Below are 54,179 nucleotides of genomic sequence, written 5' to 3'. Positions count from 1 at the left end.
GGGTTGGGGCGGGGGCGCGGCATCGGCGGCATTTCTGCTGCGGCTTCCTGCGCGAATACGGGGGCGATCATTGGCGCTCCCGTTGGAACGGCAACTGCCAATGCGAGCAACAGAGAAAGTATCGTTCGCAACCGCATGTCGTTTCCTGGCCTCGCTCCACTGAATCGGCATTGCCCGATAACGGGTGAATGGGGAAAAGCTGTGTCACAGACATGGCAGGATGAAAACACCGCACGTGTCGCTCAGGTGATTTTTACCGCTCAAGTGGGATCGGCGCTGGCCGGGAGGGCGCTATCTCGCTAATGCTCAGCCACTGTTTTCTGGAGCCGTACCATGCCCGCCAATGCTGCCCTGCGCGATTATCTGCTCACCCGCCGTTCGGTCGGCATCGCATTTCTGCAGGAGCCGGGCCCGACGCCAGATGAGCTGACACAGATACTGACTATCGGCACGCGCGTGCCTGATCACGGCAAGATCGCGCCGTGGCGGCTGGTGCTGATTGAGGGCGATGATCGCGCAAAGGCGGGCGAAAAACTGGCGGAAATTGCTGCGCGCAAGACGCCGACTCTGGACGATGCGAGCCTTGAGATCGAGCGCAACCGCTTCCTGCCCGCGCCACTCACCATCGGCATCATTTCCTCGCCCAAGGCCCACCCAAAGGTGCCTGAGTTCGAGCAGCTGCTGTCTGCTGGCAACGTCGCCTTCAACATTATCCACGCGGCCTACGCACTGGGTTATGCTGCGTCGTGGATTACCCGCTGGTATGCGTTCGACGAGGAGGCGGCTACCATGCTCGGCGCGCGCGAGGGCGAGCGCTTTGTCGGTTTCGTCCATATCGGCACACCAACAGCGGTGATCGAGGATCGGCCACGCCCGGATCTGGCCGACATCGTCAGCAAATGGACACAAGCATAATCGTAGCCTGATTGGCGCGAATGGTTAACGCGGCGTTAGCAGTTATTAAGGTTATGCTAACGCGTGTGATTCTGCGGGACGGTGATGGGCGTACAGCCGATATCAGTGCCACAAAGCCTGGCTTATGTGCTGACGTCCGCGGGTGACCGGAACGGCGTTGATTTCGACTATCTGCTGCAAACTGCCATGCGCGAAAGCAGCCTCAACCCACAGGCAAAAGCCCAGACATCCTCGGCTGTCGGGCTTTTCCAGTTCCTCGAAGGCACCTGGCTTCAGGTGATGAAAGAGGAGGGACCGCGCCTCGGCTACGGCAAGATCGCCGATAGCATCGAGCGCTCCAGCGACGGCGGCTACACGGTCCGCGACCCCACGCAAAAAGCGCAGATCCTCAAGATGCGCGAAGATCCCCAGATCGCAGCCGATCTGGCGGCGGCATTCACCAAATCCAACGGTGATTATCTGCGCACGAAGTTTGGCCGGATGCCCAGCGCGGGCGAGCTTTACATCGCCCATTTCCTCGGGGCCCAGGGGGCCGAGCGCATGTTCACGGCGGGGTTGCAGAATCCCGATCAGATCGCGGCAAACCTCTTCCCCAAGCAGGCAGCCGCCAACCGCAATATTTTCTATTCCAATGGTACGCCGCGCACCATTCGCGAGGTCTATCGCTCGCTGGTCGCAAAGCACGAAATCGGCGCGCCCAATGCCGGATTTGCTGCCCAGCAGATGGCCAATGGTGCTCCGGCTGTTCCCGCGGCGCCACCGATCCCATCGCGGTTCTCGCCAGACAATATGTCGTTCACCGGCCTGTTCCGCACGGAGCCGGAGACACTTGCTACAGACGCAACCGATGCGGTCGATGGCAGCGCGTTCTTCACCCAGCTTTATGCGAAGTGAGTGGCCAACGCAGTCGCGCGCGAGTTTGAGCCAAATGCCGCGTCCCGCAATAGACGCCACATTAACCGGCAGCATCTGTAATCGAGCTATGCGGGAGCTTGATCTTCCGCGTTGGAGGGGCCGAAAATGCGAGAAAGAGCAATAAGACCTGCCCTGAGCGGGCTTCGCGCACTGCCGCGCGGCTGGGTCATTCTCGGCGCTGCGGTGGCGAGTTGGGCGCTTGTGATCGCAGTTGGTGCGGGCATCGCCCAGATGTATGCGGTCGTTGTGGCTGCCCTCTGATCACACATCATGCCGACCGTTCGGTATGGTGAACCGTTCCTTAAGCCTTGATCGCTAAATTTGTCTTCGCTGGTGGGCGGAGAGTGTCATGGTTGCGTATCAAGAGTTCGTTTCGTTGTCCCAGTCGCCCGATAGCGAAGAGCGCGGCAGCGCGGCACATCTCTCCGCTCTGGCCTATCTCAACCATGTTGGCCCCGCCGACGAACAGGCAGCGCTCTATGCGTCGCTGATCGGCTTTCTCGATGATCCGTCTGTCAAGGTGCGCGCGGCGCTGGCTTATGGCCTGCTGCATTCCAGCGAAGCACCACGCCCGATCATTCTTGCGCTGCTGCATGATAGCGCCGTCATTTCCCGCGCCGTGCTGCAGTACTCCCCAGTACTGATTGATGCCGACCTGATGGGCCTGATCAAGACCTTGGACCAGCCGATGCTGCTGGCCATTTGCCAGCGCACCACTGTCAGCGCGCGTCTTGCCGCAGCGATGATCGCCCGCAACGATTTCCAGATTACCCTGCGCCTGCTCAAGCGGACCGAGATTGCGCTCAGCGACACGCTGCTGCGCGATCTGGCGACCAATCTGGGCGAGCAGAGCGATGTTCGTGGTGCGCTGTTGGCGCGCAGTGATTTGCCGGCTGATGCTCGTTTGCTGTTGGTGCAGCGCGTCACTGAAGCGCTCAAGGGCGCTCGCATCGTCAAAGGCGCGCTGGCGCCGGAGCGGCTTGGCCGGGTGCTGCGCGATGGTGCCGATACAGCGCTTGCCGCCATTGGCGAGCGTGAGGCGGTCAAGGCGAGCGGCGCCTATGTGTCCTGCCTCGTGGTCTCCGATCGCATCAATACCCGCGTACTGCTGCATGCGGTGGTCACCGGCCACGTCATGTTCTTCGCTGATTGCCTTGCAGAGCTGGCCCAGGCGCCGCGCGCCAAGGTGTTTGCCTTGCTCGAAAGCGGTAGCCGTCCGTCGCTGAACGCGTTGCTGGCGCGGTGCGGTCTGAGGGAGGGCGTCCGCAATCTGCTCGCCCGTCTGGTGCTGTACGCACGCGCCAGCGATCTGGCCGACGATGCCGCTGCTCGCCACTATGTGGTGACGGCGCTCACCGAAGAGCTGATCGTCGAGCATGACGGCGTCATTCCGGATGAGCTCGAGGAGGCTTTCGCCTATCTCAGCGAGCAGAACATTGTGCTGGCGCGCAAGGCTGCGCGGGGTGTGATGTCGGCCTTTGCGAGCGATGCGACTTCGCCCATGGCGTTGCCCGATATGGACCCGCGCCTGGCTTTGCCGGCGGCCTGATCAGAACCGGAACTGTTCGCTCAAAACGCGTTCTTCCAGGCTCGTGCCGGGATCGAACAGCAGCGTCACGCCGCGCGAGCGATCTTCGCGCACGGTGACTTCAAGCACGTGCTGGAATTCGACATTGTCGGCCACGGCGCTGACGGGGCGCTTGTCTGCCTCGCGGGTGATGAACTTCACCACGGCTCGGTTGGAGAGGATTGCTCCGCGCCAACGGCGAGGCCGGAACGGCGAAATCGGCGTCAGCGCCAGCAACTGCGCCTCGATTGGCAGAATCGGCCCATGCGCCGACAGGTTGTAGGCGGTGGAGCCCGCCGGCGTTGACAGCAGCGCGCCATCGCAAATCAGCTCATCCAGCCGCGTCTCGCCGTCAACGATGATCTGGATCTTGGCGGCCTGATAGCTCGCGCGGAACAGAGATACTTCGTTCAGCGCCAGCGCCGTCTGGGTCTGTCCCGTGGTGTCGAGAACTTCCATGGACAGCGGGTAGATATGGGTCGGCTGTGCCGCGGCGAGGCGGCTTTCCAGATCATCTTCCGAGAACGTGTTCATCATGAAGCCGACCGAGCCGAAATTCATGCCATAGACCGGAATATCGCTGCTCATCACCCGATGCAGCGTCTGCAACATCAGCCCGTCCCCGCCCAAGGCAACGACGAAGTCAGCATCCTCTACAGCATTGTCGCCATAGCGCGCGCGCAGGCGCGACGCAGCAATATCGGCCTCGGCGGTCCCGTTGGTGACGAAGGCAACGCGATCAAAAGAGGGGCTGGCCAAAGTCTTCTCCGGTATGGGTTGAGCTTGCCTACCACGCGGGGCCATGCAGAGCCAGCAACGCTCATGGCTAAGTCGTCTTTGTACGGTCTTGCGGTAGCGATTCTGAATTCGACAAAAGACGGCCTTGCGTTTTGCCACGGGCCGGTTGTTGCCTTGGGTCGCCCACTTATCCCCGCCATTTGTCGCACTGCTAGTCTTGCCATCATCGAGATGGAGATGAGCCAATGAACGATATTTATGGAGACAGCGCGCAAAGTTTGCTGGCGCCTGCATCGGGCGCCTATACCGTCGTGCCCAGCGACACCGTTTCGCTGCCACAGGTGAGCCGGGCGATCTATGTGGGGGCGGCAGGCAATGTGACGCTCGAAATGCTGTGGGGCCCAACCGTCACCTTCAGCAATGTTGCAGCCGGAAGCATCCTGCCTGTGAGAGCGCGCAAGGTGCTCACCAGTTCCACGGCCTCGTTCATGGTTGGGCTCTATTGATGCTGGGCCTAGTACTAGGCCTGCACCGGCTTGCCGGGGGTGTCGCCCCGGCTTTGCCACTTCTGGATCTGAACTTCGCCGAGGGCAGGTTTTCTCACGCAGGGCGCAGCTTTGTGGCGCTAGAAGCGCTTGTGAGTGAGTTGGGTGGTGCACAGGTGGGGCAGAGCGTCGTGCTCGGCCCCTATGTGGCGCCGGGGGCGCCCGAGCTTGTCGTCAATGGCGGCTTTGACGCAGGGACCACAGGATGGACGGCCTACACCAATGGCGGTGCGGCTGCGAGCTTGATGGTGACTGCGGGCGAGCTGGTGGTCGACGGGCAAAACGGTCCGTCCAACGGGTTTTCGCAGGCTGTGACGCTTGGTCTGGGCAAAGCCTATCGCATTTCGGGCACGATGCGACGGGGCACGACCAGCACGTACGGCGTGGAACTGCGCATTGGCGCCGCCAACAGCGCGCTCAATAGTGCGGTGGCGGCGACGTCGGCCCATAGCTCAACCGTTCCCGCCACGCGCAGTGCCACTGGCGGGGCCGAAGCCGTTACCTCCTATATCGGCGGACGCCTCAACGGGTCGGGCAACGTGGGCACGTCGATCTTTGACAACATCTCCCTTAAGGAGGTCAGTCCGTTGCCGGGGTGGAGCAGTGATGGCTTTTCTGCACAGCTGACCGGGCGTACGCCTGCAACGGTGGGGGCGGGCGACAAAGTGCTGCTGCAGGCCGACCACGAGGACGGTGCCACAGCGGGCTCGGCGCGCAACCGCGTGCGCATCTATTGGGACAAGGACCGGCATCTGCAGGTTCTGGTCAATCAGGCCGGAGCCGTCGTGGCCCAGCTTGATCTGGGTGTGGTCGCCCTGGACACCGCATTTGATCTGCGCTTCTCAGTTTCGACCAATGCGTTTCGCGCTGTGCTGATCGGGCGGGGCGCTGTGCAAACCGATCTGTCCGGCATCATGCCGGGCGTGGCGGTGCTGAGAATTGGGAGAAGCATTGCGGGAGAAGTGTGGGATGGCACGATTGACCGCATTGCACTCAATCCGGCTCTTTCGGAAGCGGAGTTTTATGCGGCGCTACCGAACTCGCAGCTGATCGCCTTGTGGGGCGACAGTCTGGCTGGCGGCATCAACGCTTCGAGTGAGGCGTTCCGTACTGGGCCTGCCGCAGGGGCCTTGTTCAGCCCGGCGCGTGCGGTGGTCAGTCAGGGTATTGGCGGGCAAACCTCGACACAGATTGCTGCCCGCATGAATGCTCTGCCAATCGCTGTCAGTGTGAGCGCCAACCAGATCCCAGCGTCCGGCTCCGTGGCCGTCACCGCGAAATCGATCAACATCTTGGTGAACTCTGGTGTGTTCTCAGGCAGCCAGACCGGCAGGCTCGCAGGCGTACCCGGGACGGTTAGCACTGATAGCTCGGGTAACTGGACCTTTACGCGTCTACGGGCTGGGGCGCCGGTGGCATGCCCGCCGGGAACGGCCTTTGTCTGCGATCTGGGTCTGGCGTTGCGCCCGTATCCGGCCTGGCTTTGGCTGGGGCGGAATGGCGCGCAAGCGGGCAACAGTGTGGAAGGCGATATTGCGGCCGCCGTCGTCAGTCTTGGTCACGACCGTTATCTGGTGGGGGCAATCCTCACCAGTGCCAGCGACACGTCTGGAGTCATTAGTGCCATTGTCGCCCGCAATGGCGCTTTGGCCGCCGCCTATGGCACGCGCTTCGTTGACCTCATGGGCGCTCTGCAAGCCGCTTCCGACGGATCAGCGGGCGACATTGCCGATATCGCAGCTGGATATGTGCCGCGTTCAAAGCGGTCCGACGTGCTGCATCTCAACGATGCTGGTTACGCCATCGTCGCTGCGGCGTTCAAAGCGCGGCACGTGGCGATGGGGTGGTGAAGTTGGCCCTGTGGCGAATAAACCGAGCCGGATTGCCCACATAGACTGAACGCGCAGGCAGGTCCTTGAATGTGACGGCGCAGGCTCCCAGCACTGCGCCGTCGCCGACCGTCACGCCGGGGCCAACAAAGGCCTTTGCAGCGATCCAGGCATCGGCGCCGATGGTGATAGGCCGGGCGATCAACCTGAAACCCGGCTGGTCGATGTCATGCGTCCCAGTCACCAGTTGGGCAAACTGCGAGATGATCGCATTCTCGCCAATATGGATCGGGGCCATGCAGTAGCATTGGGCATGCCGACCCAAGACGGCGTTTCTGTCCATGCGGAGGTTTTTCGGGCTCCATATGCGCGCGCTGCCATAGACGCGACAGTCCAGCGCAATCTCGGCGCCAAAGGCCTTCAAGAGCAGGCACCGCCAGCGGTGGAATGGCGGTGGTGTCCATGCGGCGAGAAGTAGCCAGACCAGTGACCATGTCGAACGATAGAGTCGGTCCGAAAACGGGAAGCTGGTTCGCGCGAGACCACGATGGGTGAGGGCGGGATCGGTCATCTTGCTGCCTCCGCGGCCCATTCCAACACGCGCAGCAGATCGCGCGCCGCCTCATCGAGACTGAACTGCTTCTCGTAACAGGCGCGGGCTAGCCGTCCAATTGATGCCTGCTCCTGTGGTTGCAGTGCCATAAAGCGCGTGAGTAGGGCGCGGGTCCCCTCAAGTGTGTCGGGCTCGACGAGTCCTGCGCCGGACGCCGCGACTTCCCGCCAGATGTTGATCTTGTCGGAGATGAGCACCGGCGTACCGCTCGCCAAAGCTTCCGCAACCGCCATGCCGAAGTTTTCCTGATGCGACGGCAACACGAACGCTGTGGCGTCCCGATAGGCACCCCATTTCGCTGAGCCTTGCAGCAGGCCCGGCCAGTGGAGGCGATCCGCGATACCGTTTTCTGCGGCAAGGACTTGCAGGTGGGCCTGCGTTCCCCCTTCGTCGGGTCCCGCCATCACGAGATCGAGGTGTGGGTGCTGCGCTGCGATCTCCGAGAAGGCGCGAATGAGCAGGTCGCAGCCCTTCTTGGGGTGGAGGCGTCCTAGATAAAGTAGATAGGGGCGGGCGTTGAGCTGTGGAGCTTTGCCCGCAAAGGCCGCGCGCTGCTCATCGGCTTGATCGGGGATATCGGCAGCGCCATAAGCCACAACACGCCCCGCGTATGAGTGGCCAATGAAAGCGGTGCGGGCGCGCAAGCCTTCCTCTTCGGAAGTGAACAGCACTGTCTTGGCGTCATGCAAAACCCGGCCCTGCGCGAGCAGCCACAGCGCTTGTTTGGCCCAGCGTTTGATGGGCTGGACGGTGTTGAACCATGGATCCAGCATGCCGTGGGTAAACTGCACATAGGGCAGGTCGCCCCCCGCGAGCCCCCGCCATGCCCCAAGCGGCGCGTAGTTCCACAGGCCATGCAGCACCGCCACATCGAAGCGATGGGCGTTGCGCCGTATCCATGGCGTCAAGCGGCCATTGAAGCCGAATTTTCCGATGTTGGGTCCCGTCGCGTGCACCTTGTGCCCCACCGCCGCCAGATAGGGCGCCGACGGCGGATCCAAGGTCAGGATTTCCGTGTGATGGCCCCACTGCGCCATTAAAGCAGTGGTATTCAGCAAGCCCTCAACAGGCCCGCCTTGCCGAGGATCAAGGGAGGCAATGACACGGAGGATGTTCATAGTCGGTCACCTGCCGGCTCAGGCAAAGGCTGTCTCCATTCGGTGCGTGACAATATGATGAGGATCACGATCTGGCAGGCGGCGAGTGGCAGCACTGCACCGACTGGGCCGCGCAGCATGATCGGCAGCGAGGCGATGATGACGGCGTGCAGGAGCGATACGCCATAGAAACTGCCCAGACGGCTGGCGCTCGCTTGGGCGGTGAACAGGGCCAAAAGCAGGCCGCCCATCACCACGCCCACGAAGCCGAAATCCATATAGGCATCGGCGCCGATGAAGAAGGACAGGTTGTCCGTTCCCGCCATGCCGCCGTTCAACAGATCGCCGCCGATATCGAGCCCGCCGACAATAGGCTTGTTCGGCCAGAGCGCGCGGGGCACGAAGAATAGACCGACTGCCAGCAGTTTCTCGCCCAGCATCCAGTCATGCGTGCTCATGAAGCGCACGGCATGGACAGTGGTGTCGAAGATATCGACGAAGGGCGTGCTCAACAGGTTATCAGCGAAATCTATGTCTTCGACCTGTCCCAATCCGACCAGACCAAGGCGCGTAGTAATGCTGAGGATCGGGAACAGCACTAGGAGCGCGAAGAGCGCCACAGCATAAAACCATGCCGCTTGCAGCCGCCCCCTGAGCATGGCGAGGCCAACGGGCACCCATGCAGCGAGCAGGCTGAAGCGAGACGCGTTGAACGGATTGCGAGTGATCGCCAATAGCCCAATGGCGACGGCGACCAACGTGACTAAGGACCAGGTTCGGCCAGCTGCCCTCGCATTGGCCACAAGGACAGCTGTGGTAACGGTTTGGAGGGCAAGAAATGCCTCGCTCAGCGCGCTTGCCTCGGACCATGTCTTGTCGAGGCGAGGCAGCAGAACCTGTTGCCAGCCGCCTTGCAGCACAACAAAAAGGGAGAAGGCAAGGATGTTGAGGGCGAGCATCCATTCTGCGGGTGGAGTGGCCGTGGTGGTATCCGGATCCTTGGCTTCCATAGAGATGAAGCCGAAGGGCAACAGGAAGACCACGACGATTGCCATGGCCGTGATGTATTCGGCGGCATCATAGGCGTGTCGCGTGACCGTCCAGTCACCTCCAATGGTCCCATCGCCCATGCGCTGGAGTGGAGAAATGGCGAAAAAGATGAAGACGCAGAACCAGAACATGTCGCCGATCTGAAGATTGGGCGAACGGATTTTTCCCAGTCCGACAAGAACGAGGATGAGTACAGGCAGCGTCAGGGCAATCGACGCCTGGTTCGGAGCGTAGATCGCGTTGAAGCTGTAAAGGGCGAGAACGATGGCCAACCGCATCAGGATGCCCCTCCGCCCGCAACTCTTGCCCCCCGGACGCCTGCCCCCAAACATCGAAAGAGATAGGCGCCGCCGACCAGATGCGCGGCAACCTCGCCAACGGCAAAGCCTGCGAGACCGATCATCGGCGACACCGCCACGCTCACAGCGAGGCCCGCGAGCAACCCAAGATTGGCCGCCACCGCTGCGTGGTGTGGTCGCCCAAGCGCAAAGGCGCCTTGCGACATCGCCATGTAGACCGCACCGGTCAGAACGCCAGCCGAAAACAGGGCGAGGACATGTCCGGCATCCGTGATGATTGGTTGGAAGAACGTCCCAACGAGCATCCCGGCAATCAGCAGGAAAACGCTGGTGCACAGAGCAACAGACGTTCCCCGTTTCTGCAGCTTGAACAGGGTTGGCAATGAGGCGTCGGCATCCTCAAGGTGCTGCACCAGTGAAGGAAATTCCGCTCGCCGCAGAAAATGCAGAATCTGGGAGAAGGCTGCCGTTATCTGTCGGGCATAGAGAAAGAGGGCTGTTGCGGTCGTGCCCAATAGCAGGTTGCAGAGCAGGATTTGCAGTCGGAACAGCGCTTGGCCGGGTAGGGCCGCGAGCAGCATTGCCGCGCTATCTCGAGCAGTCCTGAGGACGTCTTCCCGCCCTGGCCGGACCCAGTGCGGCCTGTATCCGAGCCATACCAGAATGGCGAACTGGCAGGCGAGCGCGATCGCATAGCCGAGGCTGGTCGCGAGGCCGAGCGCGATGCCTGCTTCTGCGCCCACAGTGAGCGTCGCGACCAGTAGGGCGAGGGCGGGCATTAAAAAGACTGGGATATTGGCCAGACCGGCGAGCCCGCTGCGCTGGAGGCCGTCCAGCATTCCCGAGGGAGTGAAACTGCAGATCAGTAACAGCGGCAGTGCGGCAAAAATGTAGTGCCGTGAGAACTCATCCGGTGCTGTTAGCGCGTAACAAAATCCGAGAGTGCCGAGCAGCGCCGCGAGTATCAGACGGGTGACGCAGATCGCCCAATAAGGTCGCCAGAAGCCGTCGCGCTCCCCTGCATCGGCGAGCGCGATAGCACGGGCCAGCAGGGTTTGCGCGCCGGCATCGACGATCATCGCGGCGAGGATGACAAAGGTGAAATGGAGCCCGAAGCCGGCGAGCAGGCCGAACTGGCCAGTGGCGACAAGCCGTGTCTGTGCAAGAAAGAGCGCGCCCTGGCCGACAGCAAAGCTTCCAATCAGCAGTGCGGTATTGTGGGGGCTGCTCAGGCCGAACAGGCTCTTTGTGCTCAGGGCGCACCTTTGAGATGGCGGATGGGAGCACCGTGAGGCGAGGGCGCAGCAAGGGCTTCAAGTCGTTTGGCGAACCCGTCCAGAATAGTTTCGCCATTCCATCGCAGTTCGGCGCGAGATCGTGCGGCTTCACCAAGTCGGGCCCGCAGTGGCGTGTCGTCGAGCAGGGTCTCAACGGCTGCTGCGAGGGCGATATCATCTCCCGGCGGCACCAGAAGGCCGCATCCGTGCACTTCCTCGGCGAGCCCCGTACCCGGATGGGCTGTCGCGACTATCGGGCGACCGGATGCCAGCATATTGCTGAGCTTGCTAGGCAGCATCAGATCGGCCGCACTCGCGCGCTGTGGTAGCAGGTGGACCCTCGCGAGACCCAGAACGTCGTTGAGGCGCTCATGTGGCTGCAGGGGCCTAAACTGTACGTTGCCAAGTCCCGCGGCCTGCCGCCGAAGGGCCGGGAGCGTTGGGCCATCACCGCAGACGACAAACGTGAGGTCTATCCGGTTCTGCAGACGCCGGGCGGCTTGAATGATGGCCTCAATGCCCTGCTTGTGGCCGATGCTGCCGGAATAGAGTGCGACGTGCCGCGTGGAGATGCCCCATTCTGCCCTGAGGGGTGAAGGGGCCTTCATTGGAGTGATCGCCCCTAGGTCGGCCCAGTTACGGAATTTGACGATGCGCCTGTGTGGAACTCCGAGACTGCGCAGTCTGCCGCTCATCTGGGGGGAGATCGTGCTGACGCGATCAAACGCTGCCACGAGACGCCGCTCGAGTGTCTTGGCCAACCGGTTCGCCCACGTGCCGTCCTTTAGGAGGCCGGTAGCAACGGCGGCCTCGACCTCGAAGTCCTGGACGTGAAGCCAGGTTTTAGCGCCGCACAGTTTTGCTGCGAAAAGGGCGAGCGGGGCCGAGGACAGTGACGGCGCGATGGTCAGTATGACATCGGGCTTTTCGCTCAAAGCCATCGCGAACGTCGGCACTATTGCCCCAACGGCAAAGCTCAGATGGTGGAGAACGCGACGAATACCTGTCGGCTTCTGCGGCACGTAATGCGGCACTCGTATCACCGCAACGCCGCTGCGAAGCTCACGGCCAAACCAGACGCGAGAGTGGCCGTCGAACACGCGCCAGGCCGGGAAGTAGGGCTGCCCGGCAATGACCCGTACCTGATGCCCTCGCGCTGCCAACGCTTCAGCCATGCCGGTTGTATAAATGCCGGTGCCAACCTGTTCAGGCGCATAGTTGAGGCCGACGATGAGGATTTTCATGCCGCCACCGCCTCGTTCTGATGTTCGAGGAACCACGCATATGTCGCCGCCAAGCCATCGCGCAGCTTGAGTTTTGGCGCCCACCCGGTAGCGCGCAGTCTGCTGGAATCCAGCAGTTTGCGCGGTGTCCCATCGGGCTTGCTCAGGTCGTGGACGATCCGGCCTTCAAAACCGACGATGCCGCAAATCAGTTCGGTTAGGGCGAGGATGCTGATGTCCTGGCCAAAGCCCACATTGATGTGGCTTTCCCCCGCATAAGTCTTGAGCAGAAAGACCAAGGCGTCGGCGCAGTCGTCGACATGCAGGAATTCGCGGCGCGGCGTACCGGTGCCCCAGATCTTGATCTGACGCGCACCTGCCAGCCTTGCCTCATGTGCCTTGCGCATCAGCGCCGGGACGACATGGCTGGTGGATAGGTCGAAATTGTCTCCGGGGCCATAAAGGTTGGTGGGCATAGCCGCGATGTAATTGCGGCCATACTGCTTGCGACATGCCGACGCCAGTTTCAGCCCGGCGATTTTGGCCAGCGCGTACCATTCGTTCGTCGGCTCCAGAGGCCCGGTCAGCAGTGCGTCTTCACGAATGGGTTGGTCGGCCAGCTTCGGGTAGATGCAGGAGGAGCCGAGGAACAGCAGCCGGTCGACGCCCGACCGGTGGGCTGCGGCGATGACATTGGTCTCGATTGCAAGGTTTTCGGCCAGGAAATCGGCGGGGTAAGCGTCATTGACGTGGATGCCGCCCACCCTGGCGGCGGCGAGCACTATGGCGTCGGGCTTTGCCTCCGCCAGAAAATCTTCAACCTGCCCCTGACGGGTTAGGTCGAGAACGCTGCGCTCTGCCGTGAGAATAGTGCAGCCTTCGCCAGCCAGCCGGCGCACCAATGCGCTGCCCACCATGCCGCGATGCCCGGCGATCCAGATGGATCTACCCCGGAGGTCAAACATTTTCGCCTCCTAACCGTGCGGCTTTCACGTCTGCCTCGACCATTTCGCGCACGATGTCGCGCACTGAGGTGTGATGCGCCCAGCCCAGCTTCTTCCTTGCCTTTGTTGCGTCCCCCAATAGGTGATCGACCTCCGCTGGGCGGAAGTAGCGCGGGTCTACCTCGATCAGGCATTGACCAGTAACTGCGTCGTATCCCTTTTCAGCTGCACCGCTGCCGCGCCACTCGATGGCAGTGCCAACTTCATCAAAGGCCCATTCGACAAAGGTACGGACGGTGGTGGACGTGCCGGTGGCCAGCACATAGTCGTCGCCTGTCTCCTGCTGCGTCATCAGCCACATGCCCAGCACATATTCCCGCGCATGGCCCCAATCGCGCCGGGCGTCGAGATTGCCGAGATAGAGTCTTTGCTGGCGCCCAAGGTGGATGGCTGCCACGGCCCGGGTGATCTTGCGGGTGACGAAGGTTTCGCCGCGCAAGGGGCTTTCGTGGTTGAACAGGATGCCGTTGGACGCGTGGATGCCATAGGCGCGCCGATAGGTCGCGGCCATCCAGAAGGCATAGAGTTTTGCTGCGGCATAGGGCGAGCGTGGCTGGAACGGGGTGTTCTCGTTTTGCGGCGCATTGCCTGCGCCTCCATAGAGTTCCGATGTCGACGCCTGATAGAAGCGGGTCTTGCCACTCAGACCTAAAATACGGATCGCCTCCAGTAGTCTCACCGTGCCCATGCCATCGGCGTTTCCGGTGTATTCGGGCGTTTCGAACGACACCTGAACATGGCTTTGCGCCGCCAGATTGTAGATTTCATCGGGCTGCGTCTCGTGGACAATTCGGATCAGATTGCTGGAGTCCGTCATGTCGCCATAGTGCAGGGTAAGGGCGGAATTGGAGAGATGCGGGTCCTCGTACAGGTCGTCGATGCGGCCGGTGTTGAGCGATGAGGATCGGCGCTTGAGCCCATGCACCACATAGCCCTTTTCCAGCAGTAGCCGCGCCAGATAGGCGCCGTCCTGTCCCGTTATCCCTGTGATCAGGGCGACCTTGCCAATACTCATGCGTCCCTCGTCGTCGTTGCGTATTGTTCGCGATTTGGCGGCCGGGCGGTGACGTGTCGGACGCGCTGTCTGCCTTTGTTTGAGTGATTGAGCGCTGCGGCAAAGACCGTGGTTGGCGGTGCTGCATGGCGCAGGCTGGAAACTGTGCCCGCCGCATCCGCTTGTGCTACCTGATCGAACCGGGTCACGAACGCGATGGCGTCGGCATGGCGGGCCAGCAAGACAGCGGCGATGTCAGTATTGACAGGTGGAGTGTCGATAATCACCGCGTCAAAGGCCCCGCGCGCGGCATTCAGCAGGCCCGCGAATGCAGGGCCGGACAGCAGGTGTTCGGTGGAACCCAAGGCGGCGCGTGAGCTGGTGATGACCAGTGCGGTGGAGGCAGGGTCCCCGATGACGAACGGGGCCTTGTGCTCAACGCTATCCTCCGTGAGGAAGTCCAGCAGGCCATATTGCAGGTCAAGCCCGAGCCGACGGTGCAATGTTGGTGCGCGGAGATCGGCGTCAATGAGTAGCGCTCTATGCCCTGTTTCCGCGTAGGAGCGGGCCATTGCCAGGGCAACGGTGGTCCTGCCTTCCCCCTCCTTAGTGGAGCAAACCAGCACGACGCGGCCTTGGGGCTGGTTGGCGGTAGGGACGGTGGGGTCAAGCTCCGCGCGCAGTCGACGGATGGCAGTTACGAAAGCGGGGGAAGTAGTGCGGTCCCGGCCGCCTTTCCCTCTGTGACGTGGAATCGATACCGCTGTGCCCGTCTGCAATGCGCCCTGCAGCTGCGTCAGACTGGTGATACCACCGAAGGCATTCTCGTAGAGAAAAGCGGCGGCGATCCCGATACCCAGCGCCGCGAGCCCGGCGAGCACCATCGTGGTCGATTTGTTCGGGAAACTGGGCGTTGTCGGAACGAGTGCGGGGGAAACGATCCGGCTGTCGTCCACCTGCAGATTGGCCTGAGCCGTCAGCTCGTCCGACAAAGCCTGCAGCCGGGCGAACTTGTCGCGCGCTGCATCAAGGGTCAGTTGCGTTTTGATAGGGGCAGGGGCGTCTCGGCTGCCCGCGGATAGCTCTAATCCTGGCGCCTGGTCAAAAGGCTGCGGCGAGGTTCTGAGCATCAGATCGAGCTGCGAACGCTCGAGGCTGGCGTATCGGCTCTGGCTGGCATCGAGGGCGGTGCTTGCCTGTGAGAGCAGATCCGAAATCGCGACCTGCGTTGCCTGAATATCGGCGACCTTATTGGCATGTTGTTGGGAAATATAGGATTGCGCCAAGGTGTTGGCGAGGCGCGCCGCCTGATCCGGATCGGGGGAGCGCGCTCGGACGGCGATCACATAAGTCAGACCCCGCCGCTGGATCGTGTAGGCCGCGCGCAGATTGGACAGCGCGCGGCCTTCTAAGTCATGGGCGGTTGCAGGCGCCCCTTCCAGTCGGCTTTGCAGGTGCTCGACCAGGGACGACGGCCTCATGAAATATGCGTCGCTCGTCAGGTCCTCGGATGCGATCACGTTCAGCAATAGTGTGTCGGACTTGAGTATCTCCACCGCATTATCAATGCGGGCGCTATCACGCAGCGCGTTGTCGGTCTGTATACCAGACTCCAGCAAGTCATTGTCGCGGGCTTCCGCCAGAATGAGGGCGGTTGCTGAGTATAAGGGCGCGAGAGATAAGGTGATCGCTCCGACAATCAGAACGATACTCGACGCAGTGATCACGATTATGCGTATTCGACGCCACAGCACCATCACGATGCCGCGTACGCCGATAGCGTTCGCGTTCATACGTATAGAGCCCCCCAATGATTTATCTTAATCTTTAGGGATTAGCGGGCGCAACTGAGGGGGATAAATATATAGTCGAGGCGTGAGAAACGTTTAGTGATTCGCTTTGATTTGTGGCGATCGCTGTTTTGCGTCGATTTCCAAAATGTGAGTTTTTATTGTGCATCTGCTGGGGGCTGCGGAGCGCGCCTAATATTGGGTTCTAGGCGACCGTCGGTCGACTGATCAAGCGCCGATAGAGCGTGACTGTTTCTTCCTCATGCTCAACGCCAAGTTCTGAACGGAACCGTCGACTGCTCTCCTCGAAAAGCTGACGAACAAGTGAGAACTGGCCTTTAGACGCCGCGTCATACAGCAAAGCACGGTGGGCGCCCTCGTGGTAAGGGTCGACTTGGAGAAGGTGCGAGGCGCACAAGTGGCGATCATGGCTATTGAGGCCGCTATCGAGCAGCACCGCCTGCGACAGCGCGCCTATGAACTTGTAGCGCAGCGCTGACCGTTGATAGCCCAGCCACTCCTCGAAGCCTTCGCCTGCCGTCCGCACAGATTCCAGCAGATCACCGTTATAGATTTCGCACAGGCGGAGCCATGCTTTGGGGGAGGGGTTTTCGATGTGGTCGACAAATTCGGCCAGATCGAAATAGATGTTCTGGTCAAGATTGAGCCAGACCATGTTGGCGTCGGCGGAGAGGAGCTGGAAGTGATGATCTTCCTGAAAACGCCTGATCCGGGCCACAGCCTGGCGAATGTCGGCGCTCGCCTGTTCTGAGCCATAGTCCGACCATATCAGCCCGCCAACGCGGCGCCGCATTACCGGTTTACCATGCCCCTCAAGAAGCAGAAATGTCAGGATGCGCAGAAAGCTGAATGGGGGTGTGATTAAGCGACCCGAGGAAGATACGTGGCAATCTCCAAGGACCCGGATTGAAACCTGAGCTGTCCGTCCGTCGATCACGTACATGATGATCCGATATGGTTAACGCACGCGTTTGACCTCAGTCACCGCGCAATCCATTCAGACAATGAACCTTGCTGCAAAAAGTTGCGGGTGATGAAATATATATGTCGCTGAATTGATTGACAAATCACGTTTTCGCTCAAAAAAATCCATCGTGCGCGACGGATGAGCAGTAGTCGGTCAAAAGCTGCTTGTATGAATCTTTATCAGTCTCTGATTTATGAATTCACGTCGTATCGGTCCGGGGGTTTGCTAGCCCGAACCGATATTTGTTTCTTGATAGTCATTTACACAGCCCGTGCGACGACAGGGGCGGTGTTGAGTTGAGAGATCTCGTAGCCACTCCGACGATCCAATGACCGGAACACGGCTGCTGCCTGGGTGCGGTTGTGCACGTTAAGCTTGCGAATGATATTGTGGACGTGAACTTTCACTGTGTGTTCGGACAAGTCCATTTTGGCGGCTATGATTTTGTTCTGGAGGCCGTCGGACATGAGTTCGAGCACTTCGGCTTCCCGGCTTGAGAGGACGCCCGCCTGATGGCCGGGACCGTCGTCCGATCCGTTTGGCTGGTGGCGGCGGGTGAGAAAGCCCCGAGCGGCTGACCGTGGCGTCAGGATGCTGGGGAAGTATTCTCCGCCGTTCAGCAGTAGCCAGATAGTGGCCAGCCACACATTGATCTGCAGATTAAACGGCACCATTCCCTGAATTGCGCGTTCAGCGACAACGGCACGGAGGGCAGGGTCTTCGTTCCATCCGCTTTCCACCAGTAGAGCCAGTGGGGCGTGAGGATAGCGTTCCCGGCATTGCGAAATGACGCCGGGGATGTTGCGGAACGCGAAGGCGTCCAGAAGGATGAGGCGCGGCTCGAACTCTGCCTCGTCATCATCGGGCAACTGGTTTGCCAGCGTGACTCCAACGCGAGGGAAACACTCCTGGGCGGCGCGTAGCAGGCTTTGAAAGGTCACGCCTGTGTCGGCCAGAATGAGGATGCCATCGCGGCCTGCGGCGTCCTGTGACGGTGGTACATTCCAAACGGCGTAGATGCCGTGTTCTGCGACTGAGCTAATTGCTTCTGACATTTTCTCCCCGATCGATGTGTTATTAGTCATATTTAGTTCAACTGCCATGACTACTCACCACACCTCGCGTGACAGAGCCGTGACTCGTGAAAAATCACGAGGGCCGTCCAGACTGGTCTACCCCGCTACATCTGCCAGTGGTCGGTTACGTCAAACAGGCAGTCGGGGCCGACGGTATTTTGCGATAAATCTCCCTGACCGCCGATGTATGGCGGGTTTGGCGATGGGAGAGCGTCGTGGTGCCAGCATCTTCTATGTTGCATCGATTGCAGACCGCGCGTGACAAGTTTGGCTGGGGGCTGCGGGTTGTTGGGCCCGCTGCTTCGCTGGCCGGTCTGGGCCGCTTCTTCAGTATCCGGATGCGCCGCCCGGACCGGTCTGAAGTACATCTTCGGTCGGGGCCAGTCCTCGAATTCGACTATCCGCGTCAGTTTCCGCCGACACTAATGATATTCGGAGATTTTATTGATCCTGAGTTCGACTTCCTCAAGCGTGTCGCTCGGCCGGGGTGGCTGGTCGTGGACGTTGGTGCGGCCATTGGCCAGTTCACCGCCTTTACCGCGACATGCTTACCCGATGCCTTTGTGCACGCCTTCGAACCCAGCAGCGCCAACGTAGCGACGCTGCGACGCAACATCACACGTAATCGTGTTGAGGGTCGGGTTGCCATCCATCATGAAGCGCTCGCCGACCATGCTGGCACGGCGCAGTTTGAGACCACCTCCGATACCTGGAATAGTGGGCTGGTCCGTGACGAGGCAGAGCACGGTAACACCGAGATCGTCACCCTCAACACGCTCGATGCGCGGCTCGATGTGCTCGGGATCGCTCACCTTAATGTGCTGAAGGTCAATGTGGCTGGTTTCGAGCCTGCCGTGCTCGATGGTGCCATGCGCACGCTGTCGGAGGGCAGGGTGGATATTCTTATCCTGCTGCTGGGACTCGCGTCTTTGCCTTACTATGCGACCATCGCGGCCTTGGGCTATCGCTGCTTCTACTATCATCCGGGCGAGCAGAGCCTTTTCGAGGTGACTGAGTTCGATGAGGCCTCCGTTCTCAATCACCGCCCCTGGCCAGCGCGGCATCTCATCGTGATCCGGGCTGAGGCCTTGCCCGGCTTGCTGGCCGGGCTGGTCACAGTGCAGCCAGCCAAAGCCGGTCCATAAAATGAGCTAGCCCGCGAAAGTGCTTGGCCCGTCTGGCTGATTGTTGGTCTGGCGAGCCTTTGCGAAGGTGCCACAATGGTCCAGCCTTTGGGAAATTCCGTGAGCGACGACAAGATCGAGGCGACTAGGGCGGAATCCCGCTATGGGCAGATCCTGCGCTCTACGTCGCTGATCGGCGCATCACAGATCATCAACATCGCCATGTCGGTTGTGCGCCTCAAGGTACTGGCCGTGCTGCTTGGGCCTGCTGGGGTAGGGCTGTTCGGGCTCTACAATGTCATCACCGATCTCACGGTGAGCCTCGTTGGCTTCGGGGTGCAGTCGAGCGGCGTACGACAGGTGGCGGTGGCGGTCTCGACGGGTGACGTCGAAAAGATCGCCCGTATTGCCAAAGTGCTGCGCCTGACCTCCTTGATATTGGGATTGCTGGGCGCGGGGGTCTTGCTGGCTTTTGCCGCACCGATCTCGGCCCTGTCTTTTGGAACCGAGGCCAGGGCATCGGGCGTCATGCTGCTCGGAGCGGCTGTGCTGTTTCGCATTTTCGCCGGTGCCCCGACGGCGATCATTCAAGGCAATAGGCGCGTCGGCGATCTGGCGCGGATGACGGTGGTCGGCGCGGTGCTCAATACGGTCGTTGCCATTCCCCTGGTCTATTTTCTGGGCGAGGCGGGGGTGGTGCCGTCGCTGTTGGCCGTTGCGCTGACAAGCTGGTTGGCGGCGCAGTTCTACTGCCGAAAGATAGCGCTGCCTGCGGTGCGGCTCGATTTCAGCGCCTTCACCCATGAAACGAGGTTGCTGCTCAATCTGGGCTTCGCGTTCATGGCGAGCGCACTGCTGACCACTGGATCCGCCTTCGTCATCCGTATTCTGATCGTCCAACAGCTCGGCGTCGACGCGGCGGGCAATTATCAGGCGGCCTGGGCCTTGGGCGGCATTTACGTGGGGGTCATCCTTCAGGCGATGGGCACGGATTTCTATCCGCACCTGTCGGCTGTCTCCCATGACCATGCAGCGAGCAACCAGATGGTCAATGAACAGTCGCGCATCAGCATCCTCCTGGCTGGGCCGGGCTTGCTGGCGACGCTGGCGCTCTCTCCGTTGGTGATGACGGTGTTCTATTCGCACCAGTTTACTGAAGCCGTGCCTATCCTGCGGTGGTTTTGCCTTGGCATGCTATTGCGCGTTGTTGCTTGGCCCATGGGCTTCGTCATTGTCGCCAAGGGGCGCCAGCAGATGTTCTTTTGGACGGAGCTGGCCGCTGCTGTGGTGCAAGTCGGGCTGGCGTGGGCATTGTTGAGCTATGCGGGGCTGGCCGGCGCCGGCATTGCCTTTGTCGGGCTCTATGTCTGGCACGGTGGCGTGATCTACCTGCTGGTTCGGCGGCTGACGGGATTTCGCTTCTCGCGCGAGAACCTGGTGCTGATCGGCATGTATGTCGGGCTGACCTGCTTGGTGCTGCTTGCGGTCGAGTTGCTGCCAGTCTGGCCGGGCACTTTGGTAGCGCTAGTGGCAACTGCGCTGGCGAGCTGGTTCTCGCTGGGGCAGTTGGTGCGGCTGGTGCCGGTGCATTGGGTGCCGAGTGGGCTGCGGCCAGTGGTCTACTTCCTGTTGCGGCACCAGCCGCTGGCCGCCGATCCGCGCTAGGACGCGAGCTCGGGAACACGCGCTAACGCATGGCCCAACGCCTCCACGACGTATTGCACCTCATCGTCCCGCATCTGTACGAAGAGCGGGAGCATGATCGAGCGGTTCTGCGCCCGGGCGGAGCGGGCAAGAGACCCCGCGTTGCGATGCATATCCTGATTGCGATAAGCCGCCTCAAGATGAGAATTCATCACGCCGCGCCGGGTCGATACGCCATTGTCCAGCATCGACTGCATAACCTGGATCTGGTCGGCGTGGGTTGGCAGGGTGATGCAATAGCTCTGCCAATTGCTGCGAGCCCAGACAGGCTCTGAGGGCGGGACAACGCCGGCAATGTCACGCAACAGGCTCGTGTAGAGGGCGGCCAGCCGGCGGCGGGTCGCGATGATTTCGGGCAGCCGCTGGAGTTGAACGCGGCCAATGGCTGCCTGCAGATCGGTCATCCGGTAATTATAGCCGACCTCGTCATAGGTCTCGAAGATCACGCTTTGCGAGTTGTGCCGCACCGTGTCTGGCACAGTCATGCCGTGCTGGCGGAGCAGGCGGAAGGAGCGGTCATAGTCGGCGTTCTGTGTGGTCAGCATACCGCCGTCGCCCGTGGTGACCACCTTACGCGGGTGAAAGGAGAAACAGGCAATATCAGCGCGGGGGCGACCAATGCGCTCCCACTGCTCGTCCCAGAGGATTTCGCTGCCGGTCGCGCAGGCGGCATCCTCCACGACCTTGAGCCCATACTGGCGGGCGATTTCGACGATCCGACGCAGATCACAAGGCATGCCGAGCTGATGCACGCAGACAATGGCTCGGGTCCGCGGGCTGATAGCGGCCGCGATGCGGTCGGGGTCGATGTTGAAGCCGTCGGCCTCGATATCGACAAAGACCGGAGTGGCGCCGCAATAGCGGATGGCATTAGCGGTGGCGATGAACGAATGGCTGACGGTGATGACCTCGTCACCTGCTTTCACCCCAACGGCCATCAGGGCAAGATGTAACGCCGTGGTGCAGTTTGAAACCGCGCAGGCATAGGGCGCGCCGACATAGGCGGCGAACTCCTTTTCAAACTGGGCAACTTCGGGGCCTTGCGTGACCCATCCGGAAAGGATCACCCGCCGCGCAGCTTCTGCCTCGCGTTCATCCAGGATGGGTTTGGCGACGGGTATCTGGCGTCCGGCGGTGCTCATGCCACGTCGCTCCGTTCGATTTCGCGGCTGGCGCGCCACCATGCGACCAGATCGCGAAGTCCCGCTTCGAGGGTGATTTCGGCGCGGAAGCCGAGCTCGTCTGCCGCCTTCTCGGTCGATGCCAGGCGGCGGGCGACTGGGTTCACCTTGCGCGCGGGTTCGTGGATCGGCGTCAGGGATGATCCCATGACGTTGAGCAAAATGCGCGCCAGATCGCTGAGGCTCGTTTCGGTGCCGCTGGCGACGTTGTAGACCGCGTCCGAGGCATCCGATGTCGCCGCCAACATATTGGCGCGGGCGATATCGCGGACGTGAACGAAGTCCATGGTCTGGCTACCGTCACCCATGATGATGGGGGGCAGGCCGGCTGCGATGCGCTCCATCCAGCGGATCAGCACCTCGGTATAGGCGCCGTAGACATCCATGCGCGGGCCATAAACGTTGAAATAGCGCAGCGCGACATAGCGCAGGCCATACATCTCGTTGAAGCTGCGGAGCAGGGCCTCGTTATAGGTCTTGGCCGCGCCGTAAATGGTCCGGTTGTTGTAAGGGTGATGCAGTTCAGTCGTTGGGAACTGATCGGCAGCCCCGAGGACCGAAGCCGACGACGCCGCGACGACCTTTTCAACTTTCGCCGCAACTGCGGCTTCAAGCACGTTGAACGTGCCGGTCGCCAGCACATCGTGGGCAAGGCGCGGGTCTTCGGCGCATTGGGTGATGCGGATGGCCGCTTGATGGAAGACGATATCGACCCCCTCCATGCTGGCGGCGAGCTGGTCCACGTCGCGGATATCGCCCCGCACGAGTGTTATCGGGCCCGCGCGTTGCGCTTCGGCCAGGTTCTCCATGCGGCCGCGCACGAAGTTGTCGTAGATGATGATCTCGGCGGGCGATTGCCCCGCAACCAGATCGGCGATGTGCGAGCCGACCAGCCCGGCTCCGCCCGTTATGAGAACCCGCTTGCCGTTCATGTCGCTTCTCCTTGATCAGTCAATCTCTTTGCGCGCCCGCAACACGCGTGCCGGTACGCCGGCTGCGATGACGTAAGGCGGAATATCGGTTGTCACGACAGCGCCGGCGCCGATGATGGCGCCCTCGCCGATGGTTACGCCGGGCAGGATGGTCGCGTTGGTGCCGATATCGGCGCCTGCGCCAATGCGGACCGGCTTGATCTCAAGATCGGTCGAAATGATCGGCTCGCTGATCGGTGTGCCGGTATGCTCTGACCCCAGCACTTTTGCGCCGGGGCCCCAGCCAACGTGATCGCCAAGGATCACATCGCGGGCGTCGAAATAGGCGTGTGGGCCGATCCAGACGTGATTGCCGATGATGCAGGTGCCGTCAAAGCGCCCTTGCAGGTAGGCGCCGGTACCGATGAAGACATTGGCGCCGATCTCGAAGGTCTCGAGGTGCTTGAAGCCCGCCTGACTGCCGACCATAAGGCCGGGGCCACATTTGCGGGCTGCGGATTTCCAGATTGCCTTGCGCATGAGGGCGTCGAGTTTGCCGTCGCCGAACGAAAAGCGCGCATAGGCGTCATGCAATGCCACTGCGCCATAGTGGTCGCGAAACCACTCCGCCAGCCCATCCTCGAAGGGCGCGTCGGCCTCGATTTCGCGGCGGCCGTGCACCGAGGGAATGCTGCGACTGGCCTGGATGTTTTCAATCGACATAGGCATTTTGCCGAACCAGTTTTGAGACGATTTCGACCTCCTGAACGCTGAGTTCGGGATAGAGCGGCAGGGACAGCACCGTGTTGGCGGCAGCCTCGGCCAAAGGGAAATCGCCAGGTTCATAGCCAAGGTCGGCATAGGACGGCTGCAGGTGCACAGGCACCGGATAATGGAGGCCGGTCTCGACGCCTTCTTCGGCGAGAAACTTCTGCAACTGGTCCCGATCCGGCGTGCGCACGGCAAAAATGTGCCAGACATGGCGACGTCCAGCCGCCTCCACCGGCAGATCTACAGGGCCGCCTGCGAGCAGTTGCGTATAGGTGCGGGCGCGATAGCGCCGCGCGTCAGTCCAGGTGTCCAGCTCATGCAGCTTGACCCGCAGGATTGCGCCCTGAATGGCGTCCATCCGGTAATTGTAGCCTTCCAGAACATGGTGATAGCGGCGATCCTGGCCCCAGTCACGCAGCATGCGCATGAGGCGCGCCTGTTCGTCGTCACTGGTGACGATAATGCCGCCTTCGCCACAGGCGCCGAGGTTTTTGCCGGGATAGAAGCTGAAGCAACCCGACAGGCCCATGCTGCCAGCGCGCTGACCAAAATAGCTCGCGCCATGGGCCTGACAGGCATCTTCCACCACGATCAGCCCATGCCGCGAGGCAATCTCCAGGATGGGCGCCATGTCGGCCATCTGGCCATAGAGGTGAACCGGGACTATGGCCCGCGTGCGCGGGGTAATGGCGCGCTCGATCAGGTTGGGGTCGATGGTGAAGGTCTTCGGGTCGATATCGACAAAGACAGGCCGTGCACCAATGTAGCGGATAGCGGCGGCCGTCGCGACAAATGTGAACGGCGTGGTGATGACCTCGTCGCCCGCCTTGATCCCTGCGGCCAGTAGCGACAGGTGCAAGGCGCTGGTGCCGGTGTTGACCGCAATGGCGTGGCGCGCACCACAGGCGGCGGCAAATTCGGTTTCAAAGGCCGCCACTTCCTCGCCGAGCACATAGCGGCCCGAGCGGAGCACTCCCAGCGCTGCGGCCTCTATCTGTGGCTGCAGCGCCGCATATTGGGCCTTGAGATTGAGGAACGGGATCATGCGAATACCCGCTCCGGTGCAAGTTCAACCAGAGCGCCGCCTTTGGCCATGGACTGTGTGGCGGCCTCCAGAATGCGCACAACCCGAAGGCCCGCTTCGCCGTCAGCGATTGGCTTGGTGCCGTGCTGGACGCAGGCCACGAACTCGGCTAGTTCGGCGCCGAGCGCCTCGGTAACATCGAGCTGAGGCGCGAACATATCGCCCGCGCGGTACCCGATGCGCATTTGGTTCAGGCGCTCACCGGCCTTGGGCGACATTGGGTCGATGGTGACGCCGCGATCATAGACCTTGATCTTTTCGCTGGTCTCCAGGTCGTCATAGACGATCATCTTGTTGCTGCCGCCGACAAGTGTGCGGCGGACCTTGACCGGCGCCAGCCAGTTGACGTGGACATGCGCCATCAGCTTGCAGTCGAAGTGCAGGTTCAGATAGGCGATGTTTTCCGGGGATCCGGCAATGTGCGACATGCCGGTGGCCGACACGGCGCGGGGGTGGGCGTCGAGCACGTAATCCATGATCGAAAGATCATGCACGGCGAGGTCCCACATCACGCTGACGTCGCGCTGGAACATGCCCAGGTTCACCCGGACTGAGTCATAATAGTAGACTTCGCCGAGGTCCTTGCGGATCAACTCGCGCAGCTTTTTGACGGCGCCCGTGTGGATGAACGTGTGGTCGACCGCGATTGTCAGCCCGCGCTTGTCCGCCTCCTCGATCAGGCGTTCCGCCTGTTCGGAAGTGGAGGTGATGGGCTTTTCCACAAACACGCTCTTGCCGGCCTTGAGCGCCTGCATTGCGAGGGCGAAATGGCTGGAAACGGGGGTAGCAATCGCGACTGCATCGACCTTTGGGTCATTAAGCACCAGCTCGAATTCTTCGGTGATGTTCACCGCCGGGTATCGTTGCCGCAGCCGGCCAAGCCGCTCGGTTTGCAGATCACAGACCCAGCGCAGATCCACGCTGGGTATCTCCGCCAGATTGCGGACGAGGTTGGGTCCCCAATAGCCATAGCCGATCACGCCGAAGCCGATCATTGTTGCAGCCTTCCGTGTTGCTTGTTTTGTTCGTCGCGCATGGGTTTTGCGATTGGTCGGGCAGGGACACCTGCCACGACCGCGCCCGCGGGTACGTCGCGGGTGACGACTGCCCCAGCACCGACGAGGGCGCCTTCGCCTATGGTGAGGCCGGGCAGAATGGTCGCGTTGCTGCCGATCGAGGCATTGCGGCGCACGATCGTGGGCACCACCGTCCAGTCCTCGCTGCCCTGCACGTCGCCGTTGGCGGTGGTAGCGCGGGGATAGAGGTCGTTGGTGAACATCACGCCGTGGCCGATGAACACGCCATCCTCGATGGTCACCCCTTCACAGATGAAGCTGTGGCTGGAGATCTTGCAGTTCTGGCCGATGGTGGCGTTTTTCTGGATTTCGACAAAGGCGCCAATGCGGCTGCCTGCACCGATCGAGCAGCCATACAGGTTGACGAGGTCGAGTTGGTGAATGACCACTCCCTCTCCAAGGGAAACCTGTTTCAGCATCTGGATTGTCCCAAAAAAACGGCCAATGCGAGCGAGTTAGCGCTCCGCCCCATCATCTATGCGACGAAGTTATCAGGACGCCGGTCACCAGCAATTTCTCAATGGAGCTACAGATTTAGTTGGCGTATGGATGCCAGGGCTATAGTGGTTGCGACAAATTGGCTTGCGCAGACGGAATATAGACCGAACGATTTACTCGTTGTCGCTCAATGATTTTTTGAACGGGCGAAGAAGAGGTGACGTAATCGGCGTGACTGTGCATGGCTAACCTGCGCAGTCGTGTCCTCAATTGGAACATTTTTTGCCCCTTGATGGTCGAACGTCCCGAAGCAAAGGGGCAGAAGAACAGTCGAGGATGAGCTTTTGAAGCCAAATGAACACAAGATCGGACACAGACCGGTGGGCGACCTTATTGGGTTGGCGCGCGGTCAGATTGTTGTTCTCTTCGCCCTAAGCGTAACCTCTAACTTACTGATGCTGACCGGTTCGGTTTACATGCTTCAGGTCTATGACCGCGTGTTGCCTAGCCGCTCAATTGATACGCTTCTGGCGCTCACCGCGCTCGTGGTGGTGCTGTATGGCTTCTACGCCTTGATCGAATGGGTCCGGGCGCGGATGGCGATTCGTCTGGGCGGAATGATCCATGACAGGTTCGCCGCGCAGCTTTTTCCACTGACAGTTCGCCTTAAACTTTCCGGCGGCGATAATGGTCGCCCGAACCCAATGCACGATCTGGACATCGTCCGCCTCTTTGTGTCGGGGCCGGGCGCGATATCCCTGCTGGATATCCCGTGGGTGCCGATCTACGTGGCTCTGGCGTTCTTCCTGCACCCCCTGCTCGGCGCATTCACGCTCGCCGGCGGCGTGGTGATTGCAGGCTTGCTGGTGATCAATGAGCTTCATTCGCGCCGGCCAGGCCTGGAGACGACGGCCGCAACCGGCGAACGCGCCGCGCTGGCGCATGATGCAGAAAGCAATGCCGAGTCGATTGTAGCCATGGGTATGCTCCAGGCCGTCACCCAGCGCTGGGGACATGCGGCAGACAGGCTTGCCCATGCCCAGCAGCGCTCCTCCGATCGCACCGCGTTTTATAGCTCTCTTACCAAGGGCGTCCGCTATCTGCTCCAGTCGGCAGTGTTGGCAGTCGGCGCCTATCTCGTCATTCAGGGGCAGGCCACTGGCGGTTTGATGATCGCGGCATCCATCCTGACATCGCGCGCGCTGGCACCGATCGAGCAGGTGGTCGCGCACTGGCGCGGGTTCGTCAGTGCCCGGCAGGCGTCCTCGCGTCTGGCGCGTATGCTGGCGCTGAGTGTGCCGACCGAACGTGCCACCCAATTGCCCGTGCCAAACCAGGTGCTGGCGGTCGAAGGCATGTCGACGGGCGCCGATTTGCAGCGCCCTCCCGCCGTGGCCGAGGTCAATTTCAACCTTGCAGCGGGTGATGGGCTCGGGATTATCGGGCTATCGGGTTCGGGAAAGTCGTCTATCGCCCGTGCGCTGGTTGGCGTATGGCCAGTTTTGCGCGGCGCCGTGCGGTTGGATGGCTCGGAACTCGCCCATTTCGGGTCCTCTGTTCTGGGTGGCGCCGTTGGCTATCTGCCCCAGACCGTGGAGCTGCTTGACGGTACGATTGCAGAAAATATCGGACGGTTTGATCCCAGCCACAATACCGAGGCCATCATTGCGGCAGCCCGCGCTGCCCGGGTCCACGATTTTATCGTTACCTTGGACAATGGCTACGAAACCCGGATTGGCGCGCATGGTTCTGCGCTCTCGGCGGGGCAACGGCAGCGTATCGGCCTTGCGAGGGCGCTCTATGGCAATCCGTTCCTCATCGTGCTCGACGAGCCCAATTCCAATCTGGATATGGAAGGTGATCAGGCGCTGACCGAGGCGATTGCCGACGCACGCCAGCGGGGCTCGATCGTCGTCGTGGTTGCTCATCGTCCGAGCGCGATCGCAGCCATCAACAAACTGCTGTTCATGCGTGATGGCCGCCAGGTCGCGTTCGGCAACAAGGATGCGGTGCTGCACCAGATTTCGCAGCCGCAGGCTATCGTCAGGAAACAAAGTGCTTAAGGCCATGAACTCTAACAGTCCGCTCGCCTATCCCGTTCGGGCGGCTGATCACAATCAGAAAAGCCTGCGTCGCCACGCGCTACTAGGCGTGGGGATTATTGGCGCGCTGGTGTTCGGGCTTGGCGGCTGGTCTGCTGTGACGAGCGTCGAGGGCGCGGTGATCGCCAATGGCGTCATCGTGGCCGAAGGTGGGGCGCGCAAGGTGCAACACCCCGAAGGCGGGATCGTTCGGAAGATTCTGGTGCAGAACAATCAGCACGTGGAGGCCGGCGACTTGCTGCTGACGCTGGATGATGTTTCGGCGCGGGCTGAGCTTGAAGTGATCCTGGCGCAATTGCGCGAGGGGCTGGGCACTCAGGCCCGTTTAACGGCAGAGAGTACCGGCGCGGCCTCGCTGGTCATGCCGGCCGTCGCTGCGAACTGGCCATCCGATCCGACGCTTTCGGTGATTATGGGCGATCAGCAGGCCCTGCGGCAGCAGCGCAAACTCTCCCTGGAGAGCGCGGTCGCGCGGTTCAAGGAACTGATGGCCGAAAAGCGCTCCCTTATCGGCGGCTATGAGGCACAGCTGGCCGCCTATGAACAGCAGCAAGCAGTCGTGCGCGAGGAATTAGGCCAGCTGGAAACCCTCCATGGCAAGGAGCTGATTTCCAGCCAGCGCCTCAACGAAATGAAGCGCGGCGAAGCCGAGCTCGCGGGCCAGATCGCAACGGCAAAAGCCTCCATCTCGGCGACTGAAAGCTCGATCTCTGAGCTCGGGATGCAGGCAGATCAAGCGGTGAGCGACTTCCATTCCTCGGCGTTGACCGAACTCCAGACCGTGCAGCAGAAAGTTGCTGAGCTGATGCAGAAGATGATCGCGGCAGAGGCCCGTTTGGCGCGGCTCGAGATCCGTGCGCCGATCAGCGGCACAATCCACGATTCCGAAATCCGCACTGTGGGTGGGGTTATCGCTCCTGGCGAAACGCTGATGCAGGTCATTCCGCAGGAAGAGCATCTGGTTGTCGATATGCGGGTCAGCCCGATGCAGATCAACAATTTGCATGTGGGGCAGGTGGCCGAGGTTCGTCTGCTCAGCTTTGACACCAAGAAGACGTCGGACCTTGAAGGCAAGGTGGACACCATCTCGCCGGACCTGTTGCAGGACCCGACGACTGGAGCGCAGTACTTTTCGGTTCGTATCGATGTGCCAGATACCGAACTCTCCAAGCTGCCCGAAGGTGCTCAACTGGTGTCGGGCATGCCGGCAGAGAGCTTCTTCCAGACCGGGCCGCGCACGGTATGGTCTTATCTGATGGGCCCGATCGCAGAACGCTTCAGCCGGACTTTCCGCGAGAACTAGACCTGGAAGTTGGCGCTCTGCTCAGAGGTGTACTGGCATTTGTTCAGCACAACTCCGAGCAGCCGCGTCTGGGCCTGCAGCTCGCGTTCAGCGATATCGATGTCGCTGACGGTGCTGTATTCGGCCCCCACGGCCAGCAGCGATGTTTCCACCAGGGGCAACATGCCCAGGCAGTCATCGCCATCCAGCAGCGCGGGCAGGTTGAAGATCAGCATGTCGGCGTTCAGCTCATCGCGTAGCCGCGTCAGTGTTTGCGCTGCTTCCGGCCCATGCAGCAGCTCGGCAGGATGGCCGACTGCGTCTCGGCTGGCGCCGATGGCGAGATTGTCGCCAATGCGGACGAGGAAGTCCGAAGCGCGGCACTCACCCCGCAGATAGTCCTCGGTGCTGATCTGCCCGTTCTGCGCGAAAATACTGGCAATGCGCGGGCGTCGCAAATCGAGGTCGATGAGGCCGACACGCAGCTTTTCGTGCTTGGTGAGGCTGATCGCCAGGTTGGCTGCGACAGTTGCCTTGCCGCAACCGGCTGTCGGCGCAGTGACGCCAAGCGTTTTCCAGCCATGCTCGCGGGCATCCTTGAGCAGTTTGGTGCGCATGATGTCGAAGGCGAGGGCCGCCTTGTGGCGACGCTGGAACGAGACAATGCGCTGGCTCTCCAGCCAGCTCGGATCCACCGGTAAGGCAGGCAGGCGCGACCAGTTGATCCTGTTCTCGGCGACAACTGGAGGCGGGTTGCTGGAGCGGTCCATGACCGCGTTCTGCGGATCGAAGATCATGGCTGGTTCCTGAACAACGAGGATGGGAAGCCGCTGCGGGCGTGACTGACAAAGTCCTTGAGACCGGTGGTGTAGCCCCGCGTTGAGGTGCGTTGGGCTTTAGGTGCTTCACCCGTGCGCACTGCGGGCGCGCGGCTGGGTACCGGCTCCACAGGCTCGACATAGGGTATGGTGATGTAGGGCAGGATCTGCAGCCGCGAGACGAGTTCCTCCGGGCGGCGGATTTTGCGATTGATCAATTCGGGCAGGATGACCGCAACCAGGCCTGCCACGACGGCAAGGATGCCGGTTGCCGCTAGGAGCATCTTGAGCCCTAGCCCCTGGGCGGTGGTTGGCGGAATTGCACTCTCGATCAGCGACAGGCGTTCGCCCTTGAGCAGCAGCTCGATCTGCTGGCCAGTCGAGGCTTCGGCCAGCCGTGCCACAGCCGAGTCATACTGCGCCTGAATGTTCTGATGGTCCCGGTTCAGCGAATTCAGCACCGTTTCATTGCCGGGTGTCGCAGCGATCGAGGCCTCGAGGTCCACCAGCGTTTGTTCGATGCTCTTGCGCTCATCGGCGATGGCGGCCAGCCGGTCATTGATATCGGCGATCTGAAAATCCCGGGTATTGAGCGGTTTGTCCGCGCCGCCGGTCGTTCCCGTGATCTGTTCCTGGAGCGTTGCGATGCGGGCTCGCAGGGCTGTGATGGCAGGACTGTTTTCGGCAAACAGCCCTTGCTGCTGGGCCAGTGACTGGCGAAGGGATTGCAGGTTCTGTTCCTCGGGCGTCACCGGCACGGTTGCGCCAATGTCAAAGGGGCGGGTCTGCAAGTCGGTGAGTTGTTTACGCAGGGTTGCCTCTTCCTGCGCCAGCACGAGGAGCCGCGTTTGTTGCGTCGTCTGCAGGTTGCGGCGGAAGTCGATGCTGTCCGGCATGGAGTTGATGTGGTCGTTCTTGAAGGCGAGCAGCTTTCCATCGAGCTCGCGCAGCAGGCCATCAAGCCGCTGGGTTTCCTGATTGAAGAAGGTCATCGTGTCGGTCGCCCGCGCCGTGCGCAGCTGGACGTCCTTGTTCAGGATCATGGTGACGAGGTCATTGACCAGATTGGCCGCCACCTCCGGCTTGCTGGCGCGGAATGCAATGCGGATCACCGTCGCCGAGGAACCGCCGCCATTATCGACAGGCGCTGCTGCAATCGTGAGCCGCTTTTGCATGTCGTCGAAGATTTCCACCGGCGACATGTTTGGGCGGTCTGCATAGAGGCCGAACCGTGTTGCCAGTGACAGGACATTGTCCCGTGACAGCACGTCTTCCTGGATAATCTGGAATTGCTCGGCGGCGCCAGTTGGCACGGTGGACTTTGCTAGATCAGCCGGGATTTGCGCGGTTTCGACGAGAATCTTGGCGGCCGCCTCATAATTTGTAGGGCGCAGGAATGACGCGATCGCGCCGATCACCGCCACGGTCGCCGCGACCATGAGAAACTGTGGCAAACGCCGCAGGAAGAGCCAGAAGTAGAACTTGAAGTCGATAGCGCTCAATGCATTCACTTCGATCACCTGCATGGTCTGCCCGCTGCGGCGGTTGCACAGTCAAGGTATTGAGGTCGAACCATAATGCGCGCTTATCGCGGCTCACCATCGACAACACGGGTGAGGGTGGGGGCCTCCATAGGTACGTCGAGCTAAGCCGCACTAGTCGGTTATGGACGTGGCTGCCGCGCGCTAAGGTGTTGTCACCTTTCGCAATCCTCAGGGCGACACAGACAATGTTCAGCTTTCACAAACGTGCTTCGCGCCAAGCTGCGCTTTGCGGTGTCCTGCTGGCCTCCGTTTCTTTTGGCAGCGTTTTGGCGGCTCCCATGTCCTTGGCGCCGCTGACAAAGCTGCGGCTGACGGTGGTGCAGTTCCAGCCCGCAAGCGGCGACTACAAGCGCTGGGATGCCTTGGGCGGAGACTTTGCTGTGGCGCCCGATGGATCTTTGACCGTGCCCACTCTGGGCGCCATTGATGTCGCGGGGCTGAGCGCGGAGCAGCTGGGTACGCTGATTGCAGAACGCCTACAGGCGAAGCTCGGACTGCTTGATACGCCCGATGCCTCGGTTCAGGTGCTCGAATATCCGCCGGTCTATGTGGTCGGTAGCGTTTCAACCCCGGGTGAATATGCCTTTCGTCCCGGCATGACGGTGATGCAGGCGCTTGCCGTCGCTGGTGGTGAACAACGTCTGGATAGCGCTGGCGGATTGTCCGAGACGATCCGGCTGCAGGCCGACCTGACCGGCTTCGCCAGCGACATCCTGCGCACGACCGCCCGCCTGGCGCGGCTCAAGACCGAGTTTGATCGTGGCAGTGAAATTGCCTTTCCACCGACCCTCAATGCCAGTGATCCGGGGATTTCCGAGATCATGGAGCAGGAACGGCGCATCTTTGATGCCCATACCAACGAGCTTTCCCGGCAGCAAACTGGCCTCGATCAGCTGGGCGAGCTGTATAACGCCGAAATCGACGCCCTGAGCCAGAAATCCCAGGCTGTCGACGAGCAGATTGCCCGTGCGGAAAAGCAGGTGGAGTCCATTCAGGCGCTGGTGACCTCAGGTTCGGCGACGACCGCCCGACTGTCAGACGCCGAGCGGGTGCTGGCGGATCTGCGGTCTCAGCGGCTGGACAATGTTATTGCGACGATGACCGCGCGCGAGAACCTCAACCATTCCCAGCGCGACCTCGCCAAACTGCAAGACGAGCAGCAATCCGCGGCTGCGGCGCAGCTCCAGCAGGAGCAGGCCAATCTGGAAAAGCTCATGCTCAACCAGACCTCCACCATGCGCATGTTGCGTCAATCGACCGAAGCCGATGCAAACACCACTCTGGCCCGTACGGCTCAGATGGGTTTGACCTACACAATCATGCGCGACAAGGACGGCCAGTCGCTCTCTATAGATGCGACAGAGGCCACCCCATTGCTGCCGGGAGATCTGGTGAAGGTTAGCTTACAGATGCAGTTGCCGATGGGGCCCACCGGCGGGGTGGCCGCGGCCACCACAAGCAGTCAGCCTTGAGTTGCCCTCAGCAACCCGTTCCCCTCAAAACCACGCTGACCGTGCAGGCCAATATCCGCAGGTCAGTGGCGAGGGAAATCTCCTGCGCATAGAGATTGTCGTAGCTGGCGCGGTCGGCAAAAGAGCAGTCATTACGGGCACTGATTTGCCACAGGCCGGTCAGGCCGGGTCGAAAGTCGTAATACGCCGTGCCTGGGTAGAGGGTGCGCTGGCTCGGCATCATGGGCCGTGGTCCTACTAGGCTCATGTCGCCCATCAGGACGTTCCACAGCTGGGGCAGCTCATCCAGTGAATAGCGCCGCAGGGTGGCACCAATGCGGGTGAGGCGAGGGTCATGCCTGAGTTTTTGGGATCTGTCCCATTCGGCGCGAGCCGCCGCATCGCTTGCGAGATAGCGCTCGAGTGCCGCGTCTGCGTCAGGCACCATTGAGCGAAGCTTCCATAATAGGAAAATGCGGCCATTCTTGCCGATGCGGGGCTGACGGTAGATGGCCGAGCTCCCATCCAGACGTACCAGCGCAGCCAGGATAAGGATCAACGGCAGGAAGACGACGCCGCCGATCAGCACGAGTATCAGGTCCAGCATTCGCTTGCCGCCGTTCCCATAGATGCCCGCGCCGATTTTGCTCCTCCGCAAGGGCGCTAATGCGGCTGTCACTGCCGGCTGCTTCTCAGGAAGTGTTGGGAACATTTGGGGCCTCGAAGGTTGGCGCTGCCGTCAAATCGTATTGTGGTGACGGTCATCCTATCCGCGCCCGGACAGGCCAAAATCGGCTGAGGGATTTACCGCGACAGCCGGAGTCACGGTCGTGGAAGGGGCGCCTAGGCCTTCGTGCGGGAGAGGTAGATTTTTCGGATATGGAGAACACCGACGATAGGCTTAACGACCTATTAACTGTGCGCGGCGGTGCCCCGGAAACGCTCAAAAGGGCGGCCGTTCACCCAAGTATCTGGCCGTCTCACCCACAAGGGGTGTGCGGTGGTCAGACCATGTCAATATCTACCGATATCGAGTTATTCTGGTTGATCTGACCGGCCTTTAGCGTTTTCCCGAAGCCCATTCTGGGCGTGGAACAGGGATGACGATATGCGCAGGATAATGGTGGTTTATGGAACTCGGCCGGAGGCGATCAAGGTTGCTCCGCTGATTGCGGCCATGCGGGCCTCTAGCAATCTGGAGCCGATCGTGACCGTCACCGGCCAACACCGGCAGATGCTCGATCAGGTCAACGCGCTGTTCGGCATCGTGCCCAAGCATGATCTCAACATCATCATGGATCGCCAGACGCTGCCGGGGATCACCTCCCGCGCGCTGGAGGGTGTCTCGGGCGTGATTGAGCGTGAAAAGCCCGATGCGGTTCTGGTGCAAGGCGATACCACCACCTGCTTTGCCGCGGCGTTGGCCGCCTTCTATCAGAAAGTGCCGGTGATCCATCTTGAGGCGGGTCTTCGCACGGGGGACTCCTACAATCCGTTTCCCGAAGAGATGAACCGCGGCATGGTCTCCCGCATCGCTTCCCTGCATCTGGCCCCCACCGAAACCTCGTCACAAAACCTCATAGCTGAGGCCATTCAGCCCGATGCTATCGCAGTGACAGGAAACACGGTGATCGACGCACTGCTTGAAGTCGCCACACGCGTCACCCCACCAACCAATCGCGATCTGCTCCGGCTGGCGGGCCGGCGTACGGTCCTCATTACTGCACACCGCCGCGAGTCCTGGGGTGAACCCATGGCACGCGCAGCGCGGGCAATGGCGCGTCTGGCGCAGATGTTCCCAGAAACGGTGTTCCTGTTGCCGGCGCATCTCAATCCGGCTGTCCGAGAAGTCCTGCTGCCGGCCTTGCAGCATTTGGAGAATGTGTTGATCACCGAGCCGCTCGGCTATTGCGACTTCGTCACCGCGATGCGCGCGTCTGACCTGGTGCTCACCGATAGCGGTGGCGTGCAGGAAGAGGCGCCGAGCCTCGGCAAGCCGGTTTTGGTCATGCGGGAAACGACGGAGCGTCCAGAAGCGGTTGTCGCCGGGACGGTCAAACTGGTGGGGACGGATGAAGACCGGATCGTTGCAGAAGTTAGCAGTCTGCTAACCAATCGTGACGCTTACGACGCAATGGCCAAGGCCGTAAATCCTTACGGCGATGGCCATGCATCAGATCGTTGTGTGCAGTCTATCGAGCATTTCTTCGGCCATGCGACGAGGCCGGTGAACTTTGTCCCCGGCCTTATCCACGATCAGGCCCAGGCGCCGCGCGTGTCGTAAACGACCTTGCCGTTGTGCCGCGTATGGCGCAACGCCTTGAATGCATCGTGCTCCACCAGGAGCACGATAATATCGGCAGCGTCGACCGCTTCGCCCGCATTGACCAACCGCAAGTTCGCGTTGCTCTGCAATTCCTTGGGCAGCTCGGGCACATAGGGGTCGGCCACCATGATTTCGACCTCGGGCAGGGCGCCCGCAATCAATCCCACCACCTCGACTGCCGGGCTTTCCCGGATGTCATCGACATTGGCTTTGAAGGTCAGGCCGAGGCACGCGATCGCTGGTGAGCGGAAGCGGCGGGCCTTGTTGATCACCTGCTCGGCGACGTGGTGAGGCTTGTGATCGTTGACCTCTCGGGCCGTGCGGATGAGTTTGGCCAGGTCCGGTGCAGCCGCTACGATGAACCACGGATCGACGGGAATGCAGTGACCGCCGACGCCTGGACCGGGCGATAGCACATTTACCCGGGGGTGTTGGTTGGCCAGCTTTATGACTTCCCAGACATCGAGCCGCAGGGATTCCGTGATGAGCGACAGCTCATTGGCGAACGCGATATTGACGTCGCGATAGGCGTTCTCGACCAGCTTGGCCATCTCTGCGCTGGCGGCGTCCGTCAGCAGAATCTCGCCCTGTGAGAACACACGGTAGATGCTGGCGGCCTTGATGGCGCAGGCCGTCGTCAGCCCGCCGACCACGCGATTGTTGGTAATCATCTCGATCATGATGCGGCCCGGCAGCACCCGTTCCGGGCAATGCGCCACAAAGATATCCGCGTTGCTACCAACCACATGGGGCATTTTGAGATCCGGACGGACCGCGCCGATCCACTGGCTGACCTTCTCGGTGGTGCCCGGAGGGCTAGTGGATTCCAGCACCACGATGTTCCCCGGTTGCAATTTGGCCGCGACCTGCTCCGCAGCGGCCTGCACATAGGACAAGTCCGCGGTGTGGTCAGGATTAAAAGGTGTAGGAACTGCAATGATATAGGCGTCTGCCTCGGGCATTTCGCGCGACATCGACAGCCGCCCCATCGCCACGGCGCCGCTGACGGCCACCTGCAGATCGGGCTCGATAAACGGCGCTTCACCACGGGAGATGGCATCGACGATCCGTGGGTTCACGTCCACGCCGACCACCTGGATACCGCGCGTCGCCAGCACGGTCGCCGTGGGCAGGCCGATATAGCCCATACCAATTACCGCAAGCCTGCCGCCAAATACTTCATTGAGCATAGTCGTTTCCTGTCAACAGGTTAGAGTTCATGTTTGAGGGGATGAGATGTCCTGCGCGTAAGCCGGACTGGGGCGTACGGCCTCCCGGACCGTCAGGGCGATGAATACGCTATTGGTGGTGAGATACCGCTTCCACATGCGGCCCGGTTCCTGAAGCAGGCGGTACGCCCATTCCAAACCAAGCTTCTGCCAAGCGAGCGGGGCGCGCTTCGTGAGGCCCGCCATCACGTCAAATGAGCCTCCAACGCCGTGCATGACGGGCACGTTGAGCGATTTGTGGTAACGACGGAGGAAGATTTCTTTCTTGGGTGAGGCCATGCCGAGGAAGAGCATGTCAGCGCCGGAGGTGCGGATTTCCTGCGCAATGGCGTCCGCTTCCTGGTCGTTGAAGTAGCCATGATGGCTGCCAGATATCCGCATGCGGGGCCAACGCTTAGCGATGGTCAGTTGAAGTGCCGTGAGAACTTCAGGCTTGGCCCCTAAAAGATAGATGCTGTGTCCCCGGGCGTGAGCCAGGGAAAGGAGGTTTTCGAAAAGGTCGATGCCGGCGACGCGCTCCGGCAGAGGCTTGTGGAGCAGCTTGCTGGCCCAGACGATGGACTGGCCGTCCGCGAGCAGCATGTTGCAGTCGAGCAAAGCATCGCGCAGCGCTGGATCGTGTCGCATGTTGACGATCTTGGCGGCGTTGACGACCCCGATAAGCAGGGGCTGCCGCGTCTGGATGGCACTATCGCATCGACTGACGGCCTCACTCATGCAGAGGCCATCTAAATTGAGGCCAAACAGCAGCCGGCTCTGGGCGAGAGTGCTTCGGGGGGCGGCCTCATCATGCGTCTGGCCATCAACTGCGAATGCCATCTAAGCCTCCTGTGTTTGACCGGACACTAGGAGGAGGCTGTCCGAGCCAACAATCAGTCGGACAGGGGCTGAAGATGAATAGTAGGAGTGCGCCCAAGTCCCGGATTGTAGCCGTCGTGACTAGGGTGCGCTGAGCGCTAAGCAGATTGGCTCGAGCTTAGCCTAAAATCTCTAATTCACCCCAGTCGCTGCAGAAGGTTAGCTCGCCCCAAGACTTCAAGGAGGTTGGGGTGACCACTGCCAGCGTGATCGACTATTCCAGACACCAGAGGCCCGTGAAGCGCCCGTTGGCTGTTGTTATTGTCACCTATAACAGCGCCGACGCGTTGGGCGGTTTGCTCGATACGCTGGGACATGGGCTGAACGGGGTCCCGTTCGCGGAAGTGGTCGTGGCCGACAATGCATCCAGCGATGAATCCGTTTCGATTGCAGAGAGCCATTCAATCGGGGCGCGAGTGGTTCGAACCGGACGCAATGGCGGCTATGCGGCGGGTATCAACGCTGCTGTCGCAACTATTGATCCCAGCGCCGATCTGCTGATCCTCAACCCCGATATTCGCCTTGAGCCGGGGACCGCGGCGCTGCTCGCTGCGCCGTTGCAGCGTCGGGGGATTGGCATGGCCGTTCCTCGGATCCTGCACGAAGACGGCACTCTTTATCACTCCTTGCGGCGCGAACCATCTCTGGCAACCGCCTGGGCGGATGCGTTACTGGGCACCAAGTTGGGCAGCGGTCTCGACCGCGGCGAATGCATCTGTGACAGCAATGTCTACGATCACGCCAATATGGTCGATTGGGCGAGTGGGGCAGCGTTGGCTGTGTCCGCCGAGGCCCGCGCCAAGGTCGGAGACTGGGACGAGAGTTTCTTTCTCTATAGCGAGGAAGTTGATTATCAGCGGCGGGTTCGCGCGGCAGGCTTTCACATTGTCTATGTGCCGGAGGCCAGGCTGGTTCATATCGGCGGCGACTACCAACGCAACGCCCGATTGTATTCCATTCTCACCGCCAACCGGGTGCGCGACTATTCTCGTCATCACGGGGCCTTTTCGACCATGCTGTTTCGCTTCGCGGTGGTGACCGGTGAGCTATTGCGCAGCGTGGGGGGCTCTAAAGTGCATCGTGCGGGCGTCGAAGCGGCGCTAAAGTGGACCGGGGCGTCCGAGGCCGTTGCTATCCCAAAGGCCCGAAATGCTTGAGCAGTTGGCGGGCCGCCGCAGGCGTGGGACAGGTTTGATGTCGTCGATCCGTCAGCTCAATGCCTGGCGCCACTATCAGCAGATGGCGTGGATATTGCGCCATGAGGGGATATCCGGAGCGGCTGACCGCTTGCGCGAGAAAGCCGCAACTGCACTTGAGCCCAGCATGGCCCGCCGTATTGTGCGCGACGAGGACATTCTCAGGGCCGATCTGGAGAACCCGCCCCAGCATCTCTATGCGCAACCGAAGGGCGACGAGACAATCTGGTTAAACTGGCTGATGACAGCGCCCAATGCCGGTTCAGGTGGGCATACGACGATCTTCAGGATCATCCGGCATCTTGAGGAAAATGGCTATCGCAACCGCGTCTATTTTTATGATGCGCGCCTGACCAGCATCGATGGTTATGTGTCCGCGCTACGCAACTATTACGGTTTCCACGGACCAGTGGCCCGATTTTCCGGCGCAATGGAAGATGCTCACGGGGTCTTCGCGACCAGTTGGCCGACAGCTTACGCAGCCTATTCAAGCAACAATGCGGGCAAGCGCTTCTATTTCGTACAGGATTTCGAACCGGACTTTTATCCGGTGAGCGCGGATCGCATCCTTGCCGAGAACACCTACCATATGGGGTTTCATGCGATCACGGCCGGACGCTGGCTCAAACAGAAGTTGATGGACGAATATGCCATGGAGGCGGACGCCTTCGATTTCGGCTGTGACACCCAGCATTACTTCAATCGCAGTGGGCCCCGGAACGGCATCGCTTTCTATGCCCGACCGGGTACGGCGCGGCGGGGCTATGAGATTGGTATTCTTGCGCTGCAGCTGTTCGCAGCACGAAGACCCGATATCGAGATTCATCTTTATGGCGAGGTGGTGGATACTCTGCCGTTCCCCGTCGTGAACCACGGGCTTGCGACGCCGGCGACGCTGAATGATATCTACAACGCCTGTTATGCCGGTCTCAGCCTGTCTCTGACCAATGTGTCCCTGGTGCCGCTCGAAATGCTCGCGTCAGGCTGCATTCCTGTCCTGAACGACGCGCCACACAATCGCATGGTCATCGATAATCCGCATGTCCACTACGCACCCGCGACGCCGCAGGCCCTGTCGCGAAGTCTTGAGGCCATAGTCGGCATGTCGGATTTCCAGCCGTACTCGCGGGCGGCGGCCGAGAGCCAGCAAGGCGTGCGATGGGAAGGGGCTGGTGAGGCCGTGGATCAGGCGATCCGCCGCGCACTGAGTGGAGGGCAGGGGGTATGATCACTATCGACGTTGTTGTGCCCTGCTACAACTATGCGCGTTTTTTGCGCCAGGCTGTCGAAAGCGCGGTGTTTCAAGACGGCGTAGACGTGCGCGTTCTGGTTATCGATGATTGTTCCAGCGACCAGACGCCCCAGGTTGGCGCCGCCCTGGCCCATGAATATCCGATGGTGAAATTCACTCGGCACCTTTCCAACAAGGGGCATGTGGCAACGTTTAACGAGGGGATCGCGACACTGACAGCGGACTACTTCCTGCTGTTGTCTGCTGACGACTATCTGTTGCCCGGCGCGCTTCTGCGGGCTGCCCAGTTGATGGAGAGTCGGCCGGAGGTGGCTTTCGTTTTTGGCCGGGCTTTCCTCTTAGGCGACAATCATGCGCCTGCCGCCATGGTACCCCTGACGCGCGGCATCACGCCCGAGGGCGCCTGCGTGCTCCCAAGTCGACGCTTCATTGCCCTATCCAGTGCCAACAATATCGTGCCCACGCCGACGGCGGTGGTGCGCACGCGCGCTCAACTGGCAGCGGGCGGCTATCGATCTGATCTGCCACATACCGGCGACATGGAAATGTGGCTGCGGCTCGCGGCATATGGTGATGTTGGCTATGTCGACGCCGACCAAGCGGTTTACCGGTTGCACGGCACCAATATGTCGATTGCCTATGACGGCCTCGCCGACCTGGAGGCGCGTCGCATGGCGCTGGCGATTTTCATTGCCGATGGCGCTCAGCGTATCGATCCGACCGGGGCGCTGGAGCGGGAGTGTCTGCATCGCTTCTCGGGCGAGGCCTTCCGGATGGCGAGCATGGCGCTCAATCGGGGAGAGACAAAAGCTGCCGCGCGCTACCGTGACTATGGGCTGTCAATTTCGCCGACCGCCCGGTTTTCAACGCGCTGGCTGAAGCTTCTCGCCAAGCAGGTTCTCCACCATCAGATGCTCCCCGTCAGCCAGTGAGCACCGTGAGGTCCTCCCTGGCTAGAACGAGCTAGTCGCCTTACGTGGCGACAGTGGATGTCGGGCGCTAGCTCTATGGGCCTAAGCAACTCCGGCAATTGTCGCTATCGCAAATTCACGAGTACCGTCAGGCCTTAAGCGGCACCTGACCGCCCATTATGCGAAGGCAGCTGAGATGACAATTCTCGTGACGGGCGGCGCCGGATTCATTGGGTCAAATTTCATTCGCAACTGGATGGCGGAAACTGAAGAGCCCGTTGTTAATCTAGACAAGCTGACCTATGCGGGTAACCTCGACAACCTGCGGGCTGTGGAGCAGTCCTCCCATTACAAGTTTATCCATGGCGATATTGCTGACGCTATCCGTGTGCGGGCGCTTCTGGGGGATTTTGGCATTCGGGCCATTATCCATTTTGCCGCCGAGAGCCATGTCGATCGGTCCATTTCTGGGCCGATGGGTTTTGTGGATACCAATGTGGTGGGCACTGCGCATTTGCTGCAGGCGGCGTTGGAGCACTGGCAGCGGGGCAATCCGCTGACCTTTTTGCATGTATCAACCGACGAGGTTTTTGGCTCGCTGGAGCCAGATGATCCGCCGTTTATCGAGACTTCGCCTTACAGGCCAAACAGTCCGTATGCAGCCAGCAAGGCGGCCTCTGACCACTTGGTACGCGCCTATGGTGAGACCTATGGCCTGCCGGTGCTGATCTCGCATTGTTCCAACAATTACGGGCCCTATCACTTTCCGGAAAAGCTCATCCCGCTGCTGATCTACAACGCCACCAATGGCCGGGACTTGCCGCTTTATGGAGATGGCAAGCAGGTGCGAGACTGGCTCTATGTAGCCGACCACTGCCAGGCACTTCGCATGATTTTGCAGGGCGGTGTGCCCGGCGAGACCTACAATATCGGCGGCGGCGCAGAGCGGCAAAACATCGAGGTGGCGCGCAGCGTATGTGCCTTGCTTGACGACTATGTACCGCTGGTCGATGGCAGCTATAGCGACCAGATTGTGCTGGTCCGCGATCGTCCGGGTCATGACCGACGCTATGCGATCAGTAGCGCCAAGCTGCAATCTGACCTCGGCTGGTCGCCGACGCATAGCTTTGAGGCGGGGCTGGCCAAGACGGTTCAGTGGTATCTCGATCATCGCCATTGGACGGCCATGGTTACGGGCGGCAGTTATCGCGACTGGGTCGCCGAGCAATACACATGAGGATCCTGATTGTGGGTGGTTCGGGGCAGGTGGGCTGGGAGCTACAGCGCGCGCTGGCGCCCCTTGGCGAGATCGTCGTGGCGTCGCGCACGTCGTTGAATCTGCTTGACCCAATCAGCGTAGGGCACGTGTGGGACGACCATCGCCCGGACGTTTTGGTCAATGCAGCTGGCTATACCGCTGTCGATCGCGCTGAGGCTCAGCCGCAGGAGGCCGACGCGATCAATCATCGAGCGGTGGATATCCTCGCGCGCCTTGCCGCCCGGCATGGTGGCTGGCTTGTCCATTTCTCCAGCGACTATGTTTATGACGGGGAGGGGACGGCGCCTTTTGTCGAGACCGATACTCCGGCACCCCTGAACACTTACGGGCGCAGCAAGTTGGCGGGCGACGAGGCAATTCGAGCTTCCGGATGCCGCCACCTGATTTTTAGAACATCCTGGGTGCATGCAGCGCGGGGACAGAATTTCGTCCGAACCATCCTGCGTCTGGCGGCTGAGCGGACAACGTTGAACGTGGTGGACGACCAGGTCGGCGCGCCGACCAGCGCTGAACTGATTGCCGATATCACTGCGCATGCCCTGCGGCAGATGATCGATGGGGATGCGCCCGATGGCGTCTATCATCTGGCCGCGGCGGGAGCGGCGAGCTGGTATGATGTTGCCCTGCACATCATTGCGGAGGCGCGCAGGCTAGGTGCTTCGCTCGCGCTAGAGGCCGATTCCATCACGCCAATTCCCACGCGAGACTATCCCACTCCCGCCACACGGCCGCTGAATTCGCGGTTGGACATGCAAATGCTTCGCGAGACGTTCGGCATAACGGTGCCAGATTGGCAGCACGGAATCGCGCGCTCCGTTGCCGAATTGGTGGCAGCATGAACCGGTGTGGCATCATTCTGGCGGGGGGCAATGGCACACGGCTGCATCCCGCCACCTTCGCAATGTCCAAGCAGCTGCTGCCTGTCTATGACAAGCCGATGATCTACTACTCGATGACCACGCTGATGTTGGCGGGCATTCGGGATATGCTGGTTATCTCGACGCCAGAGGATCTGCCGCGTTTCCGTCGCCTGTTGGGCAGCGGAGAGCAGTGGGGTGTTTCGTTCGCCTATGCTGAGCAGGCGACCCCGGCCGGTCTGGCGCAAGCATTTTTGATTGGCGAGGACTTCATCGCCCAGCGCGCCAGTGCCCTCGTGCTGGGGGACAATCTGTTTTTCGGGCATGATTTCCCGGCGCTGCTCAACCGGGCCGATATGGGCAATCACGGGGCGACGGTGTTCGTCTATCACGTTGATGACGCCAGCCGGTATGGCGTGGCCGAGTTCGACAAGCACGGCGTTGTCATCGGCATCGAAGAAAAGCCCGCCGTTCCGAAATCGAACTACGCGGTAACAGGGCTGTACTTCTACGACCCTGATGTGGTCTCGCTCGCCAAAAGCCTGAAACCTTCGCATCGCAACGAGTTGGAGATTACCGATCTCAATCGGCTCTATCTCGATGGTGGCCGGTTGCATGTGCAGATCATGGGGCGTGGCTATGCCTGGCTGGATACCGGCACGCATGACTCACTGTTGGAGGCCGGGCAGTTCATCGCGACGGTCGAGCACCGGCAGGGGCAAAAGATCGCCTGCCCGGAGGAAATCGCCTGGCGACAGGGCTGGATTGATACCGCCGAATTGCTCGCTCTGGCCGCCCCACTCGAAAACAGCGGTTATGGGCGATACCTGCGCAACCTCGCGACAGAGGCGCTTTTGACGTGAACGCCATTGAGCTGGAACTCGAAGGGCTGGTTGTGCTGGAGCCGCGGGTACTTGCGGACGAGCGCGGCGCATTCTTTGAAAGCTACAACGATGCGCTCTTTACTGAGCTTACCGGCTATCGACGGCCGTTTGTTCAGGACAATCACTCAATATCGCATGCTGGCGTATTGCGCGGGCTGCACTATCAATTGGAGCCAGGCGCGCAGGGCAAACTGGTGCGGGTGCTACAGGGCTCGATCTTTGATGTGGCGGTGGATTTGCGGCCACAGTCCGACACCCTAGGGCAGTGGGCCGGGGTCACCCTGTCAGCAGAGAACCACAAGCAGCTCTGGATCCCGCCGGGATTTGCGCATGGGTTTTTGGCGCTGAGCGATTGCGAGGTGCTCTACAAGGCTGACGCCTACTATCAGCCTTCGCTGGAACGCTCGATCCGCTGGGATGATGCCGATATCGGGATTGCGTGGCCGCTGTTCGGCGACCCGCTTCTGTCGGGCAAGGATGCCGCTGCCTTGCCGCTGCGGGTTGCCTTGATCCCGGCAGATCCGAAACTGGTCGGCGAACTAGACCGGCAATAATCCTTCGATTGATTTCGGCACCCCGTCTCGCGTGCAAACCTCGTGCACGTAAGCTCATGGGGACTCGTATGAAAACGTACAGCACCGCCATCCGCAGCCAACCTGGTACCCAGTTCAGCACGGTCGCGAAGACCGCCGCCGCAACGAAGATGCACCGGCAGCGCCTGTCCCAACGGAGCAAGGCTGTTACCAATTATCGGAGCGAGGCTAAGTCTGTTTGGGACGCCGCGCCGCTTGCTTCGCCGCAGGACCATGGTGGGGCCGGAAACGTGTTCCGCCGCGCATTTTCTGCGCAGCCTTCGAGTACTGGTGGGCGGTTTTTTGCAACGGTACCGTCGTTCGTCGAGCCGTTCGTCGCCGGACCATCGAGCGCTTCTGCTGCCGCTCCGACGTCAGGTGCGCCGCAACCTGCACTGACGCCGCCCCCGGTTACCTCGGCTCCGCTGAATGTTCCGCCAAGTGCGACTTCGTCCGGAGCGTCGGTCCCAAACACCACGAGCCAACCCTCCACTCCAAACACGCCGCTGCCAGTTATGCCCGAGAGCGCGGAGGCCGTTGCGCCGCCAAGTGAAATCGCGCCTTCAACTGCTTTGGCGGATTGGCGCGGCAGTTGGGTTTCGGCTGCCGCGACGACGCCCTGTGGCTCTTGTACCGGTCGCGCTTGCACCATGTGTTCGATCCGCACTGGCGGGCCGACGGCATCCAATGGGCAACCGACGGGTTACGCGTCGCGGACGCTGATGTTCTTTGATTCATCGGAGGAGGCCGTGAGCGTCAAAGCGATCGCGCCATCCCTGACCGTGTCGAGCGCCGCGCCAGAAGCCAAGGGGCTAATGGCGCCTGCGGCTGCCGTGACGAACGCGATTGTGCTGGAAAACCAGAAGCAGGGCACGCCCGAAAGCGTCTGGATGATCGGCAAGGCGGACGCCACCATTGAAGGCTATGCCGCCCAGTTTACCCTGAACCATGGGCAGACCGTCGATTTCAAGATCAACACAGACTCCAAGAACTACCAGATCGATATCTATCGCCTTGGCTACTATGGCGGCATGGGCGCGCGGAAGGTCGACACGATCAATCGCACCCTCACGACGGCGCAAGCCCAGCCGCTGCCGCTGTTTGATCCCACAACCAAACTGGTTGATGCCGGGAACTGGTCTGTGTCCGCCTCATGGGCCGTGCCACAGGATGCGGTGTCTGGCGTCTATTTCGCCAAGTTGACGCGGTTGGATGGCTCGGGCGGGGCCAATATGATCCCGTTCATTGTGCGCGATGACGAGGCACCAAGCGATATAACCTTTCAGACCTCCGACACGACCTGGCAGGCCTACAACTGGTGGGGCGGCTACAACTTCTACGGGGGCATTGACGCCGGAGGACATGCGGGCCGGGCCAGCGCGGTCAGCTATAACCGGCCGATCATCACGCGAGATGGTGGCTTCTCAGCGGGACCGCAGGATTTCGTGTTCGGCGTCGAATACCCCGCCATCCGGTTTCTCGAGCAGAACGGCTATGACGTAAATTACATCTCGGGCATCGACACAGCCGCCAACGCGGCGCAGCTGTTGAACAGTAAGGTGTTCTTGTCAGTTGGCCATGACGAGTACTGGTCCGGCGAGCAGCGCGCCAATGTCGAGGCAGCACGTGATGCGGGCGTGAATCTGCAGTTCTGGAGTGGCAACGAAGTCTATTGGCAGACCCGCTGGGAAGCCAGTATCGACGGCTCGGGGACACCCTACAAGACTCTCGTTTCCTACAAGGAACGCTGGGACAACGCCAATTCGGATGTCGAGGGCACGACATCGACTTGGCGCGATCCCGTCTATGGATCGGGACAGCCAGAGAACAGCCTGACCGGCACGATCTTCACCGTCGACTCCTATCGGCTCGATGCGATCAATGTGCCTTATGACATGTCGCAGCTGCGCTTCTGGAGCAACACCGCGGTAGCTGGCCTTGCGCCCGGCGAGGTCTACACGCTCACCAAGAACCTCCTGGGCTACGAGTGGAACTCAGATCTCGACAATGGCTTCAGGCCAACAGGGCTTGTGCCCCTGTCATCGACTACGGTGGATGTGAACTCACTGTTGCTGGACTATGGCAACGCTGTGGGACCGGGTACGGCGTCGCACAGCCTGACCCTTTACCGCGCCCCGAGCGGCGCCTTGGTCTTCGGTGCGGGCACGGTCTACTGGTCGTGGGGGCTTGATAGCCACCACGACAACGAGCCGACGCCGACCGATCCCAATGTGCAGCAGGCGATGGTCAATCTGTTCGCTGATATGGGCGTTCAGCCGGCAACGCTGATGCAAAGCCTGGCGGTCGCGGCGCAAACAACCGATCACGCCGCTCCGACAACGACGATCACCTCACCAACCTCCGCTGGCGCTTTGACCGCGGCCCAGACGGTCACGATCACCGGTACGGCAACCGATACCGGTGGTGGCAAGGTGGCGGTGGTTGAGGTGTCGACCAATGGCGGCGTCTCCTGGCATCGCGCGTCCGGCGCTGCCACCTGGACCTATAGTTGGACCCCGATTGTGGGTGGGACCTACACCATTCTGTCGCGGGCCGTTGACGACAGCGTCAATCTTGAAACCCCCAGCGCGGGCATTACCGTAAACGTTGACCAAGGCGGATCGGGCAATCTGTTTGCCGCCAATGAGTTGCCGACCCGGCCATTTGTCAGCGACACGACGCCCGTCAATGTTGGCGTGACGTTCAGTGCTAGCCAGTCTGGCAGCATTGTCGGGTTGCGCTATTACAAGGGCGTGGGCAATACCGGCGAGCATGTAGGCTCGCTGTGGACCTCTACTGGGACATTGCTTGCAAAGGCGACTTTCAAAAACGAAACCCTGAGCGGATGGCAGACGGTCATCTTCGACACGCCGATTTCGATCCAGGCCGGCACCAGCTACGTCGCCAGTTACTTTGGATCGCTTGGTTACGCGGCTACCGCAGGTTACTTCGACAGTCCCGTCACGCGTGGCGCGCTGACGGCGACGGGTGGCAAGTATGTCTACGCCAACCAGAATGCGTTCCCGACGCTCAATAACACCGCGGGAACGAACTATTGGGTCGACGTGATCTATAGCGGCGTGGCTTTGCCCAACGATCCGCCGATAGCGAGGAACGATAACGGCTTTCTTGTCCAGCGCAACACGCCGATCACGTTCTCGGCCGCCACCTTGCTGGCCAATGACACCGATCCAAACAATGACCCGCTGACGATTATTGGCGCGGGCGCGGCTTCTGGCGGCACGGTGGTGTTTAACGCACAGAACCAGACGCTCACTTTTACGCCCAACGCCAATTTCACCGGCCAGGCGAGCTTTGGGTATTCGATTTCCGACGGTCGCGGTGGCACCGGCTCGGCCCTAGTCAACATGGAAGTGGTGGCTGCTGTCACCAACAGTTCGCTGTTCAACACCAACAACACGCCCACGAACCTGTCGAGCAACGACGCGGCTCAGGTCAATCTAGGCGTCAAGTTCGTCGCTTCAGCAGCCGGGACGATCACCGGTATCAAATACTACAAGAGCGCTACCGACCTCGGGACACATACGGGCTCGCTCTGGAGCAGCACCGGCACCTTGCTGGCTTCGGCAGTGTTCGCCAATGAAACCGCCAGCGGCTGGCAAACGGTGACATTTGGCAGCCCTGTGCAGATCAGCGCCGGGACCACCTATGTCGCGAGCTTCCATAGCAATGGGAACTACGCGACATCGCCCAACTACTTCACGACCGATCATGTGAGCGGCCTGCTGACGGCGCCCGCTGCAGGCAATGGCGTCTTCACCTATGGAACCGGCAATGTGATGCCGACCAGCAGCTATAACGGCACCAATTACTGGGTGGACGTCGTGCTCGCCTCGACGGGTACGGTCAACCGCTCCCCAGTCGCCGTCAATGATAGCGGGCAGACCACGCCGCTCAACACGGCGCTAACGTTCAGTTCCGCCGCCTTGCTGGCCAATGACACTGACCCTGACGGCGACCCATTGACGATTACGGGGGTGAGCGGCGCGGTCAATGGCACGGTGGTCTACAACGCCCAGGCCAACACCGTCGTGTTCACACCGACTTCTGGCTATTTCGGCACGGCGTCGTTCATCTATGCCATCTCGGACGGCAAGGGCGGCACCGCATCGGCGACGGTTGGGCTAACCGTTCTGGCAGCCCCAAACCGTCCTCCGGTGAGCAATAATGATAGCGGCTATGTGACGACAACCGGGCAGGCCCTGCAGATCGCTGCGGCGAGCCTCTTGGCCAATGACACCGACCCTGATGGTGACCTGCTGACCATCTCTGGCGTCAGCGGTGCGACCAACGGCACGGTCAGCTTCAATGCTCAAACCAACATCGTGACCTTTACGCCCAATGCCGGATACACAGGCGCTGCTGGCTTTACCTATTCGGTGTCAGACGGAAAGGGCGGATCGGCCTCGGCTGGTGTGTCCCTGGCGGTCAATGCACCAGCGACCGGGAGCTCCGTGTTCGGCAGTGGCGCGACGCCGGCCAATGTGACGGTCAATGACACCAGCTCTGTCGAGCTCGGCATGCGGTTCACTGTGGCCTCAGCGGGCGCGATCACGGGTATCAAATTCTACAAGGGTCCACAGAATGTCGGCACGCATACCGGCACTCTGTGGAGCAGCACAGGTGCGCAACTAGGCACAGTCACCTTCACCAATGAAAGTGCGTCTGGTTGGCAGACAGCCACGTTCAGCAACCCGATCGCGGTGGCGGCGGGCGGCAGTTACATCGTCTCCTACCACGCCCCCACCGGTTACTATTCGGCTACCGGTGCTTTCTTCGGCGCGGCCACAACCAACGGGGCGCTTACCGCGACGCAGAGCGTGCCCGGGAGCCTCAACGGCCTTTACAGCTACGGCTCCAGCACGGTGCTGCCGACCAATAGCTACAATGCGACCAACTACTGGGTCGACGTCGTCTACCAGCAAGGCGCCAATGTCGCGCCGACGGCGGTCAATGACACCGGCCTGGTGACGCAGCGGAACACCGTGCTGCAAGTCGCAGCGGCGACGTTGCTGGCCAATGACAGCGATGCCAACGGCGATCCTTTGGTGGTTACAGGCGTTGGCGGTGCGTCCAATGGCGTTGTCGCTTTCAACCAGCAGACCAATACGATCACCTTCACGCCCACGACTGACTACTCCGGCGCCGCCGGGTTCAGCTACTCGATCTCTGATGGTCGCGGTGGCACGGCGACGGCCAATGTATCGCTGACGGTGGCTGCACCGGCCACGGGGATCTCGCTATTCCCGAGCAGCGCGACGCCGACAACGGCAGCGGTGAACGACCCGAACAGTGTCGAACTGGGCATGAAATTCACCACGAGCCAGAACGGCACCATCACCGGGATCCGCTTCTATAAGGGCGCACAGAACACCGGCACCCATACGGGTACGCTGTGGAGTGCGGCGGGCGCTAATTTGGGGACGTTGACGTTTCAGAACGAGACCGCGAGCGGCTGGCAGACTGCCTCGTTCGCGACGCCGATCTCGGTTACGGCAGGCAACACCTACGTGGTCTCCTACCACAGCAACGGTAACTACTCCGCTTCGGCGGGTGGTTTCGCGTCCGCTGTCACCTCCGGGCCGCTCACTGCGCCATCCAGCTCAACTAGTGGCGGCAATGGGCTTTATGCGTATGGCAGCACCAGCGCATTTCCGACCAGTAGCTACAACGCCACCAACTACCATGTCGACGTCGTCTTCAACGGATCGCTGGCGTCCTGAGCCAGTTCGAACGCAAGGAAAGCTATTATGCAAGGCGAACTCTACGCTGACGCCATCGGCGAAATCACCGTCACCGGGACTGTGGTGCGGCTCGATTTGGTGAGCCTATCCGCCACCATGCGCGACGATATGGGCCAGCCTGTGCCGGAACATCGCCAGCGCATCGTTATGTCGCTGGAAGGCTTTGCCAACAGCTTTGATGTGTTGCAAAAGGCAATGGCTGGGCTGATCGAGGCTGGCGCCATTCGCCGCAATGACGATGTGGTCGTGCCGGTTGCCTCGGGCAAGGCCAATGGCAGCGCACACCACAACGCCTCGCCGAACTTCGTCTGAGCGGTGGCGCCACGTCCACCATGGGTCCCCAGGTTCAAACCGGCCCTGAATGCCTCGCGGTAGCGCTGCGGCATCACGGGTTTGATGGCAATGCCGAGCGATTGGTTGCGGATTATGCGATCCGCGACGAAGGCATCAGCTTTGAGCTGATGCTGCGCATGGCGCGCGACGCCGGTTTGCGAGCCCATCGCACCAAGGTCAACCAAAAGGCCATTTTGCGACTTGGTCAGGCCTATCCGGCCTTGGCCCGACTTCAAAATGGCAATTGGGTCGCCGTGCTGGGCGCTGAGTTGGGCGAAGGAGGGGAAGCCGTTCTCCGCCTCTATGATCCGCTGGCGGAAGCGCCGGGCGGGCAAATTGAAGTCAAGCTTGACCAGTTCGCCAAGCACTGGAACGGCGACCTGTTGCTGACCAAGCGCAGCTATCGCCTGGCGGATCCCGAACAACCCTTTGGCTTTCGCTGGTTCATTCCAGAGATATTGCAGCAGAGGCGGTTGTTCATGGACGTCGCTGTGGCGGCGCTCTTCCTTTACGCGCTGGGGCTGGCCACGCCGATTTTCTTCCAGCTCGTGATCGACAAAGTGTTGGTTCACCAAAGCTACTCGACATTGTCGGTGCTCGCGGTGGGTGTTGGCGTCGCGCTGCTGTTCGAGGCGATGTTTGTTTTCCTGCGCCGATACCTGTTGATCTACGCAACGAACCGCATCGACATTCGTGTTGCCACGCGGACATTCAAACACCTGCTCGACTTGCCGATCACCTTTTTCGAGCAGGCTTCGGCCGGCGTCCTCGTCAAACACATGCAGCAGTCCAGCCGCATCCGAGAGTTTCTGACGGGTCGGTTGTTCCTGACGCTGCTCGATGCGCTGTCGCTATTCGTGTTCGTGCCGGTGCTGCTGCTCTACAGCACGACATTATCGATGATCGTGCTCGGATTCAGCGCGCTGATCGGGCTGGTGGTGGCGCTACTTGTCGCGCCATTTCGCAAGCGGCTTGCGGCGCTCTATGCGGCTGAGGGCGAGCGGCAGGGTCTGCTGGTGGAGACCGTCCACGGCATGCGGACGCTGAAGTCGCTGGCGATGGAGCCCTTGCAGCGGCGGGTATGGGATGACCGGTCGGCGCAGACAATCAATACGCGGTTCAAGGTCGAAACCATTTCGATTACCGCCCAAGCGGTCACTGGCCTGCTGGAAAAGCTGATGGGGGTGGCCATCATCGGCGTCGGTGCGTTGCAGGTGTTCGACGGGATGATGACGGTCGGAGCGCTGATCGCGTTCAATATGCTGGCTGGGCGCGTCTCAGGACCGCTCGTCCAAATCGTGACTATGGTGCACGAGTACCAGGAAGTGGCGCTCTCGGTTCGCATGCTCGGCGTCGTGATGAACGAGAAAGAGGAGCGCTCGGGCCGCACCGAAGGCCTCCGGCCAGATCTGGCCGGTGGGATAGATTTCGAGAACGTGGCGTTTCGCTATCGGCAGGATGGGGCCTTTGCGCTCAACGACATCAGCTTTTCGGTGCCTGACGGCAGCATTATGGGCGTGGTTGGGCGAAGTGGGTCCGGTAAGAGTACGGTTACGCGTTTGATCCAAGGCTTGTATCCGATCCAGCAGGGATTGATCCGCATTGGCGGGCACGATGTGCGCGAGCTCGACCTCAATCATCTGCGCAGGAGTGTCGGCGTTGTGCTGCAGGATAATTTCCTGTTTCGGGGCACGGTGCGCGACAACATCGCGGCAGCCAAGCCTGACGCGACTTTCGAGCAGGTCGTGGCGGCGGCAAAACTGGCTGGCGCCGTCGAGTTCATCGAGCAATTGCCGCGTGGCTATGACACGCTGATCGAGGAGGGGGCCGAGAATCTGTCCGGCGGGCAACGCCAGCGACTGTCCATCGCCCGGGCGCTCGTCACCGACCCCAAGATCCTTATTCTCGATGAGGCCACGAGCGCTCTCGATCCAGAGAGCGAAGCCATCGTCAAACGCAGCATCAAAGGCATCGCGGCGGGCCGCACGGTGATCATCGTGTCCCATCGCTTGTCCATGCTCACCGACGCGGATGCGATCCTGGTTGTTGATCGCGGGCGGTTGGTTGATGTGGGGCCACATAGCCAGCTGGTGTCGCGCTGCACGACGTATCGGCACCTGTGGAACCAGCAGATGAAGCTTGTCGGATGAGTGCTCAACCCAAAATCGTCCGCCCGGCAAAAGCCACGAAGGTACCCAAACTCATCCTGGTAAAGCCCGCCGCACAGGCTGCGGTGATGGATTTTCAAACTGATGCGATTGCACTGGAAGAGCGCAAGCCGCCTATCACAGCGCGGCTGACGCTGTACCTGGTGGCGACTGCCATTGGTTGCGGCATCTGGTGGGCGAGCGTGTCCAATATCGACGAGATCGTCGTGGCGCCCGGTAAGCTCACGACGTCTGAGCCAACGCTGGTCATGCAGCCGTTCGAAACGTCGATCATTCGGACGATCTCGGTGAAGTCTGGCGACATCGTCCACAAAGGGCAATTGTTGGCCACACTGGATCCCACCTTTGCCTCAGCCGATTCCGGGCAGTTGCAAGCCAAGCTCGCGGGCTTCAAGGCTCAAATTGACCGGATCAAGGCGGAGCTGGCGGGCACGCGCTACGTGGCGCCTGCTGGCGCTTCGTCTGAGGCGCAAATGCAGGGCCAACTCGCAGCGCAGCGCTATGCCGCCTATCAAGCCAAACTTGCGGATTTCGACGCTCAGATCGCCCATGTCAACGCGACGCTAGAGGCGTCCAAGGCGCAAGAGGCGATGTTGGACAAGCGGCTGACGGGCCTGCAGGAAATCCAGACCATGCACGAAACGCTGGCCGATGCCGGCAATGGCTCGCGTCTCAATTTCATGCAAAGCCGTGATCTGAGCCTCGATATTCAGGTAACGCTCACGCAGGTGCGCGGCCAGTATGCCGAGGCTGTGCAACAGCTCGAGCAGACCAGGGCCGAACGGCAGAACTATATCGAGGACTATCGTCGGCTAGCCATGGAGGCCCTCGTTGATCTTGAGGACAAGCAGGCTGGCGCAGGCGAAGAGCTGCGGAAGGTCAATCTGCGTAGCTCCATGTCGGAACTAGTTGCCCCCGCCGATGCCGCTGTTCTGGAGGTTGCCCAGCGCTCCGTTGCGTCAGTGGTGCAGCCAGCCGAGCCGTTGATCACGCTGGTGCCACTCAATGTGCCGCTGGAGGTCGAAGTCACCGTCGCCAGCAATGACATTGGCCATCTGGCCATTGGCGACGCGGCGAGGATTAAGTTTGATGCCTTCCCCTTTCAGGAGCATGGCACGATCGAGGGTAAGGTCATCTCGATCA

45 protein-coding genes (1 of these 45 cut by a window edge) are annotated in these 54,179 nt (G+C 61.0%); 23 read left to right on the top strand and 22 right to left on the bottom strand.

Going from position 1 to position 54,179, the window contains the following annotated elements; translation table 11 throughout:
• Window positions 1-333 precede the first annotated feature (333 nt).
• The 4 genes from WH87_RS08315 to WH87_RS08305 all read left to right on the top strand — a co-directional run bounded on the left by WH87_RS08315 (window position 334) and on the right by WH87_RS08305 (window position 3,379).
• Window positions 334-915, top strand: coding sequence for a nitroreductase family protein (locus WH87_RS08315; protein ID WP_046140382.1), 582 nt, complete (start codon window positions 334-336; stop codon window positions 913-915).
• Between the two features lie 84 nt (window positions 916-999).
• Entirely contained in the window at window positions 1,000-1,809 is an 810-nt protein-coding gene (locus WH87_RS08310) for a transglycosylase SLT domain-containing protein (RefSeq protein WP_156458159.1), read from the top strand.
• 126 nt (window positions 1,810-1,935) lie between these two features.
• Window positions 1,936-2,091: a hypothetical protein gene (locus WH87_RS19580; RefSeq protein ID WP_156458158.1), complete on the top strand. Its 156-nt coding sequence runs from the start codon at window positions 1,936-1,938 to the stop codon at window positions 2,089-2,091.
• Between the two features lie 88 nt (window positions 2,092-2,179).
• Window positions 2,180-3,379: a DUF2336 domain-containing protein gene (locus WH87_RS08305; RefSeq protein ID WP_046140381.1), complete on the top strand. Its 1,200-nt coding sequence runs from the start codon at window positions 2,180-2,182 to the stop codon at window positions 3,377-3,379.
• Here the strand turns inward: WH87_RS08305 and WH87_RS08300 are convergent, their stop codons facing one another.
• Complete coding sequence (locus tag WH87_RS08300) at window positions 3,380-4,156, bottom strand: NAD kinase (protein WP_245622336.1); 777 nt, start codon at window positions 4,154-4,156, stop codon at window positions 3,380-3,382.
• A gap of 224 nt (window positions 4,157-4,380) precedes the next feature.
• On the opposite strand from WH87_RS08300, the gene WH87_RS08295 reads away from it, so the two are divergent.
• Window positions 4,381-4,641 carry a spike base protein, RCAP_Rcc01079 family gene (locus WH87_RS08295; protein WP_046140379.1) on the top strand — a complete coding sequence of 87 codons (261 nt, stop codon included), beginning with the start codon at window positions 4,381-4,383 and terminating at the stop codon, window positions 4,639-4,641.
• Window positions 4,641-6,530: a carbohydrate binding domain-containing protein gene (locus WH87_RS08290; RefSeq protein ID WP_156458157.1), complete on the top strand. Its 1,890-nt coding sequence runs from the start codon at window positions 4,641-4,643 to the stop codon at window positions 6,528-6,530. The genes WH87_RS08295 and WH87_RS08290 overlap by 1 nt, the downstream gene beginning before the upstream one ends.
• Here the strand turns inward: WH87_RS08290 and WH87_RS08285 are convergent.
• The 10 genes from WH87_RS08285 to WH87_RS08240 all read right to left on the bottom strand — a co-directional run bounded on the left by WH87_RS08285 (window position 6,499) and on the right by WH87_RS08240 (window position 17,947).
• Window positions 6,499-7,080: an LbetaH domain-containing protein gene (locus tag WH87_RS08285; protein WP_046140439.1), complete on the bottom strand. Its 582-nt coding sequence runs from the start codon at window positions 7,078-7,080 to the stop codon at window positions 6,499-6,501. The two genes, WH87_RS08290 and WH87_RS08285, sit on opposite strands and share 32 nt — an antisense overlap.
• A complete protein-coding gene (locus WH87_RS08280; RefSeq protein WP_046140377.1) occupies window positions 7,077-8,240 on the bottom strand; it encodes a glycosyltransferase in 1,164 nt (387 codons plus the stop codon). The genes WH87_RS08285 and WH87_RS08280 overlap by 4 nt, the downstream gene beginning before the upstream one ends.
• Window positions 8,237-9,547, bottom strand: a complete 1,311-nt coding sequence (locus WH87_RS08275) for a hypothetical protein (RefSeq protein WP_245622335.1) — start codon at window positions 9,545-9,547, stop codon at window positions 8,237-8,239. Before WH87_RS08275 ends, WH87_RS08280 begins: the two co-directional genes overlap by 4 nt.
• Window positions 9,547-10,770, bottom strand: coding sequence for a lipopolysaccharide biosynthesis protein (locus WH87_RS08270; protein ID WP_281175178.1), 1,224 nt, complete (start codon window positions 10,768-10,770; stop codon window positions 9,547-9,549). The genes WH87_RS08275 and WH87_RS08270 overlap by 1 nt, the downstream gene beginning before the upstream one ends.
• 50 nt (window positions 10,771-10,820) lie before the next feature.
• Complete coding sequence (locus WH87_RS08265) at window positions 10,821-12,089, bottom strand: WcaI family glycosyltransferase (protein WP_046140375.1); 1,269 nt, start codon at window positions 12,087-12,089, stop codon at window positions 10,821-10,823.
• The gene (gene fcl / locus WH87_RS08260; protein WP_046140374.1) at window positions 12,086-13,033 is read right to left on the bottom strand and encodes a GDP-L-fucose synthase; all 948 of its coding nucleotides are present in this window, start codon (window positions 13,031-13,033) and stop codon (window positions 12,086-12,088) included. Before fcl ends, WH87_RS08265 begins: the two co-directional genes overlap by 4 nt.
• The gene (gene gmd / locus WH87_RS08255; RefSeq protein ID WP_046140373.1) at window positions 13,026-14,087 is read right to left on the bottom strand and encodes a GDP-mannose 4,6-dehydratase; all 1,062 of its coding nucleotides are present in this window, start codon (window positions 14,085-14,087) and stop codon (window positions 13,026-13,028) included. The genes fcl and gmd overlap by 8 nt, the downstream gene beginning before the upstream one ends.
• Window positions 14,084-15,859, bottom strand: coding sequence for a tyrosine-protein kinase domain-containing protein (locus tag WH87_RS08250; protein WP_046140372.1), 1,776 nt, complete (start codon window positions 15,857-15,859; stop codon window positions 14,084-14,086). Before WH87_RS08250 ends, gmd begins: the two co-directional genes overlap by 4 nt.
• A gap of 202 nt (window positions 15,860-16,061) precedes the next feature.
• Complete coding sequence (locus WH87_RS08245) at window positions 16,062-16,820, bottom strand: AfsR/SARP family transcriptional regulator (protein ID WP_082092569.1); 759 nt, start codon at window positions 16,818-16,820, stop codon at window positions 16,062-16,064.
• 284 nt (window positions 16,821-17,104) lie between these two features.
• On the bottom strand, window positions 17,105-17,947 hold the full coding sequence (locus WH87_RS08240; protein WP_082092568.1) for a helix-turn-helix transcriptional regulator: 843 nt from the start codon (window positions 17,945-17,947) through the stop codon (window positions 17,105-17,107).
• Between the two features lie 191 nt (window positions 17,948-18,138).
• Here WH87_RS08240 and WH87_RS08235 point away from each other — a divergent pair, with 191 nt between their 5' ends.
• Entirely contained in the window at window positions 18,139-19,065 is a 927-nt protein-coding gene (locus WH87_RS08235; RefSeq protein ID WP_210165689.1) for an FkbM family methyltransferase, read from the top strand.
• Window positions 19,066-19,164: 99 nt separating this feature from the next.
• Entirely contained in the window at window positions 19,165-20,709 is a 1,545-nt protein-coding gene (locus tag WH87_RS08230; RefSeq protein WP_245622333.1) for an O-antigen translocase, read from the top strand.
• Here WH87_RS08230 and WH87_RS08225 read toward each other — a convergent pair.
• Genes WH87_RS08225 through WH87_RS08200 form a run of 6 tightly spaced genes read right to left on the bottom strand, consistent with a single transcriptional unit; the run spans window position 20,706 to window position 26,190 of the window.
• A complete protein-coding gene (locus tag WH87_RS08225; protein ID WP_046140368.1) occupies window positions 20,706-21,890 on the bottom strand; it encodes a DegT/DnrJ/EryC1/StrS family aminotransferase in 1,185 nt (394 codons plus the stop codon). The two genes, WH87_RS08230 and WH87_RS08225, sit on opposite strands and share 4 nt — an antisense overlap.
• Window positions 21,887-22,861 carry an NAD-dependent epimerase/dehydratase family protein gene (locus WH87_RS08220; protein WP_046140367.1) on the bottom strand — a complete coding sequence of 325 codons (975 nt, stop codon included), beginning with the start codon at window positions 22,859-22,861 and terminating at the stop codon, window positions 21,887-21,889. Before WH87_RS08220 ends, WH87_RS08225 begins: the two co-directional genes overlap by 4 nt.
• Window positions 22,862-22,876: 15 nt before the next feature.
• Entirely contained in the window at window positions 22,877-23,563 is a 687-nt protein-coding gene (locus WH87_RS08215) for an acyltransferase (protein WP_046140366.1), read from the bottom strand.
• Complete coding sequence (locus WH87_RS08210; protein WP_046140365.1) at window positions 23,553-24,656, bottom strand: DegT/DnrJ/EryC1/StrS family aminotransferase; 1,104 nt, start codon at window positions 24,654-24,656, stop codon at window positions 23,553-23,555. Before WH87_RS08210 ends, WH87_RS08215 begins: the two co-directional genes overlap by 11 nt.
• Complete coding sequence (locus tag WH87_RS08205) at window positions 24,653-25,690, bottom strand: Gfo/Idh/MocA family protein (protein WP_046140364.1); 1,038 nt, start codon at window positions 25,688-25,690, stop codon at window positions 24,653-24,655. Before WH87_RS08205 ends, WH87_RS08210 begins: the two co-directional genes overlap by 4 nt.
• Window positions 25,687-26,190, bottom strand: a complete 504-nt coding sequence (locus WH87_RS08200) for an acyltransferase (RefSeq protein WP_046140363.1) — start codon at window positions 26,188-26,190, stop codon at window positions 25,687-25,689. Before WH87_RS08200 ends, WH87_RS08205 begins: the two co-directional genes overlap by 4 nt.
• A 399-nt stretch (window positions 26,191-26,589) precedes the next feature.
• Here WH87_RS08200 and WH87_RS08195 point away from each other — a divergent pair, with 399 nt between their 5' ends.
• Window positions 26,590-28,272: a type I secretion system permease/ATPase gene (locus WH87_RS08195; RefSeq protein ID WP_281175176.1), complete on the top strand. Its 1,683-nt coding sequence runs from the start codon at window positions 26,590-26,592 to the stop codon at window positions 28,270-28,272.
• A 4-nt stretch (window positions 28,273-28,276) separates the two neighbouring features.
• Complete coding sequence (locus WH87_RS08190) at window positions 28,277-29,614, top strand: HlyD family type I secretion periplasmic adaptor subunit (RefSeq protein ID WP_046140362.1); 1,338 nt, start codon at window positions 28,277-28,279, stop codon at window positions 29,612-29,614.
• Here WH87_RS08190 and WH87_RS08185 read toward each other — a convergent pair.
• Entirely contained in the window at window positions 29,611-30,390 is a 780-nt protein-coding gene (locus WH87_RS08185) for a CpsD/CapB family tyrosine-protein kinase (RefSeq protein WP_052726608.1), read from the bottom strand. The genes WH87_RS08190 and WH87_RS08185 overlap by 4 nt on opposite strands.
• Window positions 30,387-31,922, bottom strand: coding sequence for a GumC family protein (locus tag WH87_RS08180; protein ID WP_156458156.1), 1,536 nt, complete (start codon window positions 31,920-31,922; stop codon window positions 30,387-30,389). The genes WH87_RS08185 and WH87_RS08180 overlap by 4 nt, the downstream gene beginning before the upstream one ends.
• A gap of 311 nt (window positions 31,923-32,233) precedes the next feature.
• Between WH87_RS08180 and WH87_RS08175 the strand changes: the two genes are divergently transcribed.
• Window positions 32,234-33,427, top strand: coding sequence for a polysaccharide biosynthesis/export family protein (locus tag WH87_RS08175; protein ID WP_197410757.1), 1,194 nt, complete (start codon window positions 32,234-32,236; stop codon window positions 33,425-33,427).
• 7 nt (window positions 33,428-33,434) lie between these two features.
• On the opposite strand, the gene WH87_RS08170 is transcribed toward WH87_RS08175, so the two are convergent.
• Window positions 33,435-34,118, bottom strand: coding sequence for a sugar transferase (locus tag WH87_RS08170; protein ID WP_052726606.1), 684 nt, complete (start codon window positions 34,116-34,118; stop codon window positions 33,435-33,437).
• Window positions 34,119-34,514: 396 nt separating this feature from the next.
• Between WH87_RS08170 and wecB the strand changes: the two genes are divergently transcribed.
• Window positions 34,515-35,690 carry a non-hydrolyzing UDP-N-acetylglucosamine 2-epimerase gene (gene wecB, locus WH87_RS08165; protein WP_046140360.1) on the top strand — a complete coding sequence of 392 codons (1,176 nt, stop codon included), beginning with the start codon at window positions 34,515-34,517 and terminating at the stop codon, window positions 35,688-35,690.
• Here the strand turns inward: wecB and wecC are convergent.
• Together wecC and WH87_RS08155 are read right to left on the bottom strand one after the other, a co-directional pair.
• Window positions 35,663-36,922: a UDP-N-acetyl-D-mannosamine dehydrogenase gene (wecC, locus tag WH87_RS08160; protein WP_046140359.1), complete on the bottom strand. Its 1,260-nt coding sequence runs from the start codon at window positions 36,920-36,922 to the stop codon at window positions 35,663-35,665. The two genes, wecB and wecC, sit on opposite strands and share 28 nt — an antisense overlap.
• Before the next feature lie 27 nt (window positions 36,923-36,949).
• A complete protein-coding gene (locus WH87_RS08155) occupies window positions 36,950-37,780 on the bottom strand; it encodes a WecB/TagA/CpsF family glycosyltransferase (RefSeq protein ID WP_046140358.1) in 831 nt (276 codons plus the stop codon).
• Between the two features lie 230 nt (window positions 37,781-38,010).
• Here WH87_RS08155 and WH87_RS08150 point away from each other — a divergent pair, with 230 nt between their 5' ends.
• The 11 genes from WH87_RS08150 to WH87_RS08100 form a co-directional block, all read left to right on the top strand.
• Window positions 38,011-38,976, top strand: coding sequence for a glycosyltransferase family 2 protein (locus WH87_RS08150; protein WP_245622330.1), 966 nt, complete (start codon window positions 38,011-38,013; stop codon window positions 38,974-38,976).
• A gap of 37 nt (window positions 38,977-39,013) precedes the next feature.
• Window positions 39,014-40,243: a rhamnosyltransferase WsaF family glycosyltransferase gene (locus tag WH87_RS08145; protein WP_082092563.1), complete on the top strand. Its 1,230-nt coding sequence runs from the start codon at window positions 39,014-39,016 to the stop codon at window positions 40,241-40,243.
• Entirely contained in the window at window positions 40,240-41,199 is a 960-nt protein-coding gene (locus WH87_RS08140) for a glycosyltransferase family 2 protein (RefSeq protein ID WP_046140356.1), read from the top strand. Before WH87_RS08145 ends, WH87_RS08140 begins: the two co-directional genes overlap by 4 nt.
• 175 nt (window positions 41,200-41,374) lie before the next feature.
• Window positions 41,375-42,415 carry a dTDP-glucose 4,6-dehydratase gene (gene rfbB, locus WH87_RS08135; protein WP_046140355.1) on the top strand — a complete coding sequence of 347 codons (1,041 nt, stop codon included), beginning with the start codon at window positions 41,375-41,377 and terminating at the stop codon, window positions 42,413-42,415.
• On the top strand, window positions 42,412-43,296 hold the full coding sequence (rfbD, locus tag WH87_RS08130) for a dTDP-4-dehydrorhamnose reductase (protein ID WP_046140354.1): 885 nt from the start codon (window positions 42,412-42,414) through the stop codon (window positions 43,294-43,296). Before rfbB ends, rfbD begins: the two co-directional genes overlap by 4 nt.
• On the top strand, window positions 43,293-44,177 hold the full coding sequence (rfbA, locus tag WH87_RS08125; protein ID WP_046140353.1) for a glucose-1-phosphate thymidylyltransferase RfbA: 885 nt from the start codon (window positions 43,293-43,295) through the stop codon (window positions 44,175-44,177). The genes rfbD and rfbA overlap by 4 nt, the downstream gene beginning before the upstream one ends.
• Window positions 44,174-44,752, top strand: coding sequence for a dTDP-4-dehydrorhamnose 3,5-epimerase (rfbC, locus tag WH87_RS08120; RefSeq protein WP_046140352.1), 579 nt, complete (start codon window positions 44,174-44,176; stop codon window positions 44,750-44,752). Before rfbA ends, rfbC begins: the two co-directional genes overlap by 4 nt.
• Window positions 44,753-45,519: 767 nt before the next feature.
• Window positions 45,520-50,514 carry a DUF4082 domain-containing protein gene (locus tag WH87_RS08115; protein WP_245622329.1) on the top strand — a complete coding sequence of 1,665 codons (4,995 nt, stop codon included), beginning with the start codon at window positions 45,520-45,522 and terminating at the stop codon, window positions 50,512-50,514.
• 27 nt (window positions 50,515-50,541) lie between these two features.
• Window positions 50,542-50,847, top strand: coding sequence for a hypothetical protein (locus tag WH87_RS08110; protein WP_046140351.1), 306 nt, complete (start codon window positions 50,542-50,544; stop codon window positions 50,845-50,847).
• A 20-nt stretch (window positions 50,848-50,867) separates the two neighbouring features.
• Window positions 50,868-53,018 (top strand): peptidase domain-containing ABC transporter, encoded by a 2,151-nt coding sequence (locus tag WH87_RS08105; protein WP_046140350.1) that lies wholly within the window; start codon window positions 50,868-50,870, stop codon window positions 53,016-53,018.
• Window positions 53,019-53,104: 86 nt separating this feature from the next.
• Window positions 53,105-54,179, top strand: the 5' portion of a protein-coding gene (locus WH87_RS08100) for an HlyD family type I secretion periplasmic adaptor subunit (protein WP_245622328.1). Its footprint extends 230 nt past the window's final position; 1,075 of the gene's 1,305 nt are visible here — the first part of the coding sequence; it begins with the start codon at window positions 53,105-53,107; its stop codon lies off the right edge, out of view.

It is taken from the genome of Devosia epidermidihirudinis (genome assembly GCF_000971295.1).
Lineage (GTDB): Bacteria > Pseudomonadota > Alphaproteobacteria > Rhizobiales > Devosiaceae > Devosia > Devosia epidermidihirudinis.
The sequence above is the reverse complement of the archived record's forward strand: the minus strand, read 5'-3'. Positions and strand labels throughout refer to the sequence as shown.

Coding starts and splice junctions, on each gene's coding strand:
- WH87_RS08315 (WP_046140382.1), top strand. CDS start 334: ATGCCCGCCAATGCTGCCCTGCGCGATTATCTGCTCACCCGCCGTTCG.
- WH87_RS08310 (WP_156458159.1), top strand. CDS start 1,000: ATGGGCGTACAGCCGATATCAGTGCCACAAAGCCTGGCTTATGTGCTG.
- WH87_RS19580 (WP_156458158.1), top strand. CDS start 1,936: ATGCGAGAAAGAGCAATAAGACCTGCCCTGAGCGGGCTTCGCGCACTG.
- WH87_RS08305 (WP_046140381.1), top strand. CDS start 2,180: ATGGTTGCGTATCAAGAGTTCGTTTCGTTGTCCCAGTCGCCCGATAGC.
- WH87_RS08295 (WP_046140379.1), top strand. CDS start 4,381: ATGAACGATATTTATGGAGACAGCGCGCAAAGTTTGCTGGCGCCTGCA.
- WH87_RS08290 (WP_156458157.1), top strand. CDS start 4,641: ATGCTGGGCCTAGTACTAGGCCTGCACCGGCTTGCCGGGGGTGTCGCC.
- WH87_RS08285 (WP_046140439.1), bottom strand. CDS start 7,080: ATGACCGATCCCGCCCTCACCCATCGTGGTCTCGCGCGAACCAGCTTC.
- WH87_RS08280 (WP_046140377.1), bottom strand. CDS start 8,240: ATGAACATCCTCCGTGTCATTGCCTCCCTTGATCCTCGGCAAGGCGGG.
- WH87_RS08275 (WP_245622335.1), bottom strand. CDS start 9,547: ATGCGGTTGGCCATCGTTCTCGCCCTTTACAGCTTCAACGCGATCTAC.
- WH87_RS08265 (WP_046140375.1), bottom strand. CDS start 12,089: ATGAAAATCCTCATCGTCGGCCTCAACTATGCGCCTGAACAGGTTGGC.
- fcl (WP_046140374.1), bottom strand. CDS start 13,033: ATGTTTGACCTCCGGGGTAGATCCATCTGGATCGCCGGGCATCGCGGC.
- gmd (WP_046140373.1), bottom strand. CDS start 14,087: ATGAGTATTGGCAAGGTCGCCCTGATCACAGGGATAACGGGACAGGAC.
- WH87_RS08250 (WP_046140372.1), bottom strand. CDS start 15,859: ATGAACGCGAACGCTATCGGCGTACGCGGCATCGTGATGGTGCTGTGG.
- WH87_RS08245 (WP_082092569.1), bottom strand. CDS start 16,820: ATGTACGTGATCGACGGACGGACAGCTCAGGTTTCAATCCGGGTCCTT.
- WH87_RS08240 (WP_082092568.1), bottom strand. CDS start 17,947: ATGGCAGTTGAACTAAATATGACTAATAACACATCGATCGGGGAGAAA.
- WH87_RS08225 (WP_046140368.1), bottom strand. CDS start 21,890: ATGAGCACCGCCGGACGCCAGATACCCGTCGCCAAACCCATCCTGGAT.
- WH87_RS08220 (WP_046140367.1), bottom strand. CDS start 22,861: ATGAACGGCAAGCGGGTTCTCATAACGGGCGGAGCCGGGCTGGTCGGC.
- WH87_RS08215 (WP_046140366.1), bottom strand. CDS start 23,563: ATGTCGATTGAAAACATCCAGGCCAGTCGCAGCATTCCCTCGGTGCAC.
- WH87_RS08210 (WP_046140365.1), bottom strand. CDS start 24,656: ATGATCCCGTTCCTCAATCTCAAGGCCCAATATGCGGCGCTGCAGCCA.
- WH87_RS08205 (WP_046140364.1), bottom strand. CDS start 25,690: ATGATCGGCTTCGGCGTGATCGGCTATGGCTATTGGGGACCCAACCTC.
- WH87_RS08200 (WP_046140363.1), bottom strand. CDS start 26,190: ATGCTGAAACAGGTTTCCCTTGGAGAGGGAGTGGTCATTCACCAACTC.
- WH87_RS08190 (WP_046140362.1), top strand. CDS start 28,277: ATGAACTCTAACAGTCCGCTCGCCTATCCCGTTCGGGCGGCTGATCAC.
- WH87_RS08185 (WP_052726608.1), bottom strand. CDS start 30,390: ATGATCTTCGATCCGCAGAACGCGGTCATGGACCGCTCCAGCAACCCG.
- WH87_RS08175 (WP_197410757.1), top strand. CDS start 32,234: ATGTCCTTGGCGCCGCTGACAAAGCTGCGGCTGACGGTGGTGCAGTTC.
- WH87_RS08170 (WP_052726606.1), bottom strand. CDS start 34,118: ATGTTCCCAACACTTCCTGAGAAGCAGCCGGCAGTGACAGCCGCATTA.
- wecB (WP_046140360.1), top strand. CDS start 34,515: ATGCGCAGGATAATGGTGGTTTATGGAACTCGGCCGGAGGCGATCAAG.
- wecC (WP_046140359.1), bottom strand. CDS start 36,922: ATGCTCAATGAAGTATTTGGCGGCAGGCTTGCGGTAATTGGTATGGGC.
- WH87_RS08155 (WP_046140358.1), bottom strand. CDS start 37,780: ATGGCATTCGCAGTTGATGGCCAGACGCATGATGAGGCCGCCCCCCGA.
- WH87_RS08145 (WP_082092563.1), top strand. CDS start 39,014: ATGTCGTCGATCCGTCAGCTCAATGCCTGGCGCCACTATCAGCAGATG.
- WH87_RS08140 (WP_046140356.1), top strand. CDS start 40,240: ATGATCACTATCGACGTTGTTGTGCCCTGCTACAACTATGCGCGTTTT.
- rfbB (WP_046140355.1), top strand. CDS start 41,375: ATGACAATTCTCGTGACGGGCGGCGCCGGATTCATTGGGTCAAATTTC.
- rfbD (WP_046140354.1), top strand. CDS start 42,412: ATGAGGATCCTGATTGTGGGTGGTTCGGGGCAGGTGGGCTGGGAGCTA.
- rfbA (WP_046140353.1), top strand. CDS start 43,293: ATGAACCGGTGTGGCATCATTCTGGCGGGGGGCAATGGCACACGGCTG.
- WH87_RS08110 (WP_046140351.1), top strand. CDS start 50,542: ATGCAAGGCGAACTCTACGCTGACGCCATCGGCGAAATCACCGTCACC.
- WH87_RS08105 (WP_046140350.1), top strand. CDS start 50,868: ATGGGTCCCCAGGTTCAAACCGGCCCTGAATGCCTCGCGGTAGCGCTG.